The sequence below is a fragment of the Streptomyces sp. CNP082 genome (assembly GCF_059570535.1).
Map to the genome: position 1 here is coordinate 1 of NZ_JCANSZ010000033.1, position 55,329 is coordinate 55,329.

General features: G+C 71.6%; 58 protein-coding genes and 4 pseudogenes (1 of these 62 only partly in view). 26 read left to right on the forward strand and 36 right to left on the reverse strand.

Features of this window, described 5'->3' with window-relative positions:
* Window positions 1–360: 360 nt before the first annotated feature.
* The 3 genes from B124_RS23900 to B124_RS23910 form a co-directional block, all read right to left on the reverse strand.
* Entirely contained in the window at window positions 361–1,179 is an 819-nt protein-coding gene (locus B124_RS23900; RefSeq protein WP_496504994.1) for an SAM-dependent methyltransferase, read from the reverse strand.
* A 145-nt stretch (window positions 1,180–1,324) separates the two neighbouring features.
* Window positions 1,325–1,900 carry an HD domain-containing protein gene (locus tag B124_RS23905; protein ID WP_496504995.1) on the reverse strand — a complete coding sequence of 192 codons (576 nt, stop codon included), beginning with the start codon at window positions 1,898–1,900 and terminating at the stop codon, window positions 1,325–1,327.
* Window positions 1,901–1,923: 23 nt separating this feature from the next.
* The gene (locus B124_RS23910) at window positions 1,924–2,997 is read right to left on the reverse strand and encodes a helix-turn-helix domain-containing protein (RefSeq protein ID WP_496504996.1); all 1,074 of its coding nucleotides are present in this window, start codon (window positions 2,995–2,997) and stop codon (window positions 1,924–1,926) included.
* A 400-nt stretch (window positions 2,998–3,397) separates the two neighbouring features.
* Here B124_RS23910 and B124_RS23915 point away from each other — a divergent pair.
* Window positions 3,398–3,646: pseudogene (locus B124_RS23915) on the forward strand (ATP-binding protein); the annotation flags it as partial.
* A 345-nt stretch (window positions 3,647–3,991) separates the two neighbouring features.
* Here B124_RS23915 and B124_RS23920 read toward each other — a convergent pair.
* The 8 genes from B124_RS23920 to B124_RS23955 form a co-directional block, all read right to left on the reverse strand.
* Complete coding sequence (locus B124_RS23920; RefSeq protein ID WP_496505078.1) at window positions 3,992–5,200, reverse strand: hypothetical protein; 1,209 nt, start codon at window positions 5,198–5,200, stop codon at window positions 3,992–3,994.
* A complete protein-coding gene (locus B124_RS23925; RefSeq protein ID WP_496504997.1) occupies window positions 5,201–6,304 on the reverse strand; it encodes a DNA-methyltransferase in 1,104 nt (367 codons plus the stop codon).
* A gap of 369 nt (window positions 6,305–6,673) precedes the next feature.
* Window positions 6,674–6,880: a hypothetical protein gene (locus B124_RS23930; RefSeq protein ID WP_496504998.1), complete on the reverse strand. Its 207-nt coding sequence runs from the start codon at window positions 6,878–6,880 to the stop codon at window positions 6,674–6,676.
* Window positions 6,877–8,163, reverse strand: coding sequence for a geranylgeranyl reductase family protein (locus B124_RS23935; protein ID WP_496504999.1), 1,287 nt, complete (start codon window positions 8,161–8,163; stop codon window positions 6,877–6,879). Before B124_RS23935 ends, B124_RS23930 begins: the two co-directional genes overlap by 4 nt.
* Before the next feature lie 84 nt (window positions 8,164–8,247).
* Entirely contained in the window at window positions 8,248–8,943 is a 696-nt protein-coding gene (locus tag B124_RS23940) for a demethylmenaquinone methyltransferase (protein ID WP_496505000.1), read from the reverse strand.
* Window positions 8,940–10,136, reverse strand: coding sequence for a cyclic dehypoxanthinyl futalosine synthase (gene mqnC, locus B124_RS23945; protein ID WP_496505001.1), 1,197 nt, complete (start codon window positions 10,134–10,136; stop codon window positions 8,940–8,942). The genes B124_RS23940 and mqnC overlap by 4 nt, the downstream gene beginning before the upstream one ends.
* A 137-nt stretch (window positions 10,137–10,273) precedes the next feature.
* Entirely contained in the window at window positions 10,274–12,085 is a 1,812-nt protein-coding gene (locus tag B124_RS23950) for a serine/threonine-protein kinase (protein WP_496505002.1), read from the reverse strand.
* 179 nt (window positions 12,086–12,264) lie between these two features.
* Window positions 12,265–13,140, reverse strand: coding sequence for a menaquinone biosynthetic enzyme MqnA/MqnD family protein (locus B124_RS23955; protein ID WP_496505003.1), 876 nt, complete (start codon window positions 13,138–13,140; stop codon window positions 12,265–12,267).
* Between the two features lie 228 nt (window positions 13,141–13,368).
* Between B124_RS23955 and B124_RS23960 the strand changes: the two genes are divergently transcribed.
* Together B124_RS23960 and B124_RS23965 are read left to right on the forward strand one after the other, a co-directional pair.
* The gene (locus B124_RS23960; protein WP_018840208.1) at window positions 13,369–13,572 is read left to right on the forward strand and encodes a cold-shock protein; all 204 of its coding nucleotides are present in this window, start codon (window positions 13,369–13,371) and stop codon (window positions 13,570–13,572) included.
* Between the two features lie 104 nt (window positions 13,573–13,676).
* Window positions 13,677–14,693, forward strand: a complete 1,017-nt coding sequence (locus B124_RS23965; protein ID WP_496505004.1) for a phosphotransferase — start codon at window positions 13,677–13,679, stop codon at window positions 14,691–14,693.
* A 197-nt stretch (window positions 14,694–14,890) separates the two neighbouring features.
* On the opposite strand, the gene B124_RS23970 is transcribed toward B124_RS23965, so the two are convergent.
* The 7 genes from B124_RS23970 to B124_RS24000 form a co-directional block, all read right to left on the reverse strand.
* On the reverse strand, window positions 14,891–16,867 hold the full coding sequence (locus tag B124_RS23970) for an AMP-dependent synthetase/ligase (RefSeq protein ID WP_496505005.1): 1,977 nt from the start codon (window positions 16,865–16,867) through the stop codon (window positions 14,891–14,893).
* A gap of 128 nt (window positions 16,868–16,995) precedes the next feature.
* On the reverse strand, window positions 16,996–17,424 hold the full coding sequence (locus tag B124_RS23975) for a hypothetical protein (protein ID WP_496505006.1): 429 nt from the start codon (window positions 17,422–17,424) through the stop codon (window positions 16,996–16,998).
* A gap of 76 nt (window positions 17,425–17,500) precedes the next feature.
* Window positions 17,501–17,971: a GNAT family N-acetyltransferase gene (locus B124_RS23980; protein ID WP_496505007.1), complete on the reverse strand. Its 471-nt coding sequence runs from the start codon at window positions 17,969–17,971 to the stop codon at window positions 17,501–17,503.
* Between the two features lie 65 nt (window positions 17,972–18,036).
* The gene (locus B124_RS23985; protein WP_496505008.1) at window positions 18,037–19,449 is read right to left on the reverse strand and encodes a caspase family protein; all 1,413 of its coding nucleotides are present in this window, start codon (window positions 19,447–19,449) and stop codon (window positions 18,037–18,039) included.
* 6 nt (window positions 19,450–19,455) lie between these two features.
* A complete protein-coding gene (locus B124_RS23990; RefSeq protein ID WP_496505009.1) occupies window positions 19,456–19,800 on the reverse strand; it encodes an effector-associated constant component EACC1 in 345 nt (114 codons plus the stop codon).
* 107 nt (window positions 19,801–19,907) lie between these two features.
* Window positions 19,908–20,915: an ATP-binding protein gene (locus B124_RS23995; RefSeq protein ID WP_496505074.1), complete on the reverse strand. Its 1,008-nt coding sequence runs from the start codon at window positions 20,913–20,915 to the stop codon at window positions 19,908–19,910.
* A gap of 688 nt (window positions 20,916–21,603) precedes the next feature.
* A complete protein-coding gene (locus B124_RS24000; RefSeq protein WP_496505010.1) occupies window positions 21,604–21,741 on the reverse strand; it encodes a hypothetical protein in 138 nt (45 codons plus the stop codon).
* A 274-nt stretch (window positions 21,742–22,015) separates the two neighbouring features.
* On the opposite strand from B124_RS24000, the gene B124_RS24005 reads away from it, so the two are divergent.
* Both B124_RS24005 and B124_RS24010 read left to right on the forward strand, forming a co-directional pair.
* Complete coding sequence (locus B124_RS24005) at window positions 22,016–22,144, forward strand: hypothetical protein (protein ID WP_496505011.1); 129 nt, start codon at window positions 22,016–22,018, stop codon at window positions 22,142–22,144.
* A 383-nt stretch (window positions 22,145–22,527) separates the two neighbouring features.
* Complete coding sequence (locus tag B124_RS24010) at window positions 22,528–23,262, forward strand: hypothetical protein (RefSeq protein WP_496505012.1); 735 nt, start codon at window positions 22,528–22,530, stop codon at window positions 23,260–23,262.
* Here the strand turns inward: B124_RS24010 and B124_RS24015 are convergent.
* From B124_RS24015 to B124_RS24050, 8 genes and pseudogenes are all read right to left on the reverse strand, one after another.
* Window positions 23,259–23,570 (reverse strand): annotated as a pseudogene (locus tag B124_RS24015) (transposase); the annotation flags it as partial. The gene B124_RS24010 and the pseudogene B124_RS24015 sit on opposite strands and share 4 nt — an antisense overlap.
* Before the next feature lie 150 nt (window positions 23,571–23,720).
* Window positions 23,721–25,067, reverse strand: coding sequence for a dicarboxylate/amino acid:cation symporter (locus B124_RS24020; protein ID WP_496505013.1), 1,347 nt, complete (start codon window positions 25,065–25,067; stop codon window positions 23,721–23,723).
* A 104-nt stretch (window positions 25,068–25,171) separates the two neighbouring features.
* The gene (locus tag B124_RS24025) at window positions 25,172–25,294 is read right to left on the reverse strand and encodes a hypothetical protein (protein ID WP_496505079.1); all 123 of its coding nucleotides are present in this window, start codon (window positions 25,292–25,294) and stop codon (window positions 25,172–25,174) included.
* 98 nt (window positions 25,295–25,392) lie between these two features.
* Window positions 25,393–25,707: a DUF4229 domain-containing protein gene (locus B124_RS24030; RefSeq protein ID WP_496505014.1), complete on the reverse strand. Its 315-nt coding sequence runs from the start codon at window positions 25,705–25,707 to the stop codon at window positions 25,393–25,395.
* Between the two features lie 97 nt (window positions 25,708–25,804).
* Window positions 25,805–26,332: a GNAT family N-acetyltransferase gene (locus B124_RS24035; RefSeq protein ID WP_496505015.1), complete on the reverse strand. Its 528-nt coding sequence runs from the start codon at window positions 26,330–26,332 to the stop codon at window positions 25,805–25,807.
* A gap of 8 nt (window positions 26,333–26,340) precedes the next feature.
* Entirely contained in the window at window positions 26,341–26,958 is a 618-nt protein-coding gene (locus B124_RS24040; RefSeq protein ID WP_496505016.1) for a hypothetical protein, read from the reverse strand.
* A gap of 63 nt (window positions 26,959–27,021) precedes the next feature.
* Entirely contained in the window at window positions 27,022–27,474 is a 453-nt protein-coding gene (locus B124_RS24045) for an Lrp/AsnC family transcriptional regulator (RefSeq protein WP_496505017.1), read from the reverse strand.
* Between the two features lie 39 nt (window positions 27,475–27,513).
* A complete protein-coding gene (locus B124_RS24050) occupies window positions 27,514–28,263 on the reverse strand; it encodes a UbiX family flavin prenyltransferase (protein ID WP_496505018.1) in 750 nt (249 codons plus the stop codon).
* Window positions 28,264–28,453: 190 nt separating this feature from the next.
* Between B124_RS24050 and B124_RS24055 the strand changes: the two genes are divergently transcribed.
* On the forward strand, window positions 28,454–29,005 hold the full coding sequence (locus tag B124_RS24055) for a rhomboid family intramembrane serine protease (protein ID WP_496505075.1): 552 nt from the start codon (window positions 28,454–28,456) through the stop codon (window positions 29,003–29,005).
* Window positions 29,006–29,038: 33 nt separating this feature from the next.
* Here the strand turns inward: B124_RS24055 and mqnP are convergent, their stop codons facing one another.
* Together mqnP and B124_RS24065 are read right to left on the reverse strand one after the other, a co-directional pair.
* A complete protein-coding gene (gene mqnP, locus B124_RS24060) occupies window positions 29,039–29,959 on the reverse strand; it encodes a menaquinone biosynthesis prenyltransferase MqnP (protein ID WP_496505019.1) in 921 nt (306 codons plus the stop codon).
* Entirely contained in the window at window positions 29,956–31,401 is a 1,446-nt protein-coding gene (locus B124_RS24065) for a menaquinone biosynthesis decarboxylase (protein ID WP_496505020.1), read from the reverse strand. The genes mqnP and B124_RS24065 overlap by 4 nt, the downstream gene beginning before the upstream one ends.
* Before the next feature lie 218 nt (window positions 31,402–31,619).
* Here B124_RS24065 and B124_RS24070 point away from each other — a divergent pair, with 218 nt between their 5' ends.
* From B124_RS24070 to B124_RS24090, 5 genes are all read left to right on the forward strand, one after another.
* Window positions 31,620–32,009 (forward strand): PLD nuclease N-terminal domain-containing protein, encoded by a 390-nt coding sequence (locus B124_RS24070; protein ID WP_496505021.1) that lies wholly within the window; start codon window positions 31,620–31,622, stop codon window positions 32,007–32,009.
* Window positions 32,010–32,080: 71 nt separating this feature from the next.
* Complete coding sequence (locus tag B124_RS24075) at window positions 32,081–32,464, forward strand: PLDc N-terminal domain-containing protein (RefSeq protein WP_496505022.1); 384 nt, start codon at window positions 32,081–32,083, stop codon at window positions 32,462–32,464.
* 190 nt (window positions 32,465–32,654) lie between these two features.
* Window positions 32,655–33,932, forward strand: a complete 1,278-nt coding sequence (locus tag B124_RS24080; protein WP_496505023.1) for an NAD(P)/FAD-dependent oxidoreductase — start codon at window positions 32,655–32,657, stop codon at window positions 33,930–33,932.
* A 40-nt stretch (window positions 33,933–33,972) separates the two neighbouring features.
* Window positions 33,973–35,016: an RNA polymerase sigma-70 factor gene (locus B124_RS24085; RefSeq protein WP_496505024.1), complete on the forward strand. Its 1,044-nt coding sequence runs from the start codon at window positions 33,973–33,975 to the stop codon at window positions 35,014–35,016.
* Between the two features lie 72 nt (window positions 35,017–35,088).
* On the forward strand, window positions 35,089–35,433 hold the full coding sequence (locus tag B124_RS24090; protein WP_496505025.1) for a hypothetical protein: 345 nt from the start codon (window positions 35,089–35,091) through the stop codon (window positions 35,431–35,433).
* Window positions 35,434–35,470: 37 nt separating this feature from the next.
* On the opposite strand, the gene B124_RS24095 is transcribed toward B124_RS24090, so the two are convergent.
* Together B124_RS24095 and B124_RS24100 are read right to left on the reverse strand one after the other, a co-directional pair.
* A complete protein-coding gene (locus tag B124_RS24095) occupies window positions 35,471–36,253 on the reverse strand; it encodes a DUF5995 family protein (protein WP_496505026.1) in 783 nt (260 codons plus the stop codon).
* A gap of 278 nt (window positions 36,254–36,531) precedes the next feature.
* Window positions 36,532–36,746, reverse strand: a pseudogene (locus tag B124_RS24100) (response regulator); the annotation flags it as partial.
* A 30-nt stretch (window positions 36,747–36,776) separates the two neighbouring features.
* Here B124_RS24100 and B124_RS24105 point away from each other — a divergent pair.
* The 4 genes from B124_RS24105 (at window position 36,777) to B124_RS24120 (ending at window position 40,636) form a co-directional block, all read left to right on the forward strand.
* A complete protein-coding gene (locus B124_RS24105) occupies window positions 36,777–37,859 on the forward strand; it encodes an MFS transporter (RefSeq protein ID WP_496505076.1) in 1,083 nt (360 codons plus the stop codon).
* Entirely contained in the window at window positions 37,856–38,668 is an 813-nt protein-coding gene (locus tag B124_RS24110; protein WP_496505027.1) for an SAM-dependent methyltransferase, read from the forward strand. Before B124_RS24105 ends, B124_RS24110 begins: the two co-directional genes overlap by 4 nt.
* Before the next feature lie 88 nt (window positions 38,669–38,756).
* Window positions 38,757–39,407 (forward strand): TetR/AcrR family transcriptional regulator, encoded by a 651-nt coding sequence (locus B124_RS24115; RefSeq protein ID WP_496505028.1) that lies wholly within the window; start codon window positions 38,757–38,759, stop codon window positions 39,405–39,407.
* A gap of 41 nt (window positions 39,408–39,448) precedes the next feature.
* Window positions 39,449–40,636: an acyltransferase family protein gene (locus tag B124_RS24120; protein WP_496505029.1), complete on the forward strand. Its 1,188-nt coding sequence runs from the start codon at window positions 39,449–39,451 to the stop codon at window positions 40,634–40,636.
* 397 nt (window positions 40,637–41,033) lie between these two features.
* Here B124_RS24120 and B124_RS24125 read toward each other — a convergent pair whose 3' ends face one another.
* Entirely contained in the window at window positions 41,034–41,594 is a 561-nt protein-coding gene (locus tag B124_RS24125; protein ID WP_496505030.1) for a hypothetical protein, read from the reverse strand.
* 126 nt (window positions 41,595–41,720) lie between these two features.
* Between B124_RS24125 and hemL the strand changes: the two genes are divergently transcribed.
* The 9 genes from hemL (at window position 41,721) to B124_RS24170 (ending at window position 50,004) form a co-directional block, all read left to right on the forward strand.
* Window positions 41,721–43,079, forward strand: a complete 1,359-nt coding sequence (hemL, locus tag B124_RS24130; protein WP_496505031.1) for a glutamate-1-semialdehyde 2,1-aminomutase — start codon at window positions 41,721–41,723, stop codon at window positions 43,077–43,079.
* A 20-nt stretch (window positions 43,080–43,099) separates the two neighbouring features.
* A complete protein-coding gene (locus B124_RS24135) occupies window positions 43,100–43,810 on the forward strand; it encodes a histidine phosphatase family protein (protein ID WP_496505032.1) in 711 nt (236 codons plus the stop codon).
* 196 nt (window positions 43,811–44,006) lie between these two features.
* Window positions 44,007–44,606: a TlpA family protein disulfide reductase gene (locus tag B124_RS24140; protein WP_496505033.1), complete on the forward strand. Its 600-nt coding sequence runs from the start codon at window positions 44,007–44,009 to the stop codon at window positions 44,604–44,606.
* 9 nt (window positions 44,607–44,615) lie between these two features.
* Entirely contained in the window at window positions 44,616–45,374 is a 759-nt protein-coding gene (locus B124_RS24145) for a cytochrome c biogenesis CcdA family protein (protein ID WP_496505034.1), read from the forward strand.
* A 3-nt stretch (window positions 45,375–45,377) separates the two neighbouring features.
* Window positions 45,378–47,246 carry a cytochrome c biogenesis protein ResB gene (gene resB, locus B124_RS24150; protein ID WP_496505035.1) on the forward strand — a complete coding sequence of 623 codons (1,869 nt, stop codon included), beginning with the start codon at window positions 45,378–45,380 and terminating at the stop codon, window positions 47,244–47,246.
* A complete protein-coding gene (gene ccsB / locus B124_RS24155) occupies window positions 47,243–48,340 on the forward strand; it encodes a c-type cytochrome biogenesis protein CcsB (protein WP_496505036.1) in 1,098 nt (365 codons plus the stop codon). The genes resB and ccsB overlap by 4 nt, the downstream gene beginning before the upstream one ends.
* Window positions 48,341–48,431: 91 nt before the next feature.
* The gene (locus tag B124_RS24160) at window positions 48,432–48,791 is read left to right on the forward strand and encodes a cupin domain-containing protein (RefSeq protein ID WP_496505037.1); all 360 of its coding nucleotides are present in this window, start codon (window positions 48,432–48,434) and stop codon (window positions 48,789–48,791) included.
* Window positions 48,791–49,093 (forward strand): hypothetical protein, encoded by a 303-nt coding sequence (locus B124_RS24165; RefSeq protein WP_496505038.1) that lies wholly within the window; start codon window positions 48,791–48,793, stop codon window positions 49,091–49,093. Before B124_RS24160 ends, B124_RS24165 begins: the two co-directional genes overlap by 1 nt.
* 119 nt (window positions 49,094–49,212) lie before the next feature.
* On the forward strand, window positions 49,213–50,004 hold the full coding sequence (locus B124_RS24170; RefSeq protein WP_496505039.1) for a phytanoyl-CoA dioxygenase family protein: 792 nt from the start codon (window positions 49,213–49,215) through the stop codon (window positions 50,002–50,004).
* A gap of 231 nt (window positions 50,005–50,235) precedes the next feature.
* Here B124_RS24170 and B124_RS24175 read toward each other — a convergent pair.
* A pseudogene (locus B124_RS24175) lies at window positions 50,236–50,892 on the reverse strand (aminoacyl--tRNA ligase-related protein); the annotation flags it as partial.
* A gap of 161 nt (window positions 50,893–51,053) precedes the next feature.
* Entirely contained in the window at window positions 51,054–52,151 is a 1,098-nt protein-coding gene (locus B124_RS24180; RefSeq protein WP_496505040.1) for a GlxA family transcriptional regulator, read from the reverse strand.
* Window positions 52,152–52,248: 97 nt separating this feature from the next.
* On the opposite strand from B124_RS24180, the gene B124_RS24185 reads away from it, so the two are divergent.
* Window positions 52,249–52,650: a cupin domain-containing protein gene (locus B124_RS24185; RefSeq protein ID WP_496505041.1), complete on the forward strand. Its 402-nt coding sequence runs from the start codon at window positions 52,249–52,251 to the stop codon at window positions 52,648–52,650.
* A gap of 8 nt (window positions 52,651–52,658) precedes the next feature.
* Here the strand turns inward: B124_RS24185 and B124_RS24190 are convergent, their stop codons facing one another.
* Window positions 52,659–53,255 carry a TIGR03086 family metal-binding protein gene (locus B124_RS24190; RefSeq protein ID WP_496505042.1) on the reverse strand — a complete coding sequence of 199 codons (597 nt, stop codon included), beginning with the start codon at window positions 53,253–53,255 and terminating at the stop codon, window positions 52,659–52,661.
* Between the two features lie 63 nt (window positions 53,256–53,318).
* Here B124_RS24190 and B124_RS24195 point away from each other — a divergent pair, with 63 nt between their 5' ends.
* On the forward strand, window positions 53,319–54,128 hold the full coding sequence (locus B124_RS24195) for an AraC family transcriptional regulator (protein ID WP_496505043.1): 810 nt from the start codon (window positions 53,319–53,321) through the stop codon (window positions 54,126–54,128).
* Window positions 54,129–54,158: 30 nt separating this feature from the next.
* Here B124_RS24195 and B124_RS24200 read toward each other — a convergent pair whose 3' ends face one another.
* Window positions 54,159–54,755 (reverse strand): TIGR03086 family metal-binding protein, encoded by a 597-nt coding sequence (locus B124_RS24200; protein ID WP_496505044.1) that lies wholly within the window; start codon window positions 54,753–54,755, stop codon window positions 54,159–54,161.
* Window positions 54,752–55,329 carry the 3' portion of a sigma-70 family RNA polymerase sigma factor gene (locus B124_RS24205; RefSeq protein ID WP_496505045.1) on the reverse strand. The gene runs 478 nt beyond the window's last position, so the window shows 578 of its 1,056 coding nt (coding positions 479–1,056); its start codon lies beyond the right edge, outside the window; the stop codon is at window positions 54,752–54,754. Before B124_RS24205 ends, B124_RS24200 begins: the two co-directional genes overlap by 4 nt.

The window sequence follows — 55,329 nt, forward strand, 5'->3', positions numbered from 1 at the left end:
CCGCACCGGAAACAGCTCCTCGAAGTCGGCGTCAGCGAAGACCGGCCCGAGCGCATCCCGCACCCGCATCACCAGACAGCCCTTCGGGAACACCGCACGCGCCAACCGCACGGTCTCCTCCGGGATCTCCGCCAACTCCACCCCACGCAACGACACGAACCCACCCCAGAAGCACGACGACGGCCTGCACAACCCCAACGGGGTCACACAGGCCGACGTCACGCAGGCCCCCGGATTAAACCAACAGCGTCCGTGCGGCGGGGGGGCTCTCGCGTGTGGCTCCGGCGCCGCGCGTGTGCGCGGATTCTCAAGCTCGGGGCGCGGGGGCAGCGCCTCCGCCGCCGGCGCACTCCGCGGGGCTCACGGCTTTCGGGCGAGCCCTCCGTGGTCTCCCGTGTGCTCGGCGACAGTCCCTATCTCCGTGTCGTCCGGGTGCCAGTCCTCCACCGGCACCAGGCCGGGCTCAAGCAGCTCAAGGCCGGTGAAGAACTCGTGCAACTGCGCCACCGTCCGCAGGTGGTACGGGTCGACGCCGCTCTCGGCGTACTTGTCCGCGGCCTCCCGCACCTCCTCGCCGCTGTCGGTGTTGTCCCGCAGCAGCAGGTAGCTGCCCGAGGGGACGGCGTCCATCACGCGGGCGGCGATGGTCTTGGCCTCCTCGAAGTCCGCGACATAGCCGAGGATGCCGAGGCACACCACCGCGACGGGCTCGTTGAAGTTCAGCACGTTGCGGGCATCCGAGATGATCAGCTCGGGGTTGTGCACGTCGGCGTCGGCGTAGGCGGTGACGCCTTCCGGGGTGGTGTTGGTCAGCAGCGCGCGGGCGTGGGCCAGCACGATCGGGTCGTTGTCGACATAGAGCACCCGGCACTCGGGCGCGATCGCCTGCGCTACCTCGTGCGTGTTCAGCATGGTGGGCAGGCCGGTGCCGATGTCGAGGAACTGCCGCACCCCGAGGTCACCGGCCAGCAGCCGTACCGCACGGATCAGGAACTGCCGGGACCGCCGGGCCAGCGTGACGATCTGCGGATAGGAGGCGGCCACCGCCTCCCCCGCGGCACGGTCCGCCCGGTAGTGGTCCTTGCCGCCGAGCCAGTAGTTCCAGACGCGCGCCGAGCTGGGCACGCGCTGTTGCTCAAGGGACAGTGCGGCAGGATCGCCGCGCAACTCATCAGCCATGCGCGGAGGTTACGTCCGGCCGAGCCCGCCACGGAAGCCGGGTTCCGTTCGGACGTCCGCATCCGATCGCCGCCCACGAACCCCGGCCGGCTCGGGCGTCCACTCTGGGCAACGCGAATGCCGCCTGCGTCAGGGCCGTATCGAGTTATCGCAGATAGGTTCGCTGCCAGTCCGCGGAATTCATGCCCTGGGCGGCGTCGGCGAGCGCTATGGCGGACGCCGTCTTCAGCCTCGCCCGTGTGCTGTCCACCCACTCCTGGGCGTTGCTGTAGCCCTGTTCGAGGTACTCCATGCCCTGGAGCATGCACTCCAGCCGGTCCGCGTCGTGCGCCACGACGACCTCGGTCGAGTCGCCGTTCTCGTACTCGTCGACGACCGCCTGGATCCCGGCGGCGACCGCGGGATGCGCGTCCGCGAGCTGGTCGGCGGTCACGTCCTCGTTCTTCGCCGCGCTGAGGTAGCGCCGCCCGATCCAGGGGATGTCGCCGACGCGCGTCTCCTGGGTGTCGTGGAAGGTGCACAGGAGAGCCACCTTGGCGGGGTCGGCCCCTTCGAGCATGGCCAGCACGGCTCCGATGACCGCGGTACGAAAGCTGTGCTCCGCGACGCTCTCGGGATCCTTCACGCCCACGATCCACCAGCCGGTGCGCCGCGCCCGCTTCAGGGTCCCCATCTCCAGCAGATAGCCCACGGAGCCCTTGGCGGGTGCGTCATCGGTCATGGGGTCCTCGTCCCTCCGACAGCTCACGGCGTACTCAGCCTCAGACCGTAGTGCACCGAGTCCAGCTCGCGCCGGGCCTGTCTGGACACCCGGTCGCCGTCGAGCAGCAGGGAGACCCGGCATCGCAGGTCATGGGCCAGCCGGGGGTCCGACGCCAGGAGACCGGGACGAGAGACGAGGAGAGCCCAGACCGAGTGCACGTTGAGATCTACGCAGCCGAGCGCGGGATCGAGGCGGTCCACAATGCTTCGGAGAAGTGCTCCGGGATCCCACGAGCCGGGCAATGGATCGGCCATGAACGAGTCGTCGGATCGCGGCAACCGGTCCAGCCCGAGCCAGTGCGCCCAGTAATTGAGATTGGCGTTCTCACCGGCGTCACTGCTCATGCCGCGCTCGATGAAGGCGTGCAGCATTTCGGCGTCGCCATGCCGGGTCAAAGAAGTGGCCAGGGATCGTGCATCGGACCAGGCAGGCGTCCAGGCAGCATGGGTGAGCTGCGTCGTCCGGCGGCTTTGCATCTGGCTAAGCCATGCGTGCGTGTCGGGAGCGGAGTCGAAGCTGCACAGGTAGAGCGCCTGTCGACGGAGTAGCGCTCCCTCCTCCCCGGAGTGGTCGGCCAGTTCGGCAGAACGGCGGAGGTGGTCGAAGAACCGGCGTTGTTCGTCGGCACTCAGATAAGGGGCCGCGGGCGTCGGCCCCCGCCGCCTGGGCACCGGCCCGGCCTGCCGCGGCAGAGCTGCGGGAGCCACCCCGTTGATCGCCCACGTGAGCATGTGGGTCGCCGAGCGGGTGAATACCCACCCAGCCAGTGGATGGTCGCGGAAGTCCTTGCTCGTACGTCTGGCCCCAAGCGCATAGCCGATCACCGAATCTGCGTCCATGGCGTCGGCCAGGAGCACCAGCAGCTCGGGATCCGCACCGGCCCTCAGCACATGCCGGCGTAGGGCAAGGAACTGCGCAGACGGGATCGCGGTCAGTGGCCGGCGGCCGGATTCCCACCCTTGGACCGTCGTTGAGTCGACACCGACTTCCTCCGCCAACTCACACTGGGTGCGTGGCATCCGCTCCCGGACGATCTTGAAGAGGTGCCCGGTCACGACCCCGCCGCGAGGCCGTGTGCGCGAACCCTGCGCACTGGTCAGCGTTCCGTCACCGCTGCGCGACCGCGTCGGCGTCATGGCTTGCTCCCCGCGTGCCCGAGTCTCAAGCAACTCGTACCCTGCGTCAGTTTTGTGCCCCGCACAGTCACCGTACGTTCGTAGCCAGGCGACAAGCGGGAGACGTCCTACCCCAGCGTAGTCGCGCTGAGCGACCTCACGCATACCCATCGTGCTCTTCCGCTCCACGTGACGACGCTCAGCGCAGAGGAGATCGGTGACGGCAGTGGCACCACACGTACAGGACATCGACGAGCACACCGTCCAGGAGTGGGCGATGCGCTACACCATGGTCAAGCGGTCGGCGCGGCTGACTCGCATCCATACCCGTCGCACGCTGATGAGCTGGGGCTGGCACGGAGACATCGGGGACGCCGTCCTCATCGTCTCCGAACTGGTGTCGAATGCGATCCAGCACGGTCGGCTGGCCGGGCACCAACTGGCGTTGCGCATCGCCCTCCTCGAATGCGGCGGACTGGTGATCGAGGTCTCCGACCCGGTTCCGGACTTCCCCGACTTCGCCGACGTGATCGCTCAGGACGCCGGTCCGCACCACCGCGAGCGAGGACGCGGTCTGCTGGTTGCGGCTGGACTCGGCGCTGAGATCACCTGGTTCCTGCGTCAGCACTGCGGCAAGACCGTACGGGCGCGCCTGGTCGGCTCACTGGATTGCCGGCACTGCACTGGCGGTGGGTGCGTGAAATCTCAAGCGCAGCCGCGCCGGCTCGTGTCGCGGGGTGAGTTCGCTGCGATCTCACGTAACGCCGCCGGTTACTGCCCGGAGACGCTACGGGCGGAGCAGGACGCGACGGCGGAGACGAAGATGGATGACCCGGCGACCGGAATCGCCGAGTCGACCGCGGTCGACCGCGGTCGACCGGGGGACTGTGCACAGGGCGCGACCTTCGTCAGGCCGATGACGCGGTCCATCGCGTCACCGCCCCGCGGGCCCGCGAGGTCCGCCAGCACCGGACACCGGCCTCGCGCGCCCCCTTGCGGGCTCCGGACGAAGCTCAGGAAGGTACTCAGCGAGCTTCACAGTGATGCGGTCACGAAGTCTGTCGGCGGAACCGCCAGCCTCAAGGACCGCTTCCGGCGCGGCCTCCAACGCAAAGTAGGCCAGGGTTGGGGCATCAGTCCCGATGACTCGCCAGAGATTCAGTTTGTTCGGCGTCTGCGTCGCGGAAACCTCCGTGTCGAAGACGTAGATCCAGGCTTGCGGCGACACTTCAAAATCAACATTGGGCTTGCTGAGTCGGTAGGTTCCGTCCGGCGCAGGAATCAGTTCAGGCGCCCCAAGGTGCTTCTGCCAGCTACCCCACACAGCACGAGGAATCGCGAAGATACATCCTGCCGAGGTATCATGCGCACCCACTTGAAACTTCACAATCATCTGGTAGAAGGTGCGCTTGAAGATGTTCGAGTAATTTGGCCCTTCGACACGCTCGGCAAGAAGATGCTGGTGGCCGTCGAGCTGCTGCTTGAACTCGTCTGGATACATACGAAGATTCTCACTGATATTGCGAACAGCCTGCTCGTATGTTCCATGAAAATCGGCAGTCTGAATCTCGAAGATCCCGTACCTCCCCACACTTAACGATCCGGTCGAATCCTTGGCCACTTCAACCATCGTCGAGTCGAAAGAAAAGGCAGGGGAACGCTCAGTTTCACTGAGCTTAATCTCGCCACCGAGATTGTTCTGGAAGTAGACCATTGTCGGCTGGCCAGCCGCAACGCGATTACGCAGCTTCTCGATCTCCGCATCATCCTCAAGGAGAGTAGCCGGAGTAAGAGTGATGTCGTCAGCAATGTCGTACCCGAAGAGACGGTGCGCGGCATCACGGAGCATAGCGGTGTCGAGAGCGCGAAAGGGGCACACCAACCAGTCCTGGCGCACATCGCTGCGCCTACTGATGCTGCTGACTGTGCAGACACCTCGCGACTTCCCTTTGTTTCGACCAACCTTCACACACTGGTAGTCCGTTCCCGTGGCTACGCTAAGAAACGGGCAGCGTTGCGCCTGCTGATCGCTGAGGCTGGCATCCGTCTGTGCGACCTCGGGATAGAGTCGATGCCCGTACCACTCGGCGATGAAGTTGCTGGGCGTCTTCTTCTTAGGAGACGCCCCTTCGGACTTTGCCATTCAAGACCCCGATCCCGTGAAATCGACTCCCGGAACACCGATCGAAAGCTGCCCGAGAACTTGATGGGCGTTCCTTGTAGCAGCTTCGTAAAACTCTGGGTTGAGCTCAAAGCCGATAGCACTCCGGCCTGTCTGAGCAGCGACCGTCAACGACCTCCCGGTGCCACAGAAAGGGTCAAGAACGGTTCCACCGGGCGGGCAGGAACTAAGGATGCGCGGTCTGATAAGGGAAATCGGAAAGGTGGCCGAATGACCGTCTGAGCCTGACCGGACATGAGTGGTCACGACATCGTGTTCATTCCCCTCTACGACCTGGAAGTCGTAGTAAGCAGGTTCTGCATCCTCGTATCCAGCTTCGTCGAACTCGTAGAAGGCGACGTCCCGTGCCCCTTCTTCCACCTGCGCCATATCGTAGTGGTACTTCGGACGCCCTTCCTTTGCTCGCTTAACAAAGTGAAAGAAATGTTCATGAGCAAGCCGCAGTCTGTCCTTCTCTGGACGCGGAGGCACGTTCGGCTTGTGCCAGATCAGATCATTCCTGAGGATCCATCTACGCTCCTGCATTGCGATAGCGAAGCGCGCGGGAACCATGAGGAGCTGCTTCTCCTGCCGATATCCCCCCATAGGGGTCCGTCGCCGAGAACGTGGATTGTCACCCAGCCCTTGCCTGCCATCGTGCCGAATGCTCGACCAGCGTGCGAAGTAGGTGTCTCCAACGTTGATCCACATGCTGCCCTCAGCCTTGAGAGCATGCGCTCCACGCTGAAGGATCTCAACGAGATGCCCGATGAACCACTCGGGGAGGGGCTCAAGGCCCAAAACTCCCCCGTGCTCGCGGTACCACTCGTACGGGGGCACGTCGGTCTGCACCCTGGCAGAGTCCTCAGCAAGCCACTCCTTCAGGATTTCCTCGTTGTGCTCCTGGCCGTAGGTTCGCAGCCCCCAGTACGGCGGTGAGGTGATCAACAGGTCGATAGATTCACCTGGCAGATCTGCCATCAGGTCATACGAGTCCCCGTGACGTACCTCGATCAAGGCATCTGCGGCACCCGCCCAAGCCAACTCGGACGCTCCGCTCTCTTCCACCCCTGCCTGCGTGACCACAAGGCGATCCTAGTAGGCAGGAGTGACAGCCGTGGGCGTCAGTGCTTCTGGAGCAAACCAGAGACGATGAGGGCTCTTCATCAGCGCCGCCTACGCGAGCGTGTGTGCGCGAGTTCTCGAGCCCGGCTGCACGAGCTGCGGCCGACGTGTTCGATGTGGATGCCGCGACTCAGCTCATCGACGCGATACAGCACGCGCCACGGGCCACGTCGCAGCCGGTAGTGGGCGGTGCCCCAGTGGCGGGCGCCCGGCAGGGCCGCTGGCGAGGGCGCCAGGAGCCTCAAGCAGGGACCGGACACCGGCCGGATCCCTCTGCAGGGAAGCCCGCGGCTTCATCCAGCGCCCGCGGCTCCCAGGTGACCGTCCAGGTCACGCCTCACCCTCCGGCAGGCCCGTCGCCTCAAGCAGCCGGGCCCGAGCCACGTCATGCGGCACCGGATCTTCGGCGATACCCCTCGCCCTGGCACGTTCCAGCCGTGCCACGCCCAGGGCGTCCTGCAGGTCAGCCAGCTCCGTTGGCGACAGCAGAACACCACCGGCCAGGCGCACGCCACTGCCGTCGCGTTCAGCCGTCACGCGCGGGGGGTGACCTTCGTCAGGCCGTTGATGATGCGGTCCATCGCGTCGCCGCCCTGAGGGTCCGTGAGGTTCGCCAGGAGCTTCAGGGTGAAGCGCATCAGGACCGGGTGCGTGAGGCCCCGTTCGGTGGCGAGCTTCATGACCTTCGGGTTGCCGATGAGGCGGACGAAGGCGCGGCCCAGTTGGTAGTAGCCGCCGTAGGTGTCCTTGAGGACCTTCGGGTAGCGCTTCAGGGCCAGCTCGCGCTGGGCGTGCGTCCCGCGGCCGTGGGCCTGGACGACGACGTCCGCGACGATCTGGCCGGACTCCATCGCGTACGCGATGCCCTCGCCGTTGAACGGGTTGACCATGCCGCCGGCGTCGCCGACGAGGAGCAGGCCGCGGTCGTAGTGGGGCTGGCGGTTGAAGGCCATGGGCAGGGCGGCGCCGCGGATGGGGCCCGTCATGTTGTCCGGGGTGTAGCCCCACTCCTCCGGCATCGAGGCGCACCACGCCTTGAGCACGTCCCGCCAGTCGAGCTCCTTGAAGGCGGACGAGGAGTTGAGGATGCCGAGGCCGACGTTGGAGGTGCCGTCGCCCATGCCGAACACCCAGCCGTAGCCCGGCAGCAGCCGGTCCTCCGGGCCGCGCTTGTCCCACAGCTCCAGCCAGGACTCCAGATAGTCGTCCTCGTGCCGCGGGGAGGTGAAGTACGTCCGTACGGCGACGCCCATCGGGCGCTTCTCGTTGCGGTGCAGGCCCATGGCCAGCGAGAGCCGCGAGGAGTTGCCGTCGGCGGCGATCACCAGCGGGGCGTGGAAGGTAACGGGGGTCTTCTCCTCGCCGAGCTTGGCGTGGACGCCCGTGATCCGGCCCGTGCGCTCGTCGATGACCGGCTGTCCGACGTTGCACCGCTCGTACAGCCGCGCGCCCGCCTTCTGCGCCTGCTGGGCGAGCTGCTGGTCGAAGTCGTCGCGCTTGCGCACCAGCCCGTAGTCCGGGTAGGCGGCGAGCTCCGGCCAGTCGAGCTGGAGCCTGTTGCCCCCGGCGAGGATCCGCAGGCCCTTGTTCCGCAGCCAGCCGGCCTCTTCGGAGACGTCGATGCCCATGGCGATGAGCTGCTTCGTCGCGCGCGGGGTGAGCCCGTCGCCGCAGACCTTCTCGCGGGGGAACGCCGTCTTCTCCAGGAGCAGGACGTCGAGCCCGGCCTTGGCGAGGTAGTACGCGGTCGTCGAGCCGCCTGGCCCGGCTCCGACGACGATCACATCGGCGGTGCGGGTGGACTCAGAGGCGTCGGTCACGGCGGCTCCCAGGGACGCGGGTCGTTACCCAGAAGTCTAAGTGCCGCCTCCGACACCCCCGCGCCCGCCCCGGGCCCGGACGGCTCAGCTCGGGGCGTAGCCGCGGTGGAGGGCGACGATGCCGCCGCTGAGGTTGCGCCACGCCGGGCGGGTCCAGCCGGCGGCGGCGAGCTGCGCCGCCAGCGCCGGCTGGTCCGGCCAGGCGCGGATGGACTCCGCGAGGTAGACGTACGCGTCCGGGCTGCTGCTCACGCGCTCCGCGATCGGCGGCAGCGCGCGCATCAGGTACTCCGTGTAGACAGTCCGGAACGGCGCCCACGTGGGGTGGGAGAACTCACAGATCACCAGCCGGCCGCCCGGCCGCGTCACCCGCCGCATCTCGCGCAGCGCCGCGGCCGTCTCCTGGACGTTGCGCAGCCCGAAGGAGATCGTCACCGCGTCGAACACCCCGTCGGCGAACGGCAGCCGCGTCGCGTCCCCCGCCGTCAGCGGCAGCCGCGGGTGGCGCCGCTTGCCCTCGCGCAGCATCCCCAGCGAGAAGTCGCACGGCACCACGTACGCGCCCGCCGCCGTGAACGGCAGCGACGACGTGCCCGTGCCCGCCGCCAGGTCCAGGATCCGCTGCCCCGGCCGCGCGTCGACCGCGCGGGCGACGGCCTTGCGCCACAGCCGTGCCTGGCCGAGGGAGAGGACGTCGTTGGTGAGGTCGTAGTTCGCGGCGACGTCGTCGAACATCGCCGCCACCTCGTGCGGCTGCTTCTCCAGGGTCGCGCGCGTCACCGGTCCGCCTCCACCAGCGTCAGCTCCGGGTGCGCCGTGCCGCCCTCGATGGCGGTGGACGACAGGTGCGAGACGACACGGTCGTCCACGGGGTCGTGCGCCGGGTCGTCGTGCACCACAAGATGCTCATATGTTGTCGCCCGCTGCGCCGGCACCCGGTCGGCGCCGCGGATCATCTCGATGATCTCCCGCAGGTTCGAGCGGTGCCGCGCCCCGGCGGAGGACACCACGTTCTCCTCCAGCATCACCGAGCCGAGGTCGTCCGCCCCGTAGTGCAGCGTCAACTGGCCGACGTCCTTGCCGGTGGTCAGCCAGGACCCCTGGATGTGCGCGACGTTGTCGAGGAAGATCCGCGCGATGGCGATCATCCGCAGGTACTCCAGCGTGGTCGCCTGCGTGCGGCCCTTCAGCTTGTTGTTCTCCGGCTGGTACGTGTACGGGATGAACGCCCGGAACCCGCCGGTGCGGTCCTGCACGTCGCGGATCATCCGCAGGTGCTCGATCCGCTCCGCGTTCGTCTCGCCCGTGCCCATCAGCATCGTGGACGTCGACTCCACGCCGAGGCCGTGCGCGATCTCCATGATCTCCAGCCACCGCTCGCCGCTCTCCTTCAGCGGCGCGATGGCCTGCCGCGGCCGGGCCGGCAGCAGTTCGGCGCCGGCGCCGGCGAAGGAGTCCAGGCCGGCGGCGTGGATCCGGCGGATGGCGTCCTCGGCGGTGGTGCCGGAGATGCGGGACATGTGCTCGACCTCGGAGGCGCCGAGGGAGTGGATGACGAGCTGCGGGTACGCCTTCTTGATCGCGGAGAAGTGCTCTTCGTAGTACTCCACGCCGAAGTCGGGGTGGTGGCCGCCCTGGAACATGATCTGCGTGCCGCCGAGCCGCACGGTCTCCTCGCAGCGGCGCAGGATGTCGTCCAGGCCGCGGATCCAGCCCTTGTCCTTGGCGGTGGGCGGGGCGTAGAAGGCGCAGAACTTGCAGGCGGTGACGCAGACGTTGGTGTAGTTGATGTTCCGCTCGATGATGTACGTCGCGATGTGCTCGGTCCCGGCGTAGCGCCGGCGGCGTACGGCGTCGGCGGCGGCGCCCAGCGCGTGCAGCGGGGCGGAGCGGTACAGGTCGAGGGCCTCGGCGGGGGTGACGCGACCGCCCGCGGCGGCGCGGTCCAGGACTTCCTGCACATCGGTGGTCACGGTGACCGCCCCTTCCGCGAATGGTGCGTACGAGCGGAACCCAGCCTACGCGGAGCAGGTCACCGGCTCCGGCCGGGCCTCTCCCTCAGCCGGCGCCCTCGGCCGGCGTCCTCAGCGGGCGTCCTCAGCCGGCGTCCTCAGCCGGCGTCCTCAGCCCGTCCCCCGCGGCCGGTGCCCTTCGTGAGCGTCGAGCGCGGGTTGCCCGAGGCGGCGGCGTCGGAGCGGTACTCGACGGTCGTGCCGCCCTTGTGGGTCAGCGTGACCGTCGACTCACCGGGGGCGCAGACGCCCTCGGTGTTCTTCCGCGCCGGGTCGTCCTCCTCGCGGAGGGTGAGGGTGGTGGCGGTGGCGACGGTGAGCTTGGCGCGGCTGTAGCAGTGCGCGACGTCGAGGACGGAGTAGTCGAAGTACGCGACGTACTCGCCCTTCCCGCCCGTCTTGATCTCCACGCTGACGTCGCCGTTCGGGACGCCGTCCTCCTGGACGATCTCGCCCTGCCAGGTGCCGGTGAACTTCTCCGGCACGCCGTCCACCGCCGCGCCCGTCGGCTCCGGCTCCTGCGTCGGCTCCGCGGAGGGCTCCACGCCGGAGTCGCCGCCGTCCTCGTTGCCGCTGCCCGCCGAGGCGCCGCCGGTGGTGTCGCCTGCCTGCGTGCTGTCCGCGCCGTCGTCGTCCAGCAGTCCGGGTACGAAGAACAGGCCCAGCATCAGCGCCGCCAGCGCGCCGGCGACGGAGAGCACCAGGGTGCAGCTGAACCGGCGCGAGCGCAGACCGAGTTCCGCACGCCGCTCGGGCGCCGTCGCCCCGACGGCGCCGAAGGCGGCGGCTCCGGCGGCCCCTGCACCGGCTCCGGCAGCACCGGCCCCCTGCGCCCCGGACCCGCCCGGCGGCGTCGCCGCACCCGGAGCCCCCGGCGCCCCCTGCGTCCCCGGCGCCGTCTCGTCCAGCACCGGCGGCGGCCCGAACGCCCCCGGCCCGTACTCCGCCGCCTGCAACGGCACAGGACCCGACGGCAGCCCGTCGTCCCGCCGCTCCGGCGCCGCCGCCGGCTGCGCCTCCATCGCCAGCAGCTCCACCGCACGCCGGCTGATCTGCTCCGTGACCGGCGGCGGCAGCCATCCGGGGCGTACGAGATGCGCCGCCTCGCCGCCCGCCGTCAGCCCGCGCACCAGCTCCGCCGGCTCCGGCCGGGCGGCCGGGTCCTTCGCCAGGCACGCGAGGGCCAGGTCGCGCAGCTCGCCGGTCATACCGTGCAGTTGCGGCTCCTCGTGCACCACCAGGTACAGCAGCGTGGGCGCGCTGTCGCCCGGGAACGGCGGCTGCCCGGTGGCGGCGTACACCAGCACGGCGCCGAGGCTGAAGACGTCGCCGGCGCCGGTGACGGGCCGGCCGAGGATCTGCTCGGGCGACATGTAGCCGGGTGAGCCGACCGAGGCACCGGAGGCGGTCAGTGAGGTGGTGCCGTCGGTGGCGCGGGCGATGCCGAAGTCGATGAGCCGGGGCCCGTCGAGGGTCAGCAGGACGTTGGAGGGCTTGACGTCGCGGTGCACGAGCCCGAGCCCGTGCACCGCCGCCAGCGCCTCGGCGAGCCCGGCGCCCATGGGACGCAGGGTCTCCTCGGGCAGCGGCCCGTGCTCGGCGACGGCGTCGCTGAGGCTGGGCCCGGCGACGTACCCGGTGGCGACCCACGGCACGTCGTCGTCGGGACCGGCGTCGAGCACGGGCGCGGTCCACGCACCGCCGACGCGGCGCGCGGCCTCGACCTCGCGGCGGAAGCGGGTACGGAACTCCTCGTCGTGCGCGAAGTGCGGGTGGACGACCTTGACGGCGACGGTGGCGCCGCCCGGGCTGCGGCCCAGATAGACCCGTCCCATGCCGCCGGAGCCGAGCCTGCCCAGCACCCGGTACGGGCCGACGACCTCGGGATCACCGCTCTGTGCTGGCTGCATGGACTCCCCCCGGACCCGCCTCTCCTACGGGCCCCTCGAACGCCCCTTCTGTGGCTGCCCCAGCATAGGCGGCCCCGGCTCGGGAGGCCCCGGTTCAGGAGGCCCGGTTCAGGAGGCCCGGTTCAGGAGGCCCGGATCAGGAGGCCCCCGGTCAGGTTCCCCGGTTCAAGAGCACCGGGTCAGCCGGCCCCGGCCGACGACCCCGCCGCCGGCAGCAGCCGCACCCGCGCCTCATCCGGGAAGCCCGCCCGGCGGGCGAACTCCTCGATGCCCTTCAACTGCTCGCCGCCCAGCCGGAAGTCCAGCGTACGGAAGTACCGTTCGAGCAGCTCCGGGTCGAACGACTCCCACCGCGCCGCATGCTCCGCGACCTTGCCGACCTCCGCCAGCGACAGGTCACGGGAGTCGAGGAACGCCCGGTGCACCTCCGCCACCAGCTCGGGCTCGCGCGCCAGGAAGTCGCGGCGTACGGCCCACACGGCGAAGACGAACGGCAGCCCGGTCCACTCCTTCCACATCTGCCCGAGGTCGTACACGTGCAGCCCGAGCCGCGGGGCGTCGTGCAGCGAGGCGCGCAGGGCGACGTCCCCGATGAGCACCCCGGCCTGCGCCTCGCGCATCATCAGCGAGAGATCGGGCGGGCAGGAGTAGTAGTCGGGCGCAATGGCGTACTGCTCGCCGAGCAGAAGCTTGGCCAGGCGCACGGAGGTGCGGGAGGTGGAGCCGAGTGCAACGCGCTCCCGGTCCAGGTCCGCCAGCGGGCGCTGCGAGACGATCACGCAGGACATCACGGGCCCGTCGCAGCCGACGGCGATGTCCGGCAGGGCGACGAGCTCGTCGGCGTGTCGCAGGTACTCCACGACGGGGACGGGGGCGATGTCCAGCTCCCCGTCGATGAGCTGCTCGCTGAGCCGTTCCGGGGAGTCCTTCGAAAGCTCCAGGTCGAGCAGGGTGCCCGTACGGGCAAGGCCCCAGTAGAGGGGGACGCAGTTCAGGAACTGGATGTGGCCGACTCGTGGCCGGCGCCGGGCTCCCGCGTCAGATCGTGCTGTCACGGCTCTGAGGCTAACCGCAGCACCCGCCGCACACGGGTGCGGGGGCTCACCACATGGTGATCCTTTCCCTACCGGGGCGGGCCCGCGCGTGCTAGGCTCAACCGCAAGTTGCAGTTTGGTTTCCTTGCAGTACCGTGCCTGCGGAGCTTGTGACGCCGCGGGCATGTGTCGTTTTCAGGCTTCTTCGAGGCTCTGGGGCAGGGCGACCCTTTGGCCCAAGGAGGGCTTATGGCTACCGGAACCGTCAAGTGGTTCAACGCTGAAAAGGGCTTCGGCTTCATCGCCCAGGACGGCGGCGGTCCCGATGTCTTCGTCCACTACACCGCTATCAACGCCCAAGGCTTCCGCTCGCTCGAGGAGAACCAGCAGGTGACCTTCGACGTGCAGCAGGGCCCGAAGGGTCCGCAGGCGGCGAACGTCTCCCCGTCGTGACGCAAGCCTCACGCTGACCTGAGGAACCCCCGTCATCCTGGCGGGGGTTTTCTCATGCCCGGGTGTGGGTGGGGCCGGACACGGTCCGGTTACGGTGGCGTCGTATGAGCGACGCGGAGACGAGCACGGAGCCCGAGCACGAGACAGGCGCGGAAGCCGGGAGCGCCCATCCCGAGATCACCGCGGAGCTGATCCGCGCGCTGCTGCGCGAGCAGCACCCCGACCTCGCCGACCACCCCCTCAGGCTCGGCGCCCACGGCTGGGACAACCAGCTCTGGCGGCTCGGCGACGACCTCGCCGTACGGCTCCCGTGGGCGACGGAGTCCGCCGACGAACTGCTGCGCAAGGAGCACGCCTGGCTCCCGGAGCTCGCCCCGCTCCTCCCCCTGCCCGTGCCCGTCCCGCAGCGCCTCGGCGAGCCCTCCGCGCGCTTCCCGCGCCCCTGGATCGTCACCACCTGGGTGCCCGGCACGCCCGCCGACCGCGCCCCGGTCACCCTCCCCCACAGCGCGCAGGCGCGCGTGGGCGGTACCCCCTGCCCGGCCGCCGCCGACGCCCTGGCCGCGTTCCTGACCGCACTGCACCGGCCCGCCCCCGGCGGCGCCCCCGCCGGGCGGGGCCGCGGCGGGCCGCTCGCCGAGGTAGCCGGGGGGTTCGAGCAGCAGCTCGCCGAGGCGGCCGGTCTTGGGCTGGTCACGGACGCGGAGGCGGATGCCGTACGGGCCGTCTGGGACGACGCCGTCGCCGCGCCGGTGTGGACAGGACCCGCGCTGTGGCTCCACGGCGACCTCCACCCCGCGAACGTCCTCACCGCGGACGGCACCCTGTGCGGCGTCGTCGACTTCGGCGACCTGTGCTCCGGCGACCCGGCCCTCGACCTGGCCGCCCCGTGGATCCTGCTCCCCGACGACGCCGCCGCCGACCGCTTCCACACCGCGTACGAACCGGCCGTGGACGCGGCGACGCTGCGCCGCGCCCGCGGCGTCGCGGTGGTGCGCGCGCTGGCCGGGCTGCTCATCGGTGAGGCGGGCGTACAGGGCCGGGCGGGCGGCAAGGCGACGTGGGGCCCGCCGGCGCGGGCGTCGCTGCGCCGGCTGCTGGCGGACGCGGCACGGGGGTAGCGGCCCGCGGGGGGGCCGGTACCCGGGGGACCCCGCAGACGAGCAGCGCCGGGGACGTACGGGAGCAGGACCGCACACCAGCTAGCGCACCCGCACCCGCACCCGCACCCGCACCCGCACCCGCACCCGCACCCGCACGTGAACGCCCCGCGCGCACCGCCCGTCCCGCGCCCGCGCCCGCCGTCAGCCGTCAGCCGTCAGCCGTCAGCCGCGTACAGCTCGTCGATGACCTGCCCGAAGTCCCGTACGATCGCCGCCCGCTTCAGCTTCATCGACGGCGTCACGTACCCGCCCGCCTCCGTGAAGTCCGCCGGCAGCACCGCGAACCGGCGGATCGACTCCGCGCGCGAGACCAGCTCGTTCGCCGCGTCCACCGCCCGCTGCAGGTCGGCGCGGAGCAGCGGGTCGCGGACGAGGTCGGGGGTCGGCACGTACTCCCGTTTGTGCATCATCCGCCAGTGCCGCAGCCCCTCGGGGTCGAGGGTGATCAGCGCTGCGACGTACGGGCGGTCGTCGCCGACGACGAGGCACTGGCTGACCAGCGGATGCGCCCGCAGCCGGTCCTCCAGGGGCGCGGGCGCGAGGTTCTTGCCGGAGGCGGTGACGATGAGGTCCTTCTTGCGGCCGGTGATCGTCAGGTAGCCGTCGGCGTCCAGCTCGCCGAGGTCGCCGGTGGCGAACCAGCCGTCGACCGTGTCGAGCCGGGTGACGCCGGCCTCGGCGTCCCAGTAGCCGGAGAACAGGTGCCCGCCGCGCACCAGCACCTCGCCGTCGTACGCGATACGTATCCCGGTGCCCGGCAGCGGCCAGCCGACGGTGCCGAAGCGGGGCTTCAGCGGCGGGGTGACGGTGGCGGCGGCGGTGGTCTCGGTGAGCCCGTACCCCTCGAAGACCATGACGTCGGCGCCCGCGTAGAAGGCGGCGAGGCGGCGGCCGAGCGGGGAGCCGCCGCAGATCGCGTACTTGACGCGACCGCCGAGCGCGGCGCGGATACGCCGGTAGACCAGCGCGTCGTACAGCTTGCGCAGCGCCTTCAGGCCCGCCCCGGGGCCCGGGCCCTCGCCGTGCAGCTCGGCCTCCAGGGCCTCGGCGTAGCGGACGGCGACCTTCGCGGCGCGGTCGAAGGAGGCAAGGCGGCCGATGCCTTCGGCGGTGGCGCGGCCGGTGTTGTAGACCTTTTCGAGGACGTAGGGGATGCCGACGAGGAACGTCGGGCGGAAGCCGGCGAGGTCGCGCAGCAGGTCGTCGGTCTGGATGCTGGGCGCGTGGCCGAGCTTGACGCGGGCACGGAGGCAGCCGATGGCGGTCATGCGGCCGAGGACGTGGGAGAGGGGGAGGAAGAGGAGGGTGGATGCGGGCTCGTCGCTGATGGCTTTGAAGAGGGGGTAGAGCAGTTCGATGGCGTTGTCGACCTCGGCGAGGAAGTTGCCGTGGGTCAGGACGCAGCCCTTGGGCAGGCCGGTGGTGCCGGAGGTGTAGATGACGGTGGCGACGCTGTGGGGGCCGAGGCCGGCGCGGCGCTGGCGCACGAGGGTGTCGGGGACGTCGCGGCCGGCGGCGGCGAGCTGGCCGAGGATGCCGGTGTCGAGCTGCCAGAGGTGGGCGAGGTGCGGCAGGTCCTGGCGTACGCCGCTGATCAGCCGGGCCTGGTCGACGCTCTCCACGGCGCAGGCGATCGAGCCGGAGTCGTGCAGGATGTGGCGGGCCTGGATGGCGGAGGACGTGGGGTAGACGGGCACGGTGATGAGGCCGGCGGCCCAGGCGGCGAAGTCCAGCAGGGTCCACTCGTACGTCGTACGCGACATGATCGCGAGCCGGTCGCCGGGGCGCATCCCGTAGACGATGAGGCCCTTGGCGACGGCGAGGACGTGCTCGGCGAACTCGGCGGCGGTGACGTCGGCCCAGGTCCCGTCCGCGCGGGGACGGGCGAGCACGGGCTCGCCGGGGGCGTGGGCGGCGTTGTCGAAGGGGATGTCGGCGAGGGAGCCCCGGGTCACCTGGGGCGCGGCGGGCGGGACGACCGCTTCGCGGACGCCGCGGGCGTCGGCGCGGACGACGGGGGGCAGCAGCGCGGGGACGGCGGTGCCGGGGCGGAGTTTGGAGTTGATCTCCTTCAGGTACTGGGACTGGGGAGCGGGCGGCGCGGGGTGCTGCTGTGGTGCGGACTGCGTCATGGTGGGGCTCCGTGACGTTCGCGTCTGCCGGGTACGACTCGCGGGGCGGCGGACGCCGCATTCTCGCGAACACCCGGCCACTCCGCCAGAGGACGCCGCGGTCGGTACTCCCGGTTCCGTTTGCGCCCTCAGCGGACGACGGTGAGAGCCTGCCGCCCCGGGCCTGGGTGGCCGCGTTCCCCGCGCAGGGAGCCGACGGTGACGGCGACCAGGGCGGAGCCGACGAAGGTGCCCATCAGGATCAGCGCGACCGCGACGGCGTAGAGCCCGCTGGCGTCGTCCGACCAGTCATAGTACGAGGCGAAGGTCAGCCCGGCGGTGGACCCGAGTACGGCGGGCACGAAGTGCCGTACGTACGCGACGGCGGCCACGGCGACGAGCAGCGTCAGCACCAGCCCGCCGACCTGCCACGCCGCGTACGGCCCGGTGGCATCGTCGCCGGTCTCGTCGCGGCGCTGGTCCCACCCCAGCCACGCGGCCCAGCCGCCGGTGGCGGCGCCGGCCAGGAAGGCAAACGAGAGAAGCTGAAACAGAAGAGCCCGCAGCACACGAAGCATGCCACCAGCGTCACGACCCACCGCACCCCGAAACAGAGCGCAGGTACTCAACCCGTCTGAGTACGAACCCGGCCCCTCACTCCCCCACCACCCGCCGGAACACCTGCCGCGAACCCCCCTCGGGCCCGGGCAGGGCGGCCTCGGCGGGCTTGAACCCCAGCCGCTCGTAGAAGACCCGCGCCCCGCTGGCGACGGCCCCGGGATAGTCGGCCCCGAACGTCACCACCTCCACGCACCCGGCCCCCCGCCCCCGTACGAAGCGCCGCTCCGCGTCCTCCATCAACGCCTGCCCGACGCCGTGACCCCGCACCTTCTCCGAAACGACCAGCCAGTGCACCCGGTAAACGGGCGCCACACCCCCGAACAACAACCCCCCGACGACCTCATCCCCGTCGACGGCGACGAGCGCGTCACCCCGCCCGATGTGCCCGCTGACGGCATCACGGAAGCCGGGCTCTCCCACCATGGGGCCGAACCACTGCTCAACTTCGGCGGCAAGCCCGAGAAACCCGGAGAAGTCCTGCTCACCCGCAAGCCTGGTGATCACAACCGCAGTCTGACAGAAATGCAACGGCGAACTCGGCGGGCAGGCAGGAAGCAACCCGACGGTCATCAAGAAGTGAGCCCCGCGCCGTCCCAGTACAGCCGTGCGTCGCAGGTTGCGGAGTCCGTGCGGTGCGCGGTGATCTCGATGTCCTCGACGCCGCGGGGGAGGGATTCGGTGAAGTACCGGGTGTCGTCGGGCCCGAGGGTGCCGCTTCCCACCCGGCGTTCGTCAGCGGTGACCGCCCACTTCACCGTCGCGTCGCAGTCCTCCTCCAGCCGCAGCTCTCCGCCCAGGCCCCGGTCCGTCCCGGCGTCGTCCGGCCTCAGTGTCGTCCGTATCGTCCGTGACCCGGGGATGTCCCATGACCACCCGGCGCCCGAACAGCCGCCGCCGGCCTGAGGTGCCCGGCATCCCTCGTGTGTTTCGGTGGGCTTGTCTCCGGCCGAGTAGTCCAGCCCCGGGGTGGGATCACCCGCCGGATTGAGATACGCGACAAGGGCAAGGACGCCGAACAAGCCGATGACGGCGAGTACGGGCAGGAGAAGCGTCCCTGGTTCCGTCCGCCTGGAACCCGTCTTGCTGGACACCGTCTCGACCGAGTCTGCCGCCTCTGAAGGATCGTCCGGCGCGGCACTGTGGTCGCCCGCCCCGGGGCCGGGGCCAGGGCCGGAGCCGGGCACGGGGCCGGAAGGAGGGGCGGGTTCGCTCTCCTCGGCAGGCGGCGGCGCGGTGGGTGGCTGCCTCCGGTACGCCGGGTTACGTACCAGCGCCAGGCGCCCGGCGTGATCAGCGATGCGCTGTCTGGGGATCGGCCGGGACTTCGCGCGCATCTCGGCCTCGATGTGCCGGAAGATCGTGTCCAGGTCCAGCAGTTCGGGCCCGTCCGCGATGCCCTGGCGGCACAGACGCACCAGCTCGCCGGTGAAGGCCGTGTACCCGTCCCCGTCGTCCGCCAGCGCTTCCCTGGTTTCCCCGGCCGCGGAGATCAGATACGTGCCCTGCACGAGAGCATGCTCCAGGAGATTGTCTGTGGGATCGCCCATGGCCGGGAAGGCTCTGGCACCGAAGCAGCAGTCCAGGACGACAATCCTCCGCGAGGCGCGAGTGCTGAGAATCTCTCGCCGCAGGTACTCGTAGCGAACGGCCGTGTAGGGCTCTTGCGGCCGGGACTTCACGAGCGAGAGGCCCAGCTCTCCGTTGCGGGGGTCGATGAGACCGTGCCCGGCGTAGTAGACGAGGAGCGAATCGGAGGCGGCGCGCGCCGCGTGCCGTACGGCGTGGACGACGTCGTCCACGTTTTCCGGGTCCTGGACGACCCTGCAGTGGCTGTTCTCCGGCAGCGACCAGGAAGAGGCCGACATCAGTACTGAGGACAGCGCCGTGAGGTTGTTCCCCACGGTCGGCAGGCTGTCCAGATGCTCATGGCGGCCCACGCCGACGAGCACAGCCTGCGACTTGCCCGCGTCAGGAAAGAACACGTCCCCCTACCCCCGAGTAAGCGCCCTGGTCAAGGCGGCGACGGTCTCCGGGTCGGCATCGTCGATCCTCACCGTGGCCCCGTTGTGCTCGACGGTGACCGTGGGCTTGTCGTGCCGAGTGCGGCGCCAGGCCACGTACGCCAGCACGAAGTTGGCCGCGTTCCAGGCCGTGTCGGTGACGAGCTGGAGCCACTCCGTCGTCTCCGGTCCCATACGCCCGGGCCGGGAGGGCGGTCCCGCCCAGGACATCGCGGCATGCCGGCTGACCTCCGGCTCAGCCTCCAGCCACGCGCGAAGCGACCTCAACTCGTCTTCCGCACCCGACCCGTCCATGCTGATCCGAATGACCACCGGCGCCCCCTTGTGGCATCAACCAACCTCCAGCCCAGGGTAGTTGCCACACCACGCCACTCACCCCACAGCCAAAGGCGCACACGGGACCCCACATGATGCGAGAGTCAGGGGGAGAGGCGCCACAGCGCCTCCATCGGCAGGGCGCGGATGCCGTCACCGAACGGGAGTGTCTGGGCCCCCGTGTAGAGGACGTAGCCGGCCACGAACCGATCGCCCAGGAGCCGGGCGAGGTTCCGCAGTCCGGCCAGGTCATCGGTACGAACGGTGGCACCGGCCTTGACCTCGACTCCGACTGCCCGGCCATCGGGCGTCTCGATGACGGCGTCGACCTCAACCTTGTCCTTGGTGCGGTAGTGGTACAGACGTCCCTGCTGCTCGGACCAGGTCAACTGGCGGGCCAGCTCCATGGCGGCGAAGTTCTCCAGCATGGGACCGGCCGCGCCATCGGGTTCGGCCAGCCGGTTGGCGTCCTGACCGATGAGATGGCAGGCGATTCCGGTGTCTACGAAGGCGAGTTTGCCCGTGGCTACGGCACGTTGCGTCACGCCGGAGGACCAGGCCGGAATGGTCTTGATGAGGAATACCGAGGAAAGCAGTTCCAGGTAACGCACGAGGGTGGTACGCGGGATGCCGGATGCGCCGGCGAGCGTCCCGGGAACGAGGAGACCGCCTGCCCGTCCCGCGAGCAGGGCGACGAGCTTGAGCAGTTCGCCGTGGCGCTCGATGCTCGCCAGTTCCAGCACATCGCGTTCGATCAGGGTGGAGAGATAGGAGCTGAGAAACGCGGAGCGTCGTTTCGAGGTGCGCCGGACCGCCTCAGGAAAGCCGCCGACGACGGCTCGCTCAAGGTAGTCGCGCTTCCGCAGAGCAGAGGTGTGCGTGAGGGCAGGACCGTGCGCGAACGCGGCGTCGATGAACCGATCGGGGCCGTCGTGCAGCTCACCTTGCGAGAACGGCCAGAGCTCGATCACTTCCATACGACCAGGCAGTGCGTCCGGCAGCGTGCGCAGGGCCAGGATCCGGGAGGAGCCGGTGAGCAGGAACCTGCCGGGAGTCGGATCCAGGTCGGCCTCTACCTTGATCGAGCGCAGCAGCTCCGGCACCAGTTGGATCTCATCCTGTCGTCGAGCAGCCGGATGACAGCATCGGGGCGGTGCGCGGTGCTCAAGCGGGTCAAGGTGGACTTACCTGCCTGCCGGGCACCATTGACGAGAACGACGCCCGTGTCCTCCAGAGACTCGCTGACGAGGCGTTCTGCCTGGCGCGGGATCAGGTCACGAGGGGTGGAATTACGTCTCAGGCTGCCACACATCCCACATCAACGGTCACATGGACGACACTTTCGTGGTCACTCAGACGGAAATTACGTGGTCAGATAGCCGCCATGCTATTGGCCATCTGGCCGAAGATGCGGAAACGCGACCACCCACCTCACACCCACCACCCCGGCCCACTACGCCACGAACAGGTCCCGCTCACAGCAGTGGCTCCACGAGGTGTGCGCTACGCGACGGTGCCCCCGGTTTCTTCCTCGACACCTCTGTCGCTCCTTGACTGTCTCGCGTGACGAGGCAGTGGCACGGTCTACGGCGACAGACACGGACATTCCCTCCCTGCCCGCTCCATGCCCCGTCCTCGGTAGCGAGCAGCAGAAGACCTGGGCCGCGGCCCACAGCGGGCACGCGGCGTACACCACCCCGGACCGCCCGGACGGGCAGTACTGGCCTCCCCCCCCGCCCCGGGGCGGGGGGAGGGCCAACCGGTGCGGGTCTGCGGGCGTCGCGTGGTGCGCAGGAGTTGTTACGCCGCTGTGGTGACCGGGGTTTGTTGCAGGGTGGGGGCTGTCGGGTCGGGGTCGTTGATGTCGAAGCTGGTGGCGTTTTCGTACATGTCGCGGTCCAGGATCTTCTCCTGCGACGCGACCAGCACCGGGATCACTGCCTGGCCCGCGACGTTCGCAGCCGGACCTCATGTAGGTATGTTGGCCGGCCGGGAGCCGAGACCAGGGCGAGACCGAGCGCATGGCCGAGAGCGTCAACGCCGCTCTACGCGAGCGCCCGGAGCTGGGCAAGCCGCACGCGGGCGGACCGCGCGTGTTCGGCTTCGAGCCGGGGTCCAGCTTCCAGTGACTCGTTCCGGACGAGGTCGAGTTGATCCGGGAGGGCTACCGCATGCTCATGGAGCTGAAGACGACCGGCGACGTGGCGCGGCTGTGGAACGAGCGAAGCGCACGAACGTCCGGTACGGGACGGCGTGGACGATCCAGAAGGTGAAGCGCGTCTACCGCTCCGACCGCGTCGGCGGCATCGTGACGCACCAGGGCCGCCGCCACCATCGCTGAGAGCCGGGAAGTGGTCGACGCACTCACAGTGTGGCGGGGCGACCGCCCGGAGAACCTTGAGCGCCGCCGCACCGTCGCCGCCGGTGTGATGGGAGAGGGTTGACGTCTTCAGCGTCGGCAGGGGCCGCCGCAAGCCGCCGGAGCTGGACTCCTCCAAGTCACGCCGCGCGGCGCGGAGTCTGACTCCTAGCGTGTGATCTGGCCCCACCCTCGGACGAGGTTCTGGCCCCATCTGGTTGATCACGAAATCGGTTCCAGCGAGTTCGCGCCCCACCGGGATCACCGGAGCAAGATGTGGGCTGCTCATGTCCGGCGTGCGCCGGGACTCTTCTGCGAACTCCGAGCCGGGTAGCCTGGGTTACTCGCGACGAGGAGATCGGATCATGACAGGGAGTCCCGAGGGCGTCACTGCTCGTGTGCAGGCCGCTGCTGCGCGTACCTCGGCGGCCGGTTCGGCGCGGTTGTCGTTTGGGTTACATTTCGGTGCGCCCACATTCGAGGAGCGGGAGCGGGAGTGGGACGGCGAGGGCGTGGTCGATTTCGCAGCCCGCCAGGCGCAGGTGTCTGAGTTTCTCTTGCCCGCACATATCCGGGATGGCATGCAGAACGCGCCAGAGGCAATCACCAAACCGCACGAGAACCTCTACGACGGAGCGAGCAGGTTGATGCGTGTAGGTGATTCCTGGTTCGCCGCTCCCGACGACGTTGACCGGGACGGCCCGCGCAGCTCTCACGATCCGCTCTGGCCACTGGATGCCCTGTTCGGTGCCGGTGGCGACATCATCGAGGCCGGTACGGGCACCATCCGTGACGCCACCACCACTCACTATCGACTCACCCTCGATATCCCGGCAGCGGACGAACTCCTGCCCACGGGGATCAAAGTGCCGGAAGGGTCATTCCGTCACTTGCGCGAGCTGCCGGCAGAGGTGTGGCTGGACGACGCGGGCCTAGCACGCCGGATCGCGATCCAGAATTCCGCCGGCAATCGTCAGATCTGGAAGGTCACCGAGTTCTGGGACTTCGGCGTCACGGCGGCGATCACCCCTCCCGATGCCGACCAGATCACGATTGAAGACCCAGCCGATTTCCACCGGATCCTCATGGGAGACGGCTAGGCCGTTTCTTGGGGATCACCTTGCAGACCAGATGTGGATGGCGGCGAGGTGTAGCCCGGCGAGGTGGTGGCGGTCTTGTCGTAGCGGGTGGCCAGGCCGCGCCATTGCCTCAGTTTGCTGATGGTCCGCTCGACCGCTTTTCGTTGTTTGTAGCTCCCGCGGTCGAAGGCCGGTGGCCTGCCACCGCGACCGCCGAGCCGATTGCGGTTGGCGGCCTGGTCCGAGGACTGCGGGATCACCACCCGGATCCCACGGCGCCGCAGATCCGAACGGATCGCCCGCGACGAGTACGCCTTGTCCCCGAGACCATGTCCGGCCCGGTCCGGGGGCGTCCGGTGGGTCGTGGCGCACCCCGCCTCGGAGTCCGATCCGGCAACAACGGCTCAATCCGCGCCCACTACATGCGAACGCCCCGGGATTTTCGGGGTGCGGGCGTTCGGCTTTCGGGTGGGGCGGTCTCAGGCTGTTGCCGGGATTGGAGTGGTGGGCGGGGTGGAGTTCGCCGGGTCCGGGTCGTCGAGGTCGAAGCTGGTGGCGTTCTCGTACATGTCGCGGTCCAGGATCTTCTCCTGCGACGCGACCAGCACCGGGATCACTGCCTGGCCCGCGACGTTCGTCGCCGTGCGGACCATGTCCAGGATCGGGTCGATCGCCAGCAGCAGGCCCACGCCCTCCAGGGGGAGGCCCAGGGTGGAGAGGGTCAGGGTGGTCATGATCGTGGCGCCCGTGAGGCCCGCGGTGGCGGCGGAGCCGATGACCGAGACGAAGGCGATCAGGACGTAGTCCTGGATGCCCAGGCTGACGTCGAAGATCTCGGCGATGAAGATGGCCGCCAGCGCCGGGTAGATCGCGGCGCAGCCGTCCATCTTCGTCGTCGCGCCGAAGGGGACCGCGAAGGAGGTGTACTCCTGGGGGACGCCGAGGCGTTCGGTGACCTTCTTGGTGACCGGCATGGTGCCGACCGAGGAGCGGGAGACGAAGGCCAGCTGGATCGCGGGCCAGGCGCCGCGGAAGAACTGCAGGGGGTTGACCTTGGCGACCGTGGCCAGCAGGAGCGGGTAGACGCCGAAGAGGACCAGGGCGCAGCCGATGTAGACGTCGGCGGTGAAGGTCGCGTACTTGCTGATCAGGTTCCAGCCGTAGTCGGCGATCGCGAAGCCGATGAGGCCCACGGTGCCGATGGGGGCGAGGCGGATGACCCACCACAGCGCCTTCTGCAGCAGCTCCAGAATCGTTTCGCTGAACGCGATGACCGGCTGGGCCTTCTCGCCGAGCTTCAGGGCGGCGACGCCGAGGGCCGCGGCCATGAAGACGATCTGCAGCACGTTCAGTTCGGTGAAGGGCGTGATGATGTCGGTCGGGATGATTCCGGTGAGGAAGTCGATCCACGAGCCGCTGTCCTCGGGGGCCGCGCCGTCCTTCGGGGACAGGTCCGTGCCGGCGCCGGGGTTGGTGAGCAGGCCGATGGCCAGGCCGATGGCGACCGCGATGAGCGAGGTGGCGAAGAACCACAGCAGGGTACGGGTCGCGAGGCGGGCGGCGTTGTTGACGTTCCGCAGGTTGGTGATCGACACCAGGATGGCGAAGAACACCAGCGGGGCGACCGCCAGCTTGAGCAGTTGGACGAAGATGGTGCCGATCTGGTCCAGGGTGTCCTTCAGCCAGGCGACGTCGCCGGTACGGGCGGCCCAGCCGAGGACGACGCCGAGGACGAGGCCGGCGAGGATCTGGGCCCAGAAGGGCACCTTGGGTATCCGGAAGCCGCTGCGCGGCTGCGCGGTGGGGACAGGGGTGGATGTGGACACGGGCGTCTCCGTGACTGGGCGCGCCGGGGCCCCGTCCGCACACGGTGGCGGGAGGAGGGGAAGCGGGCGCGCGGCTGCTGCTGGGGAATGTGGTGTGTGACCGGTCAGAGCGCGGGGGACTGGCTGCTCTGACATGCCGCGGACAGGCAGCGGCACAGATCGACGTGCAGGCGCGCCACGAGCAGAGGGCTCGTGGGCATGCGGAGCGCCGCTACCGTCGTCGTCATGACGAGAAGACTAACACTCCTGCTTTGACATTCCCATAGTGTGGCTTTGAGGGTGACGCCTTTCACGCCTCGTTACAACGCCTCGCGATGACGCCTCGCTACGACGCCGTGCCCCGCGCCTCGTCGTCCGCCTCGTCCTCGCGGCTGCGGTTCGCCGCCAGCCGGTCCTTCGACTTCTGCACCCGGCCCACGATCTGCTCCGACATCTCCTCCCGCTGCCGGCGCAGCAGGATGAAGCTCAGCGGCGCGGAGACGACGATCGCCAGCACCATGACCCACAGGTAGTTCGAGTCACCCAGGCCCGACGGGAGCGCGCGGATCCGGACCAGGACGGCCAGGATCACGAACGACGCGGCGAAGACGCCGAGGCGCATGGCGGTGTAGCGGACGGCGGGGTTCGGTTTGGGGGTCACGGCTGACAACTTCTCTCTGCTCTCTGCTCCGTCGGTCAGGGTGGTTCAGCGTGCGGGGTGCGGTGTGCGGATCGCGGGGTGCCGCGTGGTGCGCGTATCAAGTATGCAGCGGCAGCCACATCGTGATGTCGTCGCGGTAGTCGTCGTCCGCGACGCGTATCGCGTCGGGTACGCGGCCGACTTCCTTGTAGCCGCAGGCCGCGTAGAACGTGTCGGCCCCCGTCCCGCCCCGGCACGTCAGCCGGATCCCCCGCATCCCCGGCAGGTCGCGCGCCGCGTCCGCCGCCGCGGCCATGAGGCGGCGGCCCTCGCCCGCGCCCTGGCGATCGGGGTGGACCATCACCGTGTAGAGCCAGCACCAGTGCCGCATCAGGCGGTGCGTGTTGAGCGTCAGAAAGGCGGTGGCGGCCGGGCGGCCCGCGGCGTCGAGCCCGGCGATCAGGCGGGTGCGGCCCTCCGCCATGGCCACGAGGTGCTTGACCAGTTCCGGGCGGATGTCCGCGGGCGTCACCGGGGGGACGAAGCCCACGGCGCCGCCGGCGTTGCTGACGTCGGCCCAGAGGGTGCATATGCCGTCCCGCAGGGCAGGGGTGACCGCGGGGTCCAGCTCGTAGTGCAGGGTCATGACGTCCTCTAAAAGCGCATCGGCTGCGGCGCCTCGCGCCGCTCCGGGTCCGGGCCCGCGTGCTCGCGGACCGTGGCGTAGCGGGCGTCGCGCTCGACGGGGTGCAGGCCCGCGTCCTGGATCAGCTCGACGAGTTCGCCGGCGGGCAGGGTGCCGTCCGCGCCCGGGGCCGGGGCGAAGTCGTCCGCGCCGTGCTGCAGCGCGAGCTGCGCGGTCTGCGTGCCGTACGCGGTCCACGCGGCCCGTACGTGCGGCACGTTGTCCAGCAGCAGCCGCGCCACCGCGAACGTCTTCAGCACCTCCGCGCCCGTGACCTGCCCCGCCGCCAGCGGCACGGCGGCGAGCAGGCCGGCGCCGTCGTCCTGCCGGGTGCGGAGGGCCAGGAGCGCGTCCACCGTCTGCTCCGCGGGGCCGTCGCCGTACGGGACCGCAGCCACCGCGTCGGAGGTGTCCGCGGACGCGGTGAAGTACCCGCGCTCCCCGTGCCGCCGCGTCCGCGCCTCGTGGGCCAGCCCGCCCAGCCACGCCAGGTCGCCGCTCCCGTACAGCGCGACACCGTCCTCCCGGCTCAGCCGCGCGCCCGCGCGCACCTTCTCCGCCAGCTCGCGCCTGAGCTCTGCGTCCACGCGCCGCCTCCCAGCCCGTAAGTCACGTTCCTGCGCTTCTGCGCGCATCCGAGCCTACGCGGCCTACTCCTCCGCGATCTCCCCCACCCTGCTCTCCCACACCGTGGACAGCACCACCGTGGTGTCCGTGTGCGAGACGCCCTTGATCCGCGACAGCCGCCGGACCGCCTTCCCCAGCCCGTCCACGTCCGGCGCCCGCACCTTGAGCATGAAGGACGCCTTGCCGGCGATGAAGAAGCAGTCCTCGATCTCCGGCTCCTCCCGCAGCCGGTCCGCGACGTCGTCGTGGTCCACCGCCTCGGAGAGCGAGATCCCGATGAGCGCCGTGACGCCCCGGCCCAGCAGGGCGGCGTCGACGGTGGCGCGGTAGCCGGTGATCACCCCCGCGGCCTCCAGGCGGTTGATCCGGTCCGTGACGCTGGGCCCGGAGAGCCCCACGAGCCGGCCCAGCTCGGCGTACGAGGCCCGGCCGTTCTCCCGCAGGGCCTGGATGAGCTGCCTGTCGACGGCGTCCATGTGCGATCTCAAGCCTTCCTGCTGCTGTGTCGGGCGGTGTCAGCGGGAGCGCCCCAGCTCCCCTTCCCATCTGCGATAGAGCTTGTGCGCCACGCCCGCGGAGTCCAGGGCGCGGCCGGCGACGAAGTCCACGAGGTCCTGGACGCCGTTGACCCCGGCGTAGAAGGCGGGGGCGGCCGGGAGCACCACGGCGCCCGCCTCGTCCAGGGCGACCATCTGCCGCAGCGTCGGCCCGGGCAGCGGCGTCTCCCGTACGACGACGACCAGCGGCCGGCCCTCCTTCAGCGTCACGCTCGCCGCGCGCTGCAGCAGGTCCTTGGAGAGCCCGAGCGCGATGCCGGCCACCGCGGCGGTCGACGCCGGCACGACGATCATGCCCTTCGCGGGGTACGAACCGGAGGAGGGGCCGGCGGCCAGATCACCGGCCGCCCAGTGCCGTACGTCCGCGGGATCCACCTCCACGTCGAACGCGTCCGGCCGGCCGTCGGCGCCGGTGGCGAGCCAGCGCCGCAGGTCCGCGCGCCAGTGCGCGTCACGGAACGGGCCCCCCGTCTCGTCCAGCAGCGTCAGCCGCGCCGCCCTGCTGACGACGAGGTCGACGGCCTCCCCGGCCTGCAGCAGCGCGCGCAGCACGGCGGCGGCGTACGGGGTGCCGGAGGCGCCGGAGACGCCGACGACCCAGGGCCGGCGCGGGGCGCGGCCGGGCTCGCCGGCGTACGGCCCCTCGTACGGCTGCCCGTTCGGGTCGTCGTTCCGGTCCTCGTTCGGCGTCTGGTGCGGCGGCTCCACGCGGCGAGCCTATCCGGCGACGGGAACCGCGGCGCAGGCCGGCTGCGTTTCCCCCAGGGAGGACACACTGGTCCGAAGGGGGCTCGGGATGTACGAACCTTACGGGCACGGCAGCCCCGCCGCGCCACAGCCGGGACGGCCGGCGCGGGCGCCGCGCGGGCGGATATACGTGACGCGCGCCGCGGTGGTGATGCTCGCCTGGGTGGCGGCGCTGTGGGTGCTGGAGGCGGTCGACCAGGCCGGCGGCAACAAGCTGGACACGTACGCGATCACGCCGCGCGACTTCGGCGAGCTGCGGGACGTGATCCCGGCGTCGTTCATGCACTTCGGCTGGGACCACCTGGCGGCGAACACGGTGCCGCTGCTGATCCTGGGCTTCCTCGCGGCGGTGCGCGGGATCGGCCGGTTCGTGGGCGTGGTCGCGCTGATCACGCTGGTGAGCGGGCTGGGCGTGTGGCTCGTCTCGCCCACGGGGTCGCACACGGCGGGCGCGTCGGGCGTCGTCTTCGGGCTCTTCGGCTACGTGGCGGTGCGCGGCTTCGTCGACCGGCGGATATCCGACGTGCTGATCGGGGTGGCGGTCGCGTTCGGGTACGGATCGATGCTCTGGGGGGTGCTGCCGACGGACGAGGTGCTGGAGCAGTCGATCTCCTGGCAGTGCCACCTCTTCGGCCTGGCGGGCGGCGTGCTGTCGGCGTTCTACTTCAGCGACCGCAGGCGGGCAGCGCTGCAGGCGGGCTGAGCGAGCCGGCAGGCGGGCTGAGACGGCCGGGTCTCACAGGCCCAGGTCGCGGATGAGGAGGTCCGCTGCCGCGCAGGCGAAGAGGACGATGCCGATCACGCCGTTCAGCGTGAAGAACGCCCGGTTCAGCCGGCTCAGGTCGTCCGGGCGCACGATGCTGTGCTCGTACGCGAAGACCCCGGCCACCACCGTGAGCCCCGCCCAGAACAGCGCGCCCGCATCCGTCGCCAGCGCGTACCAGACGAACAGCGCCATCGTCACGACGTGCGCCACCCGCGCCCCGTACAGCGCCCCCGCGACGCCGAAGCGGGCCGGGACCGAGTGGATGCCCTGGGCGCGGTCGGTGTCCACATCCTGGCAGGCGTAGATCAGGTCGAAGCCGCCGATCCAGATCCCCACCGCGAGCCCCAGCAGGACCGCGTCCCACGACCACTCCCCCGTGACCGCCAGCCAGGCGCCGATCGGGCCGATCGCCTGGGCCAGACCGAGGATCGCGTGCGGGTAGTTCGTGAACCGCTTGCCGTACGGGTAGACCACCATCGGCACCGCCGCGACCGGCGCGAGCGCCAGGCACAGCGGGTTCAGCAGCGCCGCGGCGCCCAGGAAGATCGCGAGCGCGATCAGCGCGCCCGTCCACGCCGAGCGTACGGAGACGGCGCCGGTGACCAGTTCGCGGTGGGCCGTGCGCGGGTTGCGGCCGTCGATCTCGCGGTCGATGATCCGGTTCGCGGCCATCGCGAACGTCCGCAGGGCCACCATCGCGACCGTGACGACCAGCAGCGTCCCCCACTCGACGGACCCGTCGCCGTCGAGCAGCATGGCCGTCAGCGCCGCGATGTACGCGAACGGCAGCGCGAAGACCGAGTGCTCGATCATCACCAGCCGCAGAAACGCCCGCACCCCGCTGCCCGACCGGGCGGGCCCCGGCCCGACGACGCTCCCCGCGGCCGTCACAGCCCGTACTCCCGCCAGCGGGCGTCGACCTTCGCCGCCGTCTCCGGATCGGAGACGATCATGTCCGGCCAGCCGCGCGTGTAGCCCTCCTCGGGCAGCTTCGAGGTGGCGTCGATGCCCGCCTTGCCGCCCCAGAACGGCTGGTACGAGGCGTGGTCGAGGTGGTCGACCGGGCCCTCGACGACGGACAGGTCGCGGGCGTAGTCGGTGTTGCCCAGCGCCCGCCAGGCGACCTCGTGCAGGTCGTGCACGTCGCAGTCGGCGTCGACCACGATGATCAGCTTGGTCAGCGACATCATGTGCGCGCCCCAGATCGCGGACATCACCTTCTGCGCGTGCTTCGGGTACTTCTTGTCGATCGAGACGATCGCGCAGTTGTGGAAGCCGCCCGCCTCCGGCAGGTGGTAGTCCACGATGTCCGGCACGATCACCTTCAGCAGCGGCAGGAAGAACCGCTCGGTGGCCCGCCCCAGCGGCCCGTCCTCGGTCGGCGGGCGGCCGACGACGATGGACTGGAGCAGCGGGCGGCGGCGCATCGTGACGGCGTCGATGGTCAGCGCGGGGAACGGCTCCTGCGGGGTGTAGAAGCCGGTGTGGTCGCCGAACGGGCCCTCGGGCAGCTCCCTGCCGGGCTCCAGCCAGCCTTCGAGCACCACCTCGGCGTGCGCGGGCACCTGGAGCGGCACGGTCTTGCAGTCGACCATCTCGACGCGCTTGCCGCCGATGAAGCCGGCGAGCATGTACTCGTCCATGTCGCCGGGCAGCGGCGCGGTCGCGGCGTACGTCACGGCCGGCGGGCAGCCGAAGGCGATGGCCACCGGCAGCTTCTCGCCGCGGCGGGCGGCGACCTGGTAGTGGTTGCGGCTGTCCTTGTGGATCTGCCAGTGCATGCCGATGGTGCGGCGGTCGTGGCGCTGGAGGCGGTAGAGGCCGAGGTTGCGTACGCCGGTCTCGGGGTCCTTGGTGTGGGTGAGGCCCAGGTTGTAGAAGGACCCGCCGTCCTGCGGCCAGGTGAAGAGCGCGGGGATCGTGTCGAGGTCGACCTCGTCGCCGGTGAGCACGACCTCCTGTACGGGCCCGTCCTTCGCCTTCCGCGGCGGCACGTGCGCCATGGAGCCGAGCTTGGCGAACGCGTCGCGTACGCCCGTGAAGCCGTGCGGCAGCTCCGGCCTGAGCAGCCCGCCGATGCGCTCGCCGATCTCCGCGTACGAGCCGAGGCCGAGGGCCTTGAGGAGCCGGCGGTCGGTGCCGTAGACGTTCATGGCCAGCGGCATGGCGGAGCCTTTGACGTTCTCGAAGAGCAGCGCGGGGCCGCCGGCCTTGTTCACGCGGTCGGTGATCTCGCCGACTTCGAGGTAGGGGTCAACCTCGGCCTTGATGCGCTTGAGGTCGCCGTCGCGCTCCAGGGCCCGCAGCAGCGAGCGGAGATCGTCGTAAGCCATGCGCCCCAGTATCCGCCAGCCGCCGGGCGCGATCCGCGAAGGGGTACGGGGCGGGCGCGGGGGCGGGGGCTGTGCCGGGGGGTGGTCCCCGGCGGTACTGCCGGGGTGCCGTCGCCACGGACTACCCTGGACGGACCGCGGGGTCCGTACCGGAGCCGCACCGCACCCGGCGCGGACGCCGCCGCACCGCAGAACCGCCGCACGTCGAAGGGCCCCACATGCTCAGGTATCTGCCGTTTCTCCTGGTCCTGGCGGTGTGGATCTATGCGTTCATCGACTGCCTGAACACCCCGGAGAAGGAAGTACGGAATCTGCCCAAGCTGGTCTGGGTGGCGATCATCGTGCTCTTCGGCTCGGTGCTCTTCGGCCCGCTGGCATGGCTCGTCGGCGGCCGGCCGCGCGGCCGGCCGGTGATCGCCGGCGAGGGCGGCGCGCGGCGGCCGGGTCGGCCGGGGCGGGGCGGCTGGGTGGCGCCGGACGACAACCCGGACTTCCTCCGCTCGCTGGGGCAGGACGGGCCCCAGGAGGACCGCAAGGAGGAGCAGAAGGGCGAGCGGGACGAGGACGGCCCGGAAGGACGCCAGGGACCCGACGAGGACCGGCGCTGAGACGTTAACCTGACGCGGAGACGCAGTGGGGGGCCAGGGCGTATCCCCGCGACATTCAGGGGGTTTGCCGCGTGCTTCGCTACCTGCCGGTCATCGTCCTCCTCGGCGTGGTGATCTACGCGCTGATCGACTGCGCGACCGCGCAGAAGGAGGACGCCAAGCACCTCCCCAAGGTCGCGTGGCTCATCCTCATCATCCTGTTCCCGCTGCTGGGCTCCCTCGGCTGGCTGTTCGCCGGCAGGAACCGCCGCGGCCCGTCGGCCGCAGGCGGGGGCACCGGCGGGCGGCGCTCGACGTGGGTGGCGCCGGACGACAACCCGGAGTTCCTGAAGAAGCTGGGTGACGAGAACGCCAGGGGTGACAGGGACGGCGGCGAAGAAGACGGTGGCGCCGAAGGGGACGGCGACGGCGGCGAGCGGGACGGCAAGGACGACGGCGGCCCGCGCCGCGAGTGACCCGCCGCCGGCGGCAGCAGCGGATATCCCCTGCGTACGGCCCGTACGGGCACCCGCGTACGAGAACCTTCCCGCCCCCGCGCGGGCAGCGTGACGCGGCTCACACCCTCCCCTGTCACGTCTCGCCCCGGTCGGCTGTCCCATGGTCGCTCCCGCACCCGCGGGGGCCGAGACCGAAGGAGGCCGTCAGATGACCGCCCGCCCCCGTGGCCACCGCATCGTCGTCGTGGGCGCCGGCTACGCCGGCATGTTCGCCGCCGTACGCACCGCCCACCGCACCCGCCGCCTCGGCACCCGGATCACGCTCGTCAACCCCTCGCCGCGGTTCACCGAGCGCCTGCGCCTGCACCAGGTCGCGGCCGGCCAGCGGCTCGCCGACCACCGCATCACGGACCTGCTCGCCGGCACCGGCGTCGAGTTCGTGCAGGGCCGCGCCGTCGCGATCGACCCGCGGGCGCGGCGGGTGACGGTCGAACGCACCGCCGCGGACGGGTCCGACGGCGGGCCGGCCGCGCGGCCGGGGACCACCGGCATCCCGTACGACACCCTCGTCTACGCCCTCGGCAGCAGCACCGACACCAGCCGTGTCCCCGGCGCCGACCTGCACGCCGTAACCCTCAACGACCCCCGCGAGGCCCACGAGTTCAGCACCCGCCTCGCCGCCCTGGCCGTCACCGGCGGCCGGGTCACCGTCAGCGGCGGCGGCCTCACCGGCGTCGAGGCCGCGGCCGAACTCGCCGAGAGCCACCCGCGTCTTGAGGTCACGCTCCTCAGCCGCGGCGTGCCCGGCTCGATGATGGGCGACCGGGCGCGCGCGCATCTGGACCGCGCGCTGGCCCGCCTGGGCGTGACGGTACGCACCGGGGCCGAGGTCACGAAGGTGCTGCCCGACGCCGTCGAACTGGCCGGCGGCGAGCAGGTGCCGTCCGATCTGACACTGTGGACCGCGGGCGTCCGGGTCTCCGGACTCGCGGCCCGCGCCGGGATCGAGACGGACGCGCGCGGGCTGGTCGTGGTGGACGACCGGCTGCGTTCGGTGTCGCACCCGGAGGTGTACGCGATCGGGGACGCGGCGGCAGTACGGCAGGCGTGGGGGCAGGTGCACGGCACGTGCCAGAGCGGGCTGCCCACGGCGCAGCACGTCGCGGACGCCATCGCGCGGACGCTGCGGGGGCGGGCGGTGAGACGGTTCCGGTTCGGGTACTTCCACCAGCCGGTGAGCCTGGGGCGGCGGGACGCGGTGATCCAGTTCACGTACGCGGACGACGCGCCGCGGCGGGTGTATCTGCGGGGGCGGTGGGCGGTGCGGTACAAGGAGTTCGTGAGCGCCAGCCCGGTGGTGACGTACCGGCTGAGCCGGCGGATGAACGTGACCACGGTGCTGTCGCGGGGCGGGCGGGCCACGCGGCGCGGGGCGGGGCGGGGCTCGTACGACGGGGCGGTGCGGGTGGCGGCGGGCGGGCGGTAAGGGCGTTGCCAGGGGGCCGGAGCGCGGAGAGCATGAGGCGATGAGGGACGACGAGCGGGAGACGGGGGCTGCGTCCCGGGAGGGGGGCGCGTCCTCGCAGGAGGCCGCATCCGTGGAGGGGGCCGGATCCCCGCCGGAAGCCACCCCCGCGCCAGGTGCCACCCCCGCGGAGGGTGCCACCCCCGCGGAGGGAGACTTCCCGGGGACCCCACCCCCCGGCGACCCCTTCTCCGACCACCGCCGGCTCCTCTTCGGCACCGCGTACCGCCTCCTCGGCAGCGTCGCCGACACCGAGGACGTACTCCAGGACGCCTGGCTGGCCTGGCACCGGACCGACCGCGCCACCGTCCGCAACCCCCGCGCGTACCTCGTCCGCACCGTCACCAACCTCTCCCTCAACCGCCTCACCTCCGCCCGCGCCACCCGCGAGCACTACGTCGGCCCCTGGCTCCCCGAGCCGCTGCTCACCACGCCCGACGTCGCCGACGACGCCGAGCTGGCGGAGACCGTCTCGACCGCGATGCTCGTCGTGCTGGAGACGCTCTCGCCCGTCGAGCGCGCGGTGTTCGTGCTCCGCGAGGCGTTCGGCTTCTCGCACGCCGAGATCGCCGGGTTCCTCGACCGCCCCGAGCCGACCGTCCGCCAGATCGCCCGCCGCGCCCGCGCCCACGTGGACGCCCGCCGCCCCCGCTTCGACGCCGACGCCGACCGCCGTACGGAGGTCACCACCCGGTTCCTGGCCGCCGCCGCGGGCGGCGACCTCAACGCGGTCATGGAGCTGCTCGCCCCCGACGTCACCGCCTGGAGCGACGGCGGCGGCGTGGTCACCGCGGCCCGCCGCCCGCTGTACGGCCCGGACCACGTGGCCCGCTGGGTGCTCGGCGTGCTGCGCAAGCCGGTCTCGGCGGGCGTACGGCTGCGCGCCGCCACGATCAACGGCGCAGCGGGGATCGTCATCGACCAGGCCGGCACGGCGATCGGCTCCATGTCGTACGACCTCACCGCCGGCCTCGTACAGCACCTGCACATCCAGCTGAACCCCGCCAAGCTCCGCGGCCTGCACGCCCCGCCGCCCGGGGAATGACGGTTGCCGGTTGCCGGTTCACCGTCGAGCGGGTCCTCGTCTGCGGGACGCGCGACGACGGGAGTGAGCGCCATGAATGACCTCGCCTGGGTACCGCAGTCCTGCACGCTGCCCACCGCGGAGCAGCCCCTGCGGGTCGCCGAGTGGGACGCGCTGTTCGCGGCCCGTCCCGCCGAACTGTCCCGGCCGGAGCCGCTGCGGCTGCGGCTGGTGCTGGCGGACGGGCCGGGGGTCGAGGAGCAGGTGCGGGACTTGGCGGAGCGGGAGAGCGGTTGCTGCTCGTTCTTCACGTTCAGCACGGGCCGCGATGAGGACCCTGCGGCCGGGCGGATGTGGCTGGACATCGCCGTGGACCAGGCACACGCGGCGGTCCTGGACGCCCTCGCCGCGCGGATCGACGCGGCGGCGGGGCGGTAGGCGGGACTACGGGCTGCTCTCGCCGGCGCGCCGCAGGTCAGGCCATCTGCCGCCGCGCGGCGGGCTGTTCCATCGCCTTGTCCAGATGGGCGATGACCGCCGGCACGTCGTCGCTCTCGGTGCTCCGGATCAGTTGCAGCGCCGGCTGGACGAGGCCGCCCGGGCGGGCGGTCAGCCGGGCGAGCACGGCGGCGCGGACGTCGAGGCGCTCGATGGTGGCGGCGCGCTGCTCCTCGTTCTGGCCGGCGAGCAGGACGGCGTTGTGCCACGCCTCCTCCCGGGACTGGCGGACGGAGAAGTCCAGGATCTGCTCGTCCGTACGGGCGCCGATCGCGTCCAGCAGCGACAGCAGCGGCGACAGGGCGCCGACCGAGTCCTGCACGGCCAGGACCACCCGGGCGAGGATGTCGTTGATCAGCAGGAAGTCCCGCCGGAGGGACTGGATGTCCTCGCCGGGGGAGGTCCGGGCGGCGGCGACGGCGAGGTCGAGGTTGATGTGCGCGTTCACCCCGAGGATGAGGTGCTGGACGATGACGGTGCGGTCGTCGTCGAGGAGCCCGAAGGTCTCGCGCCAGCAGCGCGGGCCGCTCCGGTCGCGGCGCCAGGCGTCGTGGGCCTCGAAGTAGCGGTTGCCGAAGTGGGTGTCGAAGCGGTCCATGCGGGGCCCGTCGTCGAACTGCCCGTTGTGGATGGCGGTACGGACCTCGACGGTCACCTGCCGGTAGAGGGCCGCGAAGTACCCGGCCCGGTCGCTGTCCCGCCGGGCCTCTCGCACGATGCGGGCGAGCCCGTCCACGACGTCGTCGATGTTCTCGGCCATGACGCCCAACTCCTTCTCCGGGTTGTCCCGTTGTCCGCGTGGAACCGTCGTACCACCGTGGCCAGGGGAGGGGACCCGAGCGGAGTGGGGGCAGGGGGGAGCGGATGCGGGGCAGACCCGGCGGGATGGGCGGCCCGCCGCCCGGGCGGCAGCCCTCAAGTGCACGCCACAGGGACAAACTCTGGGTAGCCCGCAATCCAAACACGGACAAACCACCCGCGCGACCCGACTTTTGCTCAACGAGACGCACCCCACCGCGTCAGCACCGCAAGCCGCTCCTCGCCCGCCCGGGTCGCCGACCGCTGCGCCGCGAACTGGGCGATCAGGCGCCGGGTGATCCGCGGTGCCAGCAGCGCGTCTCCCGCCGCGACGACCCGGATGGCGTGCAGGAGTTCCGCGGTCCGGCGTCTTTGAGCAGGAAGCCGCTGGCCCCCGCCTGCAGCGCTTCGAAGACGTACGCGTCGGTTTCGTACGTGGTGAGGATCAGCACCCGCGTGTCCTTGAGCTGCGGGGTGCCGGCGATCTGGACTGGCCGGCGGGGCGGCCGTGGTGGGCACCGGGGGCGTCGCGGACGATGGTCGCCGGACTGACGGGCTGCGCCGTGGCTCAGGCGGGGATCGCCGCCGCACCGAGCCTGGCCGCCGCGGTGGGGTTCGCGATACTGCTCGGGCTGGTCTTCGAGCTGTACGAGCCGCCGAGCCAGGCGGTGATCGCCGACGCCGTGGCGGACGCCGCACGGGTACGCGCGTACAGCCTGCTCAACGCCGCGCTCGCGGTGGCCGGGCTGGCCGCCGGAGTCCTGGCGGCCGGGCTCGGCCGGTGGGACCTGCGCTGGCTGTTCGTCGCCGACGCCGCCACCTGCCTGCTGTGCGCCCTCGTCGTGCGCCTCGCGCTGCCCGCCGACGACGGGCAGCAGCAGGGCGGTCCCGCCGGGGGCGGCGGCGCCGTCACCCCGTGGCGCGACCGCACCCTCCTCGCGATGCTCTGCACCGGCACGCTCTTCGCCCTGGTCTACCTGCAGATCACCGTCACGCTCCCCCTCGCCCTGGCCCACCGCGGCCTGGAGCCCGCCGACGCCGGCCTGCTGCTCGCCGTCTCGGCGCTGGCCATCGTCGCCGGCCAGCCGCTGCTGCGCCGCGGGCCGGTGGCCGGCTGGTCCGCGCCCGCCGCCTTCGCGGCCGGCGGCGCGCTCCTGGCCGCCGGTCTCGCCGGCTACGCCGCGGCCGGCAGCACCGGCGCCCACATCGCCGCGACCGTCGTGTGGAGCCTGGGAGACCTGCTGCTGGTCGGCAGGGCCCTCGCGGTCGTCGCGGCCCTGGCACCCCCCGGCGGCACGGGGCGCTACCTCGCCGTCTACGGCACCAGTTGGGGCATCGCCGCAGTGGCCGCCCCCCTGCTCGGCACCCAACTCCTCGACCGCGCCGGCGTCACCGGCATGTGGTCCGTCATGGCCGGCCTCTGCGTGGTCCTGGCGGTGGTGCAGCCCGCCGTCGTACGGACAGCCGCCGCGCGGCAGTGGCCGTCAGGGGCGGAGGGGGGAGAGAGGGCGCGTACGGGCGGAGCAGAATGGCGTCGGCAGGATCGGCCGAGGGAGGGCGGACCATGAGGGAAGGCCAGGAGTCGCGCAGTCCGGTGGACGCCAGCGTGGCGCACAACGCCCGGGTCTGGAACCACTGGCTGAACGGCAAGGATCACTACGCGGCGGACCGTCTGGTGGGCGACCGCGTGACGGGCATGTTCCCGATCATCCGCGACGTGGCCCGCGCCGACCGGGTGTTCCTCGGGCGCGCGGTGCGGTTCCTCGCGGAGGAGGCGGGGATACGCCAGTTCCTGGACATCGGCACGGGCCTGCCGACCGCGAACAACACCCACGAGGTCGCCCAGCAGACGGCGCCGGAGTCCCGGATCGTCTACGTCGACAATGACCCGCTCGTCCTCACCCACGCCCGCGCCCTGCTCACCAGCACCCCGGAGGGGGCCACCGACTACATCGACGCCGACGCCCACGAGCCGGAGACGATCCTGCGCCAGGCCGCGCGCACCCTGGACTTCGGCCGGCCGGTGGCGGTCATGATGCTGGGGATCCTCAACTTCATCCTCGACAACGACGACGCGCAACGGGTCGTACGGAAGCTGATGGAGGCGGTGCCGCCCGGCAGTTACCTGGCGCTCACCCATCCCACGGTGGAGCTGGGCGGCGAGGGCAACGTGGCGGCGATGAAGTTCTGGAACGAGAACGCCACCCCGCCGATCACCGCCCGCAGCCGGGAAGAGGTCACGCGGTTCTTCGACGGCCTGGAGCTGCTGGAACCGGGGATCGTCTCGTGCTCGCGGTGGCGCCCCGAGCCCAGCGCCGTCGGCGAGCCCGCGGTCGTGCCCCAGTTCGGCGCCGTGGCCCGCAAGCCGTCACCCTGACGCGGCCGTGACACGGCCGTGGTGCGCTGACATCTGAGCGGGGGTTCGCGGCCCTCGCGCTTCTGCGGTCCCCGTAGTGTGCGGAGGCATGGACGGTGTGGCGCAGGGGGATCTGACCGGGCGGGCGCGGCTGCGGCGGGCGGCGCTGGAGCTGTTCGCCGAGCGCGGGTTCGAGGCGACGTCCACGCGGGCGGTGGCGGCACGGGCCGGGCTGTCGCCCGCCCTGGTGACGCGGCACTTCGGCTCCAGGGACGGGCTGCGGGCGGCGGTGGACGCGGAGGTGCTGGAGCGGATCCGTACGGCGCTGGACGAGTTGGAGCCGGCGCCGGGGGAGCCGGGGCCGGCGGCGCTGATGGTCTCGCTCGGCGAGGTGTCGGCGCGGCTGTTCGGCGCGGATGCGGTGCTGCGGGGCTATCTGCGGCACGCGCTGACCGAGGACGGCGACGCGAGCGCCGGGCTGTTCGGCCGGCTGCTGCGGGGGGCGGGCGCGGAGCTGGAGCGGCTGAGCCGCCGGGCCGGCGGGCTCGCGGACGGCGTGGACGAGGAGTGGGCGCCGTTCCAGATGCTGTGCCTGATCCTGGGGCCGCTGCTGCTGGAGCCCGTGATGCAGCCCAACCTCGACCGTCCGATGTTCGCCCCCGACGTGCTGGCGGCGCGCAGTGCCGCCAACCAACGGCTGCTCGCCCGGGGCCTGCTCGCCGACCCGGAGCGGGCCCTCAAGGGGCAAGAGGGGGGCTAGCACCATCGCGAGGGTGTACATGTGTTGAGCATCCTCAACACATGAACACTTCGACTCCCGCGCCCGCCCGGCGCCTGGACTGGCTGGACAACCTCCGCATCGCCCTGATTGCCCTGGTCGTCGCCCACCACGCCGCCCAGGCGTACGGCCCCGCAGACTGGTGGTACGTGGAGGACCAGCCGCGCACCAGCGTGCTGGGCACGCTGTCCGCGTTCGACGGCGCGTTCTTCATGAGCCTGTTCTTCTTCGTCTCCGCCTTCTTCGTGCCCGCCGCCTACGACCGCCACGGCGGCCGGCCGTTCCTCACGGGCCGGCTCACCCGGCTGGGCATCCCCCTCGTCGTCGGCGCGCTGACGCTGGTCCCGGGCCTGATGTACGCGTACTACGTCCGCTACCGCGACTACCCCGCGATCTCCTTCCCCCGCTACTTCACCGACGTCTACCTGGGCCTCGGCGAGGAACCCGCCGACTGGAGCGGCCCGTCCTGGCCGGACCTGCAGTTCGGGCACCTGTGGTTCATCCAGAACCTGCTCGTCTGCTGCGTGCTGTACGTGCTGTGCCGCCAGGCCGCCCGGCTGCTGCACCGGCACCGTCCCCGTACCGCACCGCCGCCCGGGGCCCGGGTGCCCGGCCACCGCTCACTGATCCAGCTCACCGTCGCCCTGGCCGCCGCTACATTCGCCGTCCGGCTGCGCTACCCGCTCGACGAGTGGATCCCCTTCCTGGACTTCATCCAGGTCGAGCCGGCCCGGGTGGCGCAGTACGCCGCGTTCTTCGCCCTGGGGATCCTCGCTTACCGCCGGGACTGGCTGAACCGGCTCCCGGCCAGGACGGGCTGGATCTGGCTGGGCATCGGAGCCGCGCTGACCGCGGCGCTGTTCGCCGTCGGCTCCGGCGCCGGCTTCTTCGGCCCCGGCGGCGCGAACGGCCCCTCGCTGCTGTGGTGCGCGTACGAGAGCGCGCTGTGCACGGCCCTGATCACCGGCCTGCTCGTGCTCTTCCGGGAACGGCTCACCGCCGGCAACCGCCTGACCCGGGCGGCGTCCTCCGCCTCGTACACCGTCTACATCATCCACGTACCCGTCGTCGTCGCCCTGCAACTCGCCCTCAGCGGCAGCGGCTTGCCGGCTTCCGCGTCCTTCGGCCTGGTCACCGCACTCGCCCTGCTGACCACCTTCCCGCTGGCCGACCGCATACGACGGCTGCCCGGATTCCGCCGGGTGCTGTGAGACGAGGCAGACCGAGAGCCTGCGACCGGTACGTCACTCAAGCCGCCGGGCTGCGGCCGAGAACCGGCCATGACGCACTGCCCGACGCGCCGTACCGCACGGACCGGTGCCGCCGTCCTGCCCACCGGCTCAGCCCTCTGGGGGCACCCTTCCCCGGCGCCCATCCGACTCGACTCGTGAACAGCTACTGACTGCGACCGGGGTTGAAGTAGTGTCCCTTGCCCAGGTCCTCCAGGAGGCCGGGGCCGGCCGGGCGCCAGCGGAGCAGTTCGCGGGTCAGCGCGCCGGAGGCCGGCTGGCCGACGTAGCAGGGGCAAGGCGAGCCAGCCGCCCCGAGCCGACCCGCGCCCGACGCGACGCAGGTCCGCCCGATCCCTTCAGTCCGTAAGGCCGCAGGTCAGGGCCACACCAGGCAGTACGGCTGGTGGCCGGCCTCGTGGAGGCGGTCGGCGAACTCCTGCCATTCGTGGAGCATCCGGTAGACGTCGAAGGCGTCGCGGGGGCCGCCGCGGTCGGGGACCGTGGACCAGATGAAGGCGGCGGCGCCGACCTCTTCCTCGCCGATGCCGCGCAGGGGGTCGACGACCGTCATGGGGAGGCGGACCACCGCGTAGTCGGGGTGGAGGACGACGAGTTCCAGGGGCGGGACCTTGTGGAGCGGTATGCCCTCGATGCCGGTGAGGACCATCGCCGACATCGTCTCGGGCTTCACCTTCGCGAAGAGGCCGCCCTGTCCGAGTTCGTCGCCGCCGAGTTCCTCCGGGCGCATGGAGATGGGCACGCGGGCCGCGGTGGCGCCGTCGGGCGCGCCGAAGTACTTGTACGTCACACCGCCTGAGCGGCCGTCGTTCTTGCTCACGCCCTCGCCGCCGTGGTTCACCCGGCGATGGCGCCCTGACCTGGCGCGCCGGGGCCCTCGGTCATCCGTCCCCTCGCCCAGTTCGCCACCGCGATGCATATCTCCACCCGACTGCTCTCAGATGTGCACTGCCCCCGCCGCGCAACCCGATCATCGTCTCAGCTACATCCCCAGCAGCGGGCCCGCGAAACACCCCGACGCCGGTCGCCTCGCGACTCTGAGACCATGGCTTGCGTGACTTATCCGTACCAGGCTCCAGTCTCGCAGAAGCTCTACGACCGTGCGGGCGCCGTGACACCCGGCGGCGTGAACTCTCCGGTGCGCGCGTTCCAGGCCGTGGGCGGTACGCCCCGGTTCATGGTGTCGGGGAAGGGTCCGTACCTGACCGACGCAGACGGCCGGGAGTACGTCGACCTGGTGTGCTCATGGGGGCCGATGATCCTCGGCCACGCGCACCCGGAGGTGACCGCCGCGGTGCAGGAAGCCGTCGCGCGCGGTACGTCGTTCGGCACGCCGGGCCTCGGCGAGGTGGCGCTCGCCGAGGAGATCGTGTCCCGGGTCACCCCCGCTGAGCAGGTACGACTCGTCTCCTCCGGCACCGAGGCGACGATGTCGGCGATCCGGCTGGCGCGCGGGTTCACCGGGCGGGCGAAGGTCGTGAAGTTCGCCGGCTGCTACCACGGGCACGTCGACGCGCTCCTCGCCGCCGCCGGCTCCGGGGTCGCCACCCTCGGGCTGCCGGACACCCCGGGGGTCACCGGCGCGCAGGCCGGCGAGACGCTCGTACTGCCGTATAACGATTTGGCAGCCGTCCGCGCGGCGTTCGAAGAACACCCCGGCGACGTCGCCTGCGTGATCACCGAGGCGTCCCCGGGGAACATGGGCACGGTGCCGCCGCTGCCCGGGTTCAACCAGGGGCTGAAGGACCTGTGCGCCGAGTACGGCGCGCTGTACGTGTCCGACGAGGTGATGACCGGCTTCCGTACCTCCAGGGCCGGCTGGTACGGCGTCGACGGCGTGACCCCGGACCTGATGACCTTCGGCAAGGTCATGGGCGGCGGCTTCCCCGCCGCCGCGTTCGGCGGCCGGGCGGACGTCATGGGGCGCCTCGCGCCCGCCGGGCCCGTGTACCAGGCGGGCACGCTCTCCGGGAACCCCGTCGCCACGGCCGCCGGGCTCGCGCAGTTGCGGCTCCTGGACGACGCGGCGTACGAGACGCTGGACGCGGTCTCGCGGCAGCTCCGGGAGCTGGTCACCGAGGCGCTGGCCAAGGAGGGCGTGGCGCACCGGGTGCAGACGGCGAGCAGCATGTTCTCCGTCTTCTTCACCGACTCCGGCTCCCCTGTCGTCGACTACGAGGGCGCGAAGGCGCAGCGTACGGAGCAGTTCACCGCGTTCTTCCACGCGATGCTCGCCGAGGGCGTGTACCTGCCGCCGTCCGCCTTCGAGTGCTGGTTCGTCTCCACGGCCCTGGACGGGGACGCGATGGAGCGGATCGCCCGCGCCCTGCCGGTCGCGGCCCGCGCCGCGGCCCAGGCCGGCGCCCGGGCCGGGGACGGGGGCGGGTCACAGGGTGGCGAATAGGACGTTCCACAATGGCTGACATGCGCGGTAAAGATGAAGGCGTTCTCACCGTCGTGCACGTGGTGCGCCACGGTGAGGTCCACAACCCCGACGGCGTCCTCTACGGCCGCAACCCCGGCTACCACCTCTCCGACCTGGGCCGGCGGATGGCCGAGCGCGTGGCCGAGCACCTCGCCACGCGCGACATCCGGCACGTCGTCGCCTCCCCGCTGGAGCGCGCGCAGGAGACCGCCGCGCCCGTCGCGAAGGCGCACGGCCTCCAGGTCGCCACCGACGACCGGCTCATCGAGGCGGCCAACGCCTTCGAGGGCAAGGCGTTCGGCGTCGGCGACGGCGCGCTGCGCAAGCCGGCGAACTGGAAGTTCTTCACCAACCCCTTCCGCCCCTCCTGGGGCGAGCCGTATATCGAGCAGGTCGTACGGATGATGGGTGCGCTGCAGTCCGCACGCGAGGCCGCCCGCGGCCACGAGGCGGTCTGCGTCAGCCACCAGTTGCCGATCTGGGTGCTGCGCAGCTTCGCCGAGGGGCGGCGGCTGTGGCACGACCCGCGGTCGCGGCAGTGCACGCTGGCGTCGCTGACGACGTTCACGTTCGACGGCGACGACATCGTCTCCGTCGGCTACAGCGAGCCCGCCCGGGATCTCGTGCCGCCGCACCTCCTCGCGGGGGCGCAGCGCAGGTTCGGCCGCGGCGCCATCCGCGGGGCCGCCGCCAACGCCCCGCGGGGGTAGCCGGCGGTTCGCCGGCGGCCGGTGGGTGGTGGCCGGGTGGTGGGCGCGGTCACGGGCATTTCCCCGTTCCCTGCCCCCGCTCGCCGCCGCGCGCTCCGGGCCCGTACGCGGACCCCTGAGCAGCCCCTCTGCCCCGCCGCGCGGCGCTAAAGGGGGGTGGAGAAGATCCCCCTGCAGCCCATGCGAAACTTTTCACATGATTTCTGCGAGGAGGCCCCGCCGCCGGACCCTCGTGGCCGCCGCCACGGCCGTCGCCGGCGCACTGGCGCTGACCGCGTGCGGCGACGACGCGACGTCGTCCGGCGGCAACACCCAGTTCGTCAGCGGCACCGGTCAGCTCACCGTGGTCAAGGCGAGCGAGCGCCTCGCCGCACCGGACATCTCCGGCGAGACCACCGACGGCGAAGAACTCGCGCTCGCCGACTACCGCGGCAAGGTCGTCGTCCTCAACGTGTGGGGCTCCTGGTGCGCCCCCTGCCGCGCCGAGGCGCCGAACCTGCGCAAGGTCTCCGAGGACACCGCCGACCGCGGCGTGCAGTTCGTCGGCATCAACACCCGCGACCCCGACGTGGCCCCCGCCCAGGCGTTCGACCGCAACTTCGGCATCGAGTATCCGAGCCTGTACGACCCGGCCGGGAAGCTGATCCTGAAGTTCCCCAAGAACACCCTCGCGCCGCAGGCCATCCCCTCCACGCTCATCATCGACCGGGAAGGGAAGATCGCCGTACGGGCCCTCAAGCCGCTCTCCGAGAAGGAGCTGCGCAAGGCGCTCGAGCCGGTCATCGAGGAGAAGTGACGTAAGACCATGGTGGAGCCGAACCAGACCGTGCTGACCGGGGCCCTGCTGCTGGCCCTGCCGGTCGCGGTGCTCGGCGGCCTGGTGTCCTTCTTCTCCCCCTGCGTGCTGCCGCTCGTCCCCGGCTATCTCAGCTACGTCACCGGGGTCAGCGGCACCGACCTGGAGCAGGCCCGCCGCGGCCGGATGGCCGCCGGCGCCGGGCTCTTCGTCCTCGGCTTCACCGCGGTCTTCGTCTCGACGGGCGCGTTCTTCGGCGGTGTCGGCAACAACCTGCTGGCGCACCGGGAGACGATCTCCAAGGTCGTCGGGGCGCTGACGATACTGCTCGGGCTGACGTTCATGGGCGTGCTGGGCAGCACGCTCGGCGGGCTCACGCAGCGGGAGTTCCGGATCCACAAGCGGCCCGCGGTGGGGCTGGCCGGGGCGCCGATGCTCGGCATGGTCTTCGGCATCGGCTGGACGCCGTGCATCGGGCCGACGCTGATCTCGGTGCTCGCGCTGTCGACGAACGAGGCGAGCGCCGGCCGCGGCGCGCTCCTGACGGTGGCGTACTGCCTGGGCCTGGGGGTGCCGTTCATCGTCGCCGCCATCGCCTTCCGGCGGGCGCTGGGGGCGTTCGCCTGGGTCAAGAAGCACTATGTGTGGGTCATGCGAATCGGCGGCGGCATGCTCGTCGTGACCGGCATCCTGCTACTCACGGGCGTCTGGGACCGCATCATCATGGAGATGCAGGTCTGGACGTCGAACTTCACGGTGGGGATCTGAGCTTTGACCACGACCGACGAGCGCGAGCTGACGGCCGCCGCATCCCAGTTGTCCACGGCACCGGTCGACGACTCACCGCAGAGCCCGCTGCCGCAGGGCGGCACGTTCGGGCGCGAGCTGGTGGCGTGGGCGCGCTGGTTCTGGCGGCAGCTCACGTCGATGCGCGTGGCGCTGATACTGCTCTTCCTGCTGTCGCTCGGCGCCATCCCCGGTTCGCTCATCCCGCAGAACAACGTCGACGAGATCGCGGTCAACCAGTTCCGCGAGGAGCACGGGACGCTCGCGCCGGTCTACGACAAGCTCCAGCTCTTCGACGTCTACAGCTCGGTGTGGTTCTCGGCGATCTACATCCTGCTGTTCGTCTCGCTCGTCGGCTGCATCATCCCGCGCTCCTGGCAGTTCGTCGGCCAGCTCCGGGCCCGCCCGCCGCGCGCCCCGCGCAACCTCACGCGGCTGCCCGCGTACACCACCTGGGAGACCGACGCCGGCCCGGACGAGGTGCGCGAGACCGCGGAGCGGGTCTTCCGGCGGCGCCGGTTCCGCTACGCCGTGAGCCCGGAGGGCGACGGCGGGGCGGCGGTCTCCGCCGAGAAGGGCTATCTGCGCGAGGCCGGCAACCTGGTCTTCCACATCGCGCTCTTCGTCCTCCTGGTCGCCTTCGCCGCCGGGAACCTCTTCCGCGTCGAGGGCGGCAAGCTGATCATCGAGGGCGACGGCTTCGCCAACACCCTCACGCAGTACGACGACTTCCAGGACTCCACCTTCGGGAGCGACCTCGACGCGTTCGGCTTCACGCTGGACGACTTCACGGCGACGTTCGAGAAGGACGGGCCGCAGCGCGGCACGGCGCGCGAGTTCTACGCCGACCTCACCTGGTGGAAGGGCGCGGACGGCGAGAAGCACCAGGACCGTATCGACGTCAACCACCCGCTGCAGATCGACGACACCAAGATCTTCCTCATCGGCCACGGCTACGCGCCCGTCGTCACGGTCCGCGACGGCCAGGGAGACGTGGCGTTCCGCGGCCCGGTCGCGTTCCTGCCGCAGGACAGCCCCCTCACCTCCACCGGCGCGATCAAGGTCCCCGACTACCGGGACGAGAACGGCAAGAAGACGCAGATCGCCTTCCAGGGAGTCTTCGCCCCGACCTTCGGCGGCTTCAGCAAGAAGGGCATGGTCTCGCAGTTCCCCGGGCCGCAGATGCCGGTGCTGTTCCTCAACGCCTACCGCGGCGACCTCGGCGTGGACTCCGGCGTGCCGCAGAACGTGTACCAGCTCGACACCAAGCGGCTGAAGCAGTTCAAGGACGAGAACGGCGACCCGCTGAAGAAGGCGCTGCGGCCCGGCGACACCTTCACGCTGCCGAACGGCGCGGGGTCGCTGGAGTTCGAGCGGCTGGACCGGTGGGCCAGCTTCCAGGTCTCCCAGCAGCCCGGCAACTACTGGGCGCTGGGCGGGTCCCTCCTCGCGATCGTCGGCCTCGCCGGGTCGCTGTTCATCCGGCGCCGGCGCGTGTGGCTGCGTACGGCCGCGGCGGCGGACGGCCGTACGGTCGTGGAGCTGGCGGGGCTGGGGCGCAGCGAGAGCGCGCGGCTGCCCGAGGAGCTGGCGGACCTGGCGGTGGCGCTGCAGACGGACGGGGCGCCGGCGGTGGCGGACGAGGAGGCTTCCGGCGAGGAGCCGTCCGGGGCGGCCGGGGACAAGTCCGGCGCGGCCGGGGGTGGGTCCGCGGCGGCGGGTGCGACGTCCGTAGAGTCCGAAGCGTCCGAGAAAGCCGAAGCAACCGAAGCACCGGAAGAACCGGAAGCACCCGAACAACCCGACGAGCCCGAAGGGGCCGAAGCCAAGCCCGATGAAGGAGCGCGCGCGTGAATCTCGCTGCCGCGACCGACCAGAACCTGGCGGACATCAGCAACGTCCTCGTCTACTCGGCGATGGCTGTCTATGCCCTCGCCTTCTTCGCGCATGTCGGGGAGTGGGTCTTCGGCAGCCGTAGCCGGGTGGCCACGACCGCCGCCGCGCTCACCCCGCAGCAGGCGGCCGGCGTGGCCGCGCCCGCCGTGTCCGTCACGGTCAAGCAGCGCGGCGGCGGCACCACCGTGCTGGAGCGCCCGAAGGTCGTCACCCGCGCTCCCGCCGGCGGCCAGGACGTACCCGACGGGCCGGGCGCCGCGGGCGGCGACGAGCAGGGGGACGTGTTCGGCCGCGTCGCCGTCTCCCTCACGGTGCTGGCCTTCGTGCTGCACGCCACCGGGGTGCTGATGCGCGGCCTGTCGGTGCAGCGGGTGCCGTGGGCCAACATGTACGAGTTCTCCACGACGTTCTCCATGGTGGTGGTGGCCGCGTACCTCGGCTTCCTGGCGGCCGGCAAGAACGTCCGCTGGATGGGCCTGCCGCTGGTCGCCACGGTCCTGCTCGACCTGGGCCTGGCCGTGTCGGTGCTCTACACCGACAGCGATCAGCTCGTGCCCGCGCTCGACTCGTACTGGCTGTGGATCCACGTCTCGCTCGCCATCATCTGCGGGGCGCTGCTCTACCTCGGCGCGGTCTCGACGGTCCTCTACCTCTTCCGCGACCGCTACGAGGCGAAGCTCGCGGACGCGAAGGGCCCGCAGCCCGGCTCGTTCGCGCGCTCGGTGCTGAGCCGGCTGCCCGCGGCGGCGTCGCTGGACAAGTTCGCGTACCGGGTGAACGCGGCGGTCTTCCCCTTCTGGACCTTCACCATCGTGGCGGGCGCGATCTGGGCGGAGGCCGCCTGGGGCCGCTACTGGGGCTGGGACCCCAAGGAGGTCTGGTCGTTCATCACCTGGGTCGCGTACGCCTGCTACCTGCACGCCCGCGCCACGGCCGGGTGGAAGGGCCGCAAGGCCGCGTATCTGGGGATCGCCGCGTTCCTGACTTACCTCTTCAACTACTACGGCGTCAACATCTTCTTCGACGGCCTGCATTCGTACTCCGGCGTATAGGCCCCGCGACCTCCCTTCTGTTTGCCGCTCTGTTTGCGGCGCCAGACCCGTGAAGCGCACACTGGAATGGCGACGGAAGGGAGGTATCGCGATGATGGAAGTGAAGACGATCGAGAAGCCGGATGAACGGCGCGATTTCCCGCGCGGTCATCTCGAAGCGGTCCACATGACCGGCCTGGATTTCGCCGTCGCCACTTTTGAGCCGGGCTGGCGCTGGTCGGAGTCGGTGAAACCCCTGGCGGGTACCGAGACCTGCATGGTGCACCACAACGGATATGTCGTCCAGGGCCGCATGCACATCCTCATGGACAGCGGTCAGGAGGCCGAGGTGGGGGCCGGCGACGCCTTCGTCTGCCCGCCGGGCCACGACGCCTGGGTCGTCGGGGACGAACAGGTCGTTCTCTACGACTTCGCCGGCCCCATGGCGTCGGAGTACGCGAAGGGAAGCTGATGACGATGACGTTCGTGCAGCTCATCGAGTACGAGACGGACCGTGACGAGGCCGAGCTGAACCGCGTCATGGACGACTGGATGCAGGCGACGGAAGGAAAGCGGACGATGTCGCGGGAAATCCATGCCCGCGACCGGCGGAACAGCCGGCATTTCGTGGACATCGTCGAATTCCCGTCGTACGAGCAGGCAATGATCAACAGCGAGCTGCCGGAAACGCAGCGCACCGCCGAGCGGTTCCGGGAACTGTGCACCACCGAGCCCAGGTTCGTCGACCTGGAGGTCGTGGAGGACCGCTCCTGACCGCGGCGCACGCCCGCGGGTGAGCCGAGCCGGCCGGAGGGTGCCAGAGAGCGGCCGGCTCGGGGGGAAGTGCGGGCTCGCCTCTGGCACTGAACGGGTCTCGCGTTCATCCTGGGCCCATGGTCACGTCCAACGGATACGTCCTCGACGAGTCCGCCCGCCGTCTCGGTGAGCTGCGCCCCGTGCCCGATGCCGAGCGGGAGGACCGCGAGGCGCTGTGGGAGCGGCTGCGGCGGGATGGGTACCTGTGGCTGCGCGGGGCGCTCGACCCCTGCGCCGTACGGGAGTTCCGCCGCTTCTACTTCGCGCACGTCGACCCCGAGCAGCCGCGCGGCGAGCAGCGCACGGCGCTGTTCGGCCGGGTGGTGCCGGGGCCGGAGTACGCGGAGTTCTGCACGCAGCCCGCGGTGCGGGACTGGTACGCCTGGTTCCTCGGCGGCGAGACCTTCCTGCACCGCCGCAAGATTCTGCGCCACATCCGGCCCGGCGAGGCCGGCGTCGGCACGGCCACACAGGCGCACTACGACCTCGTCTACCTCCGCGAGGGTACGGACCGGGTGCTCAGCTCGTGGATCCCGCTCGGCGACTGCCCCGTGGAGCTGGGCGGCCTGGTGTATCTGGAGGGCAGCCACGTGCGGGTCCTCGCGGAGGAGGCGGCGGGGACGCTGAAGCGCCCGGCCGCCTCGATCACGGCCGACCTGCCGGCGCTGGCGGAGGAGTACGACGCGCGGTGGCTCCTCGCGGACTACGCGGCCGGCGACATGGTCGTCCACTCGGCGCACACGGTGCACGCGTCGCTGGACAACACCGCGGACACGTACCGGCTGTCGACCGACATCCGCTACCAGCGCGCCGACCAGCCCATCGACTGGCGCTGGCAGGAGCACTGGCACGACCTCGACGGGCTCTGATCAGCCGGCGGCGGGCTGCCCCGGGCCGGGCTCGGGGACGGGCTGCGGGTCAGGCTGCGGAGAGCGCGCCGGTGCGGGCTCCGCGGCGGGCACGGGGACGTGCTCCGCGGCGGGCTCCGGCCACAGCTCCGGGCGCCGTGCCGCCACCGCCGCCGCCATCCGCGCCACCGCCTCCGCCGCCGGCACCGGCTCCAGCCGCCGCCCGTCGCGCAGCCGCAGCGCCGCCGCCCCGCCCGCCGCCTCGAGCGCCTTCTCCAGCAGCGCCCCCGCCCGCCGCCACAGCTCGGGGTCGCGCACGTACTTGGCGCCGGAGCCGGGCAGCGAGAGCCGGTAGCGGGCGGCGGCCAGACCCATCGCCGCGTACGCCTCGCGGATCAGCCGCAGCGCGGCCAGCGCCTCGTCGGCGACCTGCTCCAGGGTGCAGAAGACGTGCGCGTCGTTGAGCTGGATGGCGCGTACGCGGGTGAGGCCGCCGAGGACGCCGGACGGCTCGGCGCGGTACATGCCGCCCAGCTCGGCCAGGCGCAGCGGCAGCTCGCGGTAACTGCGCTCGCGGGAGCGGTAGATGAGGGCGTGGTGGGGGCAGAGGCTGGGGCGGAGCACGACCTCCTCGCCGTCCGAGCCGTCCGGGCCACCCAGCTTCATCGGCGGGAACATGTCGTCGCGGTAGTGCTCCCAGTGACCGGAGAGCTCGTAGAGCTCGCGCTTGCCGAGTACGGGTGAGTAGACCCGCTGGCAGCCGGCGCGGCGTTCGACGTCGGCGACGTACTCCTCCAGCGCCTGCCGGACGGCGGCGCCGGCGGGCAGCCAGTACGGGAGGCCGGCGCCGATGAGGGGGTCGGTGCCGAAGAGGCCGAGTTCGCGGCCGAGGCGGCGGTGGTCTTTCACGGTGGGGCTCCTCGCGGGTCGGTCGGGGCGGTGGCCGCCCGCGGGGACGTGCACGCCGAAGCCCCGGGGCGGCTCGCCCCGGGGCTCGGCTGGGTCGTGGGTCAGCGCGCCGGGACGGTGTCCGGCGTCGTCGTTCGCACAGCGCGCTTCATGCGGGGAGGCTAGCAGGAGCGGGCGGCGGGCTCCGACCCGTTTTCGGGTACGGGACCGGGACCGGGCAGCGGATCGGCGCCGGACACGGGTACGGGCCCCGCGGCCCCCGCCGGGCCCGCGGCGCCCGCCGGGCCGAACCGGTCCCGGTACGCCGACGGGCTCAGCCCCGTACGCCGCCGCACCTGCGTGCGCAGGTTCGCCGCCGTGCCCAGCCCGCTCCGCCGCGCCACCACCTCAAGCCGCCCCTCCCCGCGCTCGATCAGCCGGCACGCCAGCGCCACCCGCTCCCCCGTCAGCCACGCCAGCGGCGTCGTGCCCAGCTCGCGGACGAACCGCCGGTGCAGCGTGGCGGGGCTGACGGCCGCCTGCCCGGCCAGGTCGGCGACGGTCAGCGGCGTATCGAGCCGCTCCGCCGCCCAGGCGAGCACCGGGGCGAGCGAGGCGTCCGGCACCGCCGGCACCGGGCGCTCGATGAACTGCCGCTGGCCGCCGTCGCGGTGGGCGGCGAAGACCAGGCGGCGGCTGACGTGGTTGGCCACCTCGGCGCCGTGGTCGCGCCGGATCAGGTGCAGCCCCAGGTCCAGGGCGGCGGCGCTGCCGGCGGCGGTGAGCACGTCGCCGTCGTCGACGAAGAGCACGTCGCGGCGGACCCGTACCGCCGGGTGGCGGGCGGCGAAGCGGTCGGCCCAGCGCCAGTGGATCGCCGCCGGGCGGCCGTCGAGCACGCCGGCGGCGGCCAGCGCGTACGCGCCGGTGCAGAAGCTGACGAGCCGGGCGCCCCGGTCGGCGGCGCGGCGGATGGCGGCGATGACGGGGGCGGTGGGCGGGGTGTCGTCGGGGCGGTTGGGGACGATCACGGTGTCCGCGGCGTCGGCGGCGGCCAGGCCGGGGACGCCGGAGAGGGTGAAGAAGCCGTTGTGCATGGGCACGCCGGGGGCGGGGGCGCAGAGCGTGAAGTCGTACCACTCGACGTCCAGCTCGGGGCGGCGCAGCCCGAACAGCTCAGTGGCGATGCCCATCTCGAAGGGGTTCGAGCCGGCGTCCACGAGCATGGCGATGCGGTGCGGCCTGCCTGCCGTACCCGCGTGCGAGGATCCTTGCGGCATATGCGATTCGTAGCACTCCCGGCCGGTGCCTGTCACGCGCAGGATGGTGCGGGAGAGATCGCCGCAGCCCGCGGCGAAGGAAGCGAGGAGCGCAACCGTGAGCACCCACCCCGCCGAGCCCACCGCCCTCCGCGACGCCCTGGAGCGCATCGCGGAGCCGTGGAGTCCGCACGTCGTCGCGCGGGTCAACGACTACGACGTCAAGCTCGCCCACGCCGACGGCGAGCACGTGTGGCACGTACACGAGCACACCGACGAGTTCTTCCTCGTCGTCGAGGGCGAGCTGCGCATCGGCCTGCGGGAGGCGGGCGGCGAGCGTACGGTCACGCTGCCCCGGGGCGCGGTGTTCACCGTGCCGCGCGGCGTCGAGCACCGGCCGGTCGCCGCACCCGGCACGGCGATCATGATGTTCGAGCCGGCCGGCACGGTGAACGTCGGCGACCGCCACGAGGAGGTGCCGGGTCACATCCCGTCCACCACCGGCTTCGAGCTGGCGTAGCAGCCGGGCTACGCGTGCCGCGGGTCGCGGCCGGTCGCGGCCAGCGCGCGGTCGAAGGCCGGGGCGTCCTCCGGTACGGGCACGGGGTCGGCGAAGCCGTCGTACTGCCGGTACATCTCGCCGTGCTCCTCCGCGACCCGCTGCACCAGCGCCGCCACCCCCGCCGAGGCGCGGAACTCCTGCCCGGTCGCGCGCGCCACATCCCAGCCGTGCACCGCCATCTCCTTGACGATCACCGCCGCCACCTCCGGCGCCGGCATCGCCAGGAAGCCCAGGTCCACGTCGCCCTCCCAGGCCGCGCGCGCCGCCCAGGCGGCGAGCGCGCGGTCGAGCTGCGCGGCGTACGCCTCCGCCCAGCCGGGCTCCGCGGCGAAGTCGCGCTTCGGCAGCTCGTCGGGGAGCGCGGTGCGGTGGGCGCGGTGCTCCAGGCCGTGGGAGGTGAAGGCGACCCAGTGGTTGACGAGGGCGCGTACGTCCCAGTCCGCGCAGGGCGTGGGCCCGGCGAGCTGGTCCTGCCGTACGCCGCGGGCGACGCGGGCCGCCTCGGCGGCGCACTCCCCCATCAGCGCGTACACCTCTGCGTTCTTGCTGTTCTCGCTGCTCATACGGGGAACGTACGGCGGGCGCCGCGGCCGGTCTTGAACAAACGCGACAGCTACGCTGCGCGTATGCCCGGCTCCGGATTCGACGACGCGCACGGTGTGCTGCACCCCGCCGAGCACGCCCGGCTCGCCTCGCTCGACCGCCGCAGTCCCGCCGCGGCGGTGGCGCCGTTCGTCGACTGGTACTGGCACGTGCGCTGGCGGCTGCCGGGCGCGGAGACGTACGACACGAAGGTGCTCACGCACCCGAACGTGCACCTGGTCTTCGAGGAGCCCGAGCCGCTGGTGTACGGGGTGCAGCGCGATCTGTTCGTCCGCCGGCTGGCGGGCGCCGGGCAGGTGCTCGGGGTGCGGTTCCGGCCGGGCGGGTTCCGGCCGCTGGCGCCGGGACCTGTCGCGGAGCTGGCGGACCGGCGGGTGCCGGCGCCGGAGCTGTTCGGGCCCGGGGTGGCGGAGGTGAGCCGGGCGGTGCTGGCGGCGGACGGGGTGGAGTCGATGTGCGCCCTCGCGGACGACTTCCTGCGGCCCCTGCTGCCGGCCGCGCCGGAGCCGGGCGCCCGGGAGGCGGCGGACGTGGTGGCGCGGATCACGGCGGAGCCGGGGCTGCTGCGGGTGGACCAGGTCGCGGCGGGGGCCGGGCTGACCGTACGGACGTTGCAGCGGCTGTTCGCGGAGTACGTCGGGGCGAGCCCGAAGTGGGTGCTGCGGCGGGCCCGGCTGCAGGAGGCGGCGGCACGGGCGGACGCGGGCACGGCGCTGGACCTCGCGGCGCTGGCGGCGGACCTGGGCTACGCGGACCAGGCCCACCTGACGCGGGACTTCACGGCGACGGTGGGCGCCCCGCCGTCGCGCTACGCGGAAGGCACGCGGGACTGAGGGGGCCACCCGCCGGCCGGGCCACCCCCCTCACCCCGCCCAGTCCGGCCGCCGCCCCAGGTACGCCACCAGCCGCTCCCCCGGCTCCGCGCCCTCCCGCACCCACTGCACCGCCGCGAACCGCACCGGCCGGTCCTCCGCGGTCACGAACAGCGGTGCCAGCGCCAGCAGTTCCTCCGCCAGCGCCGCCGGCACCTCCTCCCGCTGCCCGCTGGCGCGGGCCAGGTCCCAGCCGTGCACCGCCAGCTCCAGCGCACCCGTGCAGGTCACCACCGCCGCCGCCAGCGGCAGGCTGCCGACCGTCACCAGCTCCCGCCGCCGCACCGCCGCCCACGCGCCGAGCAGCCGCCTGGCCCGGTCCCGTACCGCCATAACCGGGTCGGCGAGGCTGTACGCGGCCTGCGGCTTGAGGGCGATGTGGCCGGTGTCCGCAGCCTCGTTGAGCGCGGCGATGGAGTCGCCGACGTGCGCGAGGAGCTGCCCGAGGTCCCACTGCGCGCACGGCGTGGGCCGCCGCAGGTCGCCGGGGCCGACCCGGTGCAGCACGCCCAGGGCGTACGTCACCGACCGCTCCAGCAGCGCCACGCCGCCGAGCAGCGCCGTGGGCACGCTCCCGCTGGGCCTCATCGGCGCCCCCCGTCAGCCAGGGAGCCGTCGGTCAGCGAGCCGTCCGTCAGCGACCCGTCGGTCAGGACCGCCGGCAGACCGGCGGCGGCGAACAGGGACGTGTCGAAGAAGCAGCCGACGTGCGCGATGCCGCGCCCGCCGGGCGCGAACGTGAGCACGTGCAGCGCGAACGGCCGGAAGACGCCGTGGAGGTCGTCCGGACCGCGGGTGTAAAAGGCGTAGCCCGGCTGCCCGTTGAGGCCCACCGGCAGCAGCCGCGCGTTTCCGGGCGCGTACGGGCACTGCACGGCGACGAGCGTCGCCACCTGCTCCGGCCCGCGGAACCACTCCGGGACCGGCGGCATCTCCCAGACCACGTCCTCGGTGAAGAGGCGCACGATCTCCCCTACGTCCTTGGTCACGAACGCCTCGACGTAGCAGTCCAGCAGCTCGCGCCGCGCCGCGTCGGACGGCTCGGCGACGGACTCCTCGCTCGGCGCGGCCTTCTCCAACTGCGCCCGCGCGCGCTGCAATGCGCTGTTGACGGACGCCACCGACGTACCCAGCAGCTCGGCGACCTCCGCGGCCGTCCAGC

Excerpts from the sequence above, each read along its gene's own strand:
- B124_RS23965 (WP_496505004.1), top strand. The coding sequence starts at position 13,677 with ATGAGCGACGCGGAGACGAGCACGGAGCCCGAGCACGAGACAGGCGCG.
- B124_RS24085 (WP_496505024.1), top strand. The coding sequence starts at position 33,973 with ATGAGGGACGACGAGCGGGAGACGGGGGCTGCGTCCCGGGAGGGGGGC.
- B124_RS24095 (WP_496505026.1), bottom strand. The coding sequence starts at position 36,253 with ATGGCCGAGAACATCGACGACGTCGTGGACGGGCTCGCCCGCATCGTG.
- B124_RS23970 (WP_496505005.1), bottom strand. The coding sequence starts at position 16,867 with ATGACGCAGTCCGCACCACAGCAGCACCCCGCGCCGCCCGCTCCCCAG.
- B124_RS24190 (WP_496505042.1), bottom strand. The coding sequence starts at position 53,255 with ATGAGCAGCGAGAACAGCAAGAACGCAGAGGTGTACGCGCTGATGGGG.
- B124_RS24145 (WP_496505034.1), top strand. The coding sequence starts at position 44,616 with ATGGTGGAGCCGAACCAGACCGTGCTGACCGGGGCCCTGCTGCTGGCC.
- B124_RS24065 (WP_496505020.1), bottom strand. The coding sequence starts at position 31,401 with ATGGCTTACGACGATCTCCGCTCGCTGCTGCGGGCCCTGGAGCGCGAC.
- B124_RS23905 (WP_496504995.1), bottom strand. The coding sequence starts at position 1,900 with ATGACCGATGACGCACCCGCCAAGGGCTCCGTGGGCTATCTGCTGGAG.
- B124_RS24010 (WP_496505012.1), top strand. The coding sequence starts at position 22,528 with ATGACAGGGAGTCCCGAGGGCGTCACTGCTCGTGTGCAGGCCGCTGCT.
- B124_RS24135 (WP_496505032.1), top strand. The coding sequence starts at position 43,100 with ATGCGCGGTAAAGATGAAGGCGTTCTCACCGTCGTGCACGTGGTGCGC.
- B124_RS24035 (WP_496505015.1), bottom strand. The coding sequence starts at position 26,332 with ATGACCCTGCACTACGAGCTGGACCCCGCGGTCACCCCTGCCCTGCGG.
- B124_RS24170 (WP_496505039.1), top strand. The coding sequence starts at position 49,213 with ATGGTCACGTCCAACGGATACGTCCTCGACGAGTCCGCCCGCCGTCTC.
- B124_RS23975 (WP_496505006.1), bottom strand. The coding sequence starts at position 17,424 with ATGCTTCGTGTGCTGCGGGCTCTTCTGTTTCAGCTTCTCTCGTTTGCC.
- B124_RS24125 (WP_496505030.1), bottom strand. The coding sequence starts at position 41,594 with ATGCATCGCGGTGGCGAACTGGGCGAGGGGACGGATGACCGAGGGCCC.
- B124_RS24195 (WP_496505043.1), top strand. The coding sequence starts at position 53,319 with ATGCCCGGCTCCGGATTCGACGACGCGCACGGTGTGCTGCACCCCGCC.
- B124_RS24080 (WP_496505023.1), top strand. The coding sequence starts at position 32,655 with ATGACCGCCCGCCCCCGTGGCCACCGCATCGTCGTCGTGGGCGCCGGC.
- B124_RS24180 (WP_496505040.1), bottom strand. The coding sequence starts at position 52,151 with ATGCCGCAAGGATCCTCGCACGCGGGTACGGCAGGCAGGCCGCACCGC.
- B124_RS23950 (WP_496505002.1), bottom strand. The coding sequence starts at position 12,085 with ATGCAGCCAGCACAGAGCGGTGATCCCGAGGTCGTCGGCCCGTACCGG.
- B124_RS23900 (WP_496504994.1), bottom strand. The coding sequence starts at position 1,179 with ATGGCTGATGAGTTGCGCGGCGATCCTGCCGCACTGTCCCTTGAGCAA.
- B124_RS23960 (WP_018840208.1), top strand. The coding sequence starts at position 13,369 with ATGGCTACCGGAACCGTCAAGTGGTTCAACGCTGAAAAGGGCTTCGGC.
- B124_RS24025 (WP_496505079.1), bottom strand. The coding sequence starts at position 25,294 with ATGACGACGACGGTAGCGGCGCTCCGCATGCCCACGAGCCCTCTGCTC.
- B124_RS24110 (WP_496505027.1), top strand. The coding sequence starts at position 37,856 with ATGAGGGAAGGCCAGGAGTCGCGCAGTCCGGTGGACGCCAGCGTGGCG.
- B124_RS24045 (WP_496505017.1), bottom strand. The coding sequence starts at position 27,474 with ATGGACGCCGTCGACAGGCAGCTCATCCAGGCCCTGCGGGAGAACGGC.
- B124_RS24160 (WP_496505037.1), top strand. The coding sequence starts at position 48,432 with ATGATGGAAGTGAAGACGATCGAGAAGCCGGATGAACGGCGCGATTTC.
- B124_RS24090 (WP_496505025.1), top strand. The coding sequence starts at position 35,089 with ATGAATGACCTCGCCTGGGTACCGCAGTCCTGCACGCTGCCCACCGCG.
- B124_RS24120 (WP_496505029.1), top strand. The coding sequence starts at position 39,449 with ATGAACACTTCGACTCCCGCGCCCGCCCGGCGCCTGGACTGGCTGGAC.
- B124_RS24165 (WP_496505038.1), top strand. The coding sequence starts at position 48,791 with ATGACGATGACGTTCGTGCAGCTCATCGAGTACGAGACGGACCGTGAC.
- B124_RS23920 (WP_496505078.1), bottom strand. The coding sequence starts at position 5,200 with ATGGCAAAGTCCGAAGGGGCGTCTCCTAAGAAGAAGACGCCCAGCAAC.
- B124_RS24115 (WP_496505028.1), top strand. The coding sequence starts at position 38,757 with ATGGACGGTGTGGCGCAGGGGGATCTGACCGGGCGGGCGCGGCTGCGG.
- B124_RS24140 (WP_496505033.1), top strand. The coding sequence starts at position 44,007 with ATGATTTCTGCGAGGAGGCCCCGCCGCCGGACCCTCGTGGCCGCCGCC.
- B124_RS24070 (WP_496505021.1), top strand. The coding sequence starts at position 31,620 with ATGCTCAGGTATCTGCCGTTTCTCCTGGTCCTGGCGGTGTGGATCTAT.
- hemL (WP_496505031.1), top strand. The coding sequence starts at position 41,721 with ATGGCTTGCGTGACTTATCCGTACCAGGCTCCAGTCTCGCAGAAGCTC.
- B124_RS24200 (WP_496505044.1), bottom strand. The coding sequence starts at position 54,755 with ATGAGGCCCAGCGGGAGCGTGCCCACGGCGCTGCTCGGCGGCGTGGCG.
- B124_RS24055 (WP_496505075.1), top strand. The coding sequence starts at position 28,454 with ATGCTCGCCTGGGTGGCGGCGCTGTGGGTGCTGGAGGCGGTCGACCAG.